The organism is Pseudocitrobacter sp. 73 (genome assembly GCF_008369545.1).
GTDB lineage: Bacteria > Pseudomonadota > Gammaproteobacteria > Enterobacterales > Enterobacteriaceae > Pseudocitrobacter > Pseudocitrobacter vendiensis.
On the sequence record NZ_VTZO01000010.1, the window covers coordinates 288,204 to 332,174 of the forward strand.

At 56.0% G+C, this 43,971-nt stretch carries 40 protein-coding genes (1 of these 40 cut by a window edge); 21 read left to right on the forward strand and 19 right to left on the reverse strand.

What is annotated here, in order from left to right; all coding sequences use genetic code 11:
* Together F0Q32_RS13090 and F0Q32_RS13095 are read left to right on the forward strand one after the other, a co-directional pair.
* On the forward strand, positions 1-957 hold the 3' portion of the coding sequence (locus F0Q32_RS13090) for a non-oxidative hydroxyarylic acid decarboxylases subunit C (protein WP_149463414.1). It extends 471 nt beyond the left edge of the window; 957 of the gene's 1,428 nt are visible here — the last part of the coding sequence; the start codon falls outside the window, past its left edge; its stop codon occupies positions 955-957.
* Between the two features lie 10 nt (positions 958-967).
* The gene (locus F0Q32_RS13095) at positions 968-1,204 is read left to right on the forward strand and encodes a non-oxidative hydroxyarylic acid decarboxylases subunit D (protein ID WP_149463415.1); all 237 of its coding nucleotides are present in this window, start codon (positions 968-970) and stop codon (positions 1,202-1,204) included.
* A gap of 42 nt (positions 1,205-1,246) precedes the next feature.
* Here the strand turns inward: F0Q32_RS13095 and pphB are convergent, their stop codons facing one another.
* The 6 genes from pphB to F0Q32_RS13125 form a co-directional block, all read right to left on the reverse strand.
* Positions 1,247-1,903 carry a protein-serine/threonine phosphatase gene (gene pphB, locus F0Q32_RS13100; protein WP_149463416.1) on the reverse strand — a complete coding sequence of 219 codons (657 nt, stop codon included), beginning with the start codon at positions 1,901-1,903 and terminating at the stop codon, positions 1,247-1,249.
* 104 nt (positions 1,904-2,007) lie between these two features.
* Positions 2,008-4,569 carry a DNA mismatch repair protein MutS gene (mutS, locus tag F0Q32_RS13105; RefSeq protein WP_149463417.1) on the reverse strand — a complete coding sequence of 854 codons (2,562 nt, stop codon included), beginning with the start codon at positions 4,567-4,569 and terminating at the stop codon, positions 2,008-2,010.
* 260 nt (positions 4,570-4,829) lie between these two features.
* On the reverse strand, positions 4,830-5,690 hold the full coding sequence (sitD, locus tag F0Q32_RS13110) for an iron/manganese ABC transporter permease subunit SitD (RefSeq protein ID WP_149463418.1): 861 nt from the start codon (positions 5,688-5,690) through the stop codon (positions 4,830-4,832).
* A complete protein-coding gene (gene sitC, locus F0Q32_RS13115; protein WP_149463419.1) occupies positions 5,681-6,541 on the reverse strand; it encodes an iron/manganese ABC transporter permease subunit SitC in 861 nt (286 codons plus the stop codon). Before sitC ends, sitD begins: the two co-directional genes overlap by 10 nt.
* Positions 6,542-6,543: 2 nt before the next feature.
* Positions 6,544-7,353 carry an iron/manganese ABC transporter ATP-binding protein SitB gene (gene sitB / locus F0Q32_RS13120; protein WP_149463420.1) on the reverse strand — a complete coding sequence of 270 codons (810 nt, stop codon included), beginning with the start codon at positions 7,351-7,353 and terminating at the stop codon, positions 6,544-6,546.
* Positions 7,350-8,267, reverse strand: coding sequence for a metal ABC transporter substrate-binding protein (locus tag F0Q32_RS13125; protein ID WP_149463421.1), 918 nt, complete (start codon positions 8,265-8,267; stop codon positions 7,350-7,352). The genes sitB and F0Q32_RS13125 overlap by 4 nt, the downstream gene beginning before the upstream one ends.
* Before the next feature lie 189 nt (positions 8,268-8,456).
* Here F0Q32_RS13125 and F0Q32_RS13130 point away from each other — a divergent pair, with 189 nt between their 5' ends.
* Positions 8,457-8,810 (forward strand): nitrous oxide-stimulated promoter family protein, encoded by a 354-nt coding sequence (locus tag F0Q32_RS13130; protein ID WP_149463422.1) that lies wholly within the window; start codon positions 8,457-8,459, stop codon positions 8,808-8,810.
* Here the strand turns inward: F0Q32_RS13130 and F0Q32_RS13135 are convergent, their stop codons facing one another.
* From F0Q32_RS13135 to hypA, 8 genes are all read right to left on the reverse strand, one after another.
* A complete protein-coding gene (locus F0Q32_RS13135) occupies positions 8,811-9,686 on the reverse strand; it encodes a [formate-C-acetyltransferase]-activating enzyme (protein ID WP_149463423.1) in 876 nt (291 codons plus the stop codon).
* Positions 9,652-11,949, reverse strand: coding sequence for a formate C-acetyltransferase (locus F0Q32_RS13140; RefSeq protein WP_149463424.1), 2,298 nt, complete (start codon positions 11,947-11,949; stop codon positions 9,652-9,654). The genes F0Q32_RS13135 and F0Q32_RS13140 overlap by 35 nt, the downstream gene beginning before the upstream one ends.
* A 173-nt stretch (positions 11,950-12,122) precedes the next feature.
* Positions 12,123-14,204 carry a formate hydrogenlyase transcriptional activator FlhA gene (flhA, locus tag F0Q32_RS13145; protein ID WP_149463425.1) on the reverse strand — a complete coding sequence of 694 codons (2,082 nt, stop codon included), beginning with the start codon at positions 14,202-14,204 and terminating at the stop codon, positions 12,123-12,125.
* 201 nt (positions 14,205-14,405) lie between these two features.
* Positions 14,406-15,416, reverse strand: a complete 1,011-nt coding sequence (gene hypE / locus F0Q32_RS13150) for a hydrogenase expression/formation protein HypE (RefSeq protein ID WP_149463426.1) — start codon at positions 15,414-15,416, stop codon at positions 14,406-14,408.
* Positions 15,413-16,534 (reverse strand): hydrogenase formation protein HypD, encoded by a 1,122-nt coding sequence (hypD, locus tag F0Q32_RS13155; protein WP_149463427.1) that lies wholly within the window; start codon positions 16,532-16,534, stop codon positions 15,413-15,415. The genes hypE and hypD overlap by 4 nt, the downstream gene beginning before the upstream one ends.
* Entirely contained in the window at positions 16,534-16,806 is a 273-nt protein-coding gene (locus F0Q32_RS13160; RefSeq protein ID WP_149463428.1) for a HypC/HybG/HupF family hydrogenase formation chaperone, read from the reverse strand. The genes hypD and F0Q32_RS13160 overlap by 1 nt, the downstream gene beginning before the upstream one ends.
* Entirely contained in the window at positions 16,797-17,669 is an 873-nt protein-coding gene (gene hypB / locus F0Q32_RS13165) for a hydrogenase nickel incorporation protein HypB (protein WP_149463429.1), read from the reverse strand. The genes F0Q32_RS13160 and hypB overlap by 10 nt, the downstream gene beginning before the upstream one ends.
* Before the next feature lie 3 nt (positions 17,670-17,672).
* Positions 17,673-18,023: a hydrogenase maturation nickel metallochaperone HypA gene (hypA, locus tag F0Q32_RS13170; RefSeq protein WP_149463430.1), complete on the reverse strand. Its 351-nt coding sequence runs from the start codon at positions 18,021-18,023 to the stop codon at positions 17,673-17,675.
* Positions 18,024-18,236: 213 nt separating this feature from the next.
* On the opposite strand from hypA, the gene hycA reads away from it, so the two are divergent.
* The 11 genes from hycA to F0Q32_RS13225 all read left to right on the forward strand — a co-directional run bounded on the left by hycA (position 18,237) and on the right by F0Q32_RS13225 (position 26,924).
* Complete coding sequence (gene hycA / locus F0Q32_RS13175) at positions 18,237-18,704, forward strand: formate hydrogenlyase regulator HycA (protein WP_149463431.1); 468 nt, start codon at positions 18,237-18,239, stop codon at positions 18,702-18,704.
* A gap of 83 nt (positions 18,705-18,787) precedes the next feature.
* Entirely contained in the window at positions 18,788-19,399 is a 612-nt protein-coding gene (locus F0Q32_RS13180) for a 4Fe-4S dicluster domain-containing protein (protein ID WP_015963276.1), read from the forward strand.
* Entirely contained in the window at positions 19,396-21,222 is a 1,827-nt protein-coding gene (gene hycC / locus F0Q32_RS13185; RefSeq protein WP_149463432.1) for a formate hydrogenlyase subunit 3, read from the forward strand. The genes F0Q32_RS13180 and hycC overlap by 4 nt, the downstream gene beginning before the upstream one ends.
* Before the next feature lie 2 nt (positions 21,223-21,224).
* Entirely contained in the window at positions 21,225-22,148 is a 924-nt protein-coding gene (locus tag F0Q32_RS13190) for a respiratory chain complex I subunit 1 family protein (protein WP_149463433.1), read from the forward strand.
* A 16-nt stretch (positions 22,149-22,164) separates the two neighbouring features.
* Positions 22,165-23,874 (forward strand): formate hydrogenlyase subunit HycE, encoded by a 1,710-nt coding sequence (gene hycE / locus F0Q32_RS13195; RefSeq protein ID WP_149463434.1) that lies wholly within the window; start codon positions 22,165-22,167, stop codon positions 23,872-23,874.
* Positions 23,875-23,883: 9 nt separating this feature from the next.
* Complete coding sequence (locus F0Q32_RS13200; protein WP_149463435.1) at positions 23,884-24,426, forward strand: formate hydrogenlyase complex iron-sulfur subunit; 543 nt, start codon at positions 23,884-23,886, stop codon at positions 24,424-24,426.
* Positions 24,426-25,193 carry an NADH-quinone oxidoreductase subunit B family protein gene (locus F0Q32_RS13205; protein WP_149463436.1) on the forward strand — a complete coding sequence of 256 codons (768 nt, stop codon included), beginning with the start codon at positions 24,426-24,428 and terminating at the stop codon, positions 25,191-25,193. Before F0Q32_RS13200 ends, F0Q32_RS13205 begins: the two co-directional genes overlap by 1 nt.
* Positions 25,190-25,600, forward strand: a complete 411-nt coding sequence (locus F0Q32_RS13210; protein WP_108476402.1) for a formate hydrogenlyase maturation HycH family protein — start codon at positions 25,190-25,192, stop codon at positions 25,598-25,600. The genes F0Q32_RS13205 and F0Q32_RS13210 overlap by 4 nt, the downstream gene beginning before the upstream one ends.
* Complete coding sequence (gene hycI / locus F0Q32_RS13215) at positions 25,593-26,060, forward strand: hydrogenase maturation peptidase HycI (protein WP_149463437.1); 468 nt, start codon at positions 25,593-25,595, stop codon at positions 26,058-26,060. Before F0Q32_RS13210 ends, hycI begins: the two co-directional genes overlap by 8 nt.
* Before the next feature lie 223 nt (positions 26,061-26,283).
* Positions 26,284-26,556: an antitoxin gene (locus F0Q32_RS13220; protein WP_113857670.1), complete on the forward strand. Its 273-nt coding sequence runs from the start codon at positions 26,284-26,286 to the stop codon at positions 26,554-26,556.
* Entirely contained in the window at positions 26,556-26,924 is a 369-nt protein-coding gene (locus F0Q32_RS13225) for a type II toxin-antitoxin system PemK/MazF family toxin (protein WP_149463438.1), read from the forward strand. The genes F0Q32_RS13220 and F0Q32_RS13225 overlap by 1 nt, the downstream gene beginning before the upstream one ends.
* A 77-nt stretch (positions 26,925-27,001) precedes the next feature.
* Here F0Q32_RS13225 and F0Q32_RS13230 read toward each other — a convergent pair whose 3' ends face one another.
* Positions 27,002-28,426 (reverse strand): 6-phospho-beta-glucosidase, encoded by a 1,425-nt coding sequence (locus F0Q32_RS13230; RefSeq protein WP_149463439.1) that lies wholly within the window; start codon positions 28,424-28,426, stop codon positions 27,002-27,004.
* Between the two features lie 27 nt (positions 28,427-28,453).
* Positions 28,454-29,893, reverse strand: coding sequence for a PTS cellobiose/arbutin/salicin transporter subunit IIBC (ascF, locus tag F0Q32_RS13235; RefSeq protein WP_149463440.1), 1,440 nt, complete (start codon positions 29,891-29,893; stop codon positions 28,454-28,456).
* A gap of 224 nt (positions 29,894-30,117) precedes the next feature.
* Here ascF and F0Q32_RS13240 point away from each other — a divergent pair, with 224 nt between their 5' ends.
* The 4 genes from F0Q32_RS13240 (at position 30,118) to hypF (ending at position 36,228) form a co-directional block, all read left to right on the forward strand.
* Complete coding sequence (locus F0Q32_RS13240) at positions 30,118-31,131, forward strand: LacI family DNA-binding transcriptional regulator (RefSeq protein ID WP_149463441.1); 1,014 nt, start codon at positions 30,118-30,120, stop codon at positions 31,129-31,131.
* Between the two features lie 144 nt (positions 31,132-31,275).
* Positions 31,276-31,821, forward strand: a complete 546-nt coding sequence (hydN, locus tag F0Q32_RS13245; RefSeq protein ID WP_015963289.1) for an electron transport protein HydN — start codon at positions 31,276-31,278, stop codon at positions 31,819-31,821.
* Between the two features lie 36 nt (positions 31,822-31,857).
* Positions 31,858-34,008: a formate dehydrogenase subunit alpha gene (gene fdhF, locus F0Q32_RS13250; protein ID WP_149463442.1), complete on the forward strand. Its 2,151-nt coding sequence runs from the start codon at positions 31,858-31,860 to the stop codon at positions 34,006-34,008.
* Between the two features lie 3 nt (positions 34,009-34,011).
* Positions 34,012-36,228, forward strand: a complete 2,217-nt coding sequence (hypF, locus tag F0Q32_RS13255) for a carbamoyltransferase HypF (protein WP_149463443.1) — start codon at positions 34,012-34,014, stop codon at positions 36,226-36,228.
* 206 nt (positions 36,229-36,434) lie between these two features.
* On the opposite strand, the gene norW is transcribed toward hypF, so the two are convergent.
* Together norW and norV are read right to left on the reverse strand one after the other, a co-directional pair.
* Complete coding sequence (norW, locus tag F0Q32_RS13260) at positions 36,435-37,568, reverse strand: NADH:flavorubredoxin reductase NorW (protein ID WP_149463444.1); 1,134 nt, start codon at positions 37,566-37,568, stop codon at positions 36,435-36,437.
* Complete coding sequence (gene norV / locus F0Q32_RS13265) at positions 37,565-39,013, reverse strand: anaerobic nitric oxide reductase flavorubredoxin (protein ID WP_149463445.1); 1,449 nt, start codon at positions 39,011-39,013, stop codon at positions 37,565-37,567. The genes norW and norV overlap by 4 nt, the downstream gene beginning before the upstream one ends.
* A gap of 186 nt (positions 39,014-39,199) precedes the next feature.
* Here norV and norR point away from each other — a divergent pair, with 186 nt between their 5' ends.
* Positions 39,200-40,720: a nitric oxide reductase transcriptional regulator NorR gene (norR, locus tag F0Q32_RS13270; protein ID WP_149463446.1), complete on the forward strand. Its 1,521-nt coding sequence runs from the start codon at positions 39,200-39,202 to the stop codon at positions 40,718-40,720.
* Here norR and gutQ read toward each other — a convergent pair.
* A complete protein-coding gene (gutQ, locus tag F0Q32_RS13275; RefSeq protein WP_149463447.1) occupies positions 40,717-41,691 on the reverse strand; it encodes an arabinose-5-phosphate isomerase GutQ in 975 nt (324 codons plus the stop codon). The two genes, norR and gutQ, sit on opposite strands and share 4 nt — an antisense overlap.
* Positions 41,692-41,920: 229 nt before the next feature.
* Here gutQ and mltB point away from each other — a divergent pair, with 229 nt between their 5' ends.
* Positions 41,921-43,003, forward strand: coding sequence for a lytic murein transglycosylase B (mltB, locus tag F0Q32_RS13280; RefSeq protein WP_149463448.1), 1,083 nt, complete (start codon positions 41,921-41,923; stop codon positions 43,001-43,003).
* A 197-nt stretch (positions 43,004-43,200) separates the two neighbouring features.
* Positions 43,201-43,908 carry a metal ABC transporter ATP-binding protein gene (locus F0Q32_RS13285; protein WP_255475317.1) on the forward strand — a complete coding sequence of 236 codons (708 nt, stop codon included), beginning with the start codon at positions 43,201-43,203 and terminating at the stop codon, positions 43,906-43,908.
* Positions 43,909-43,971: the final 63 nt, after the last annotated feature.

A 43,971-nucleotide genomic window follows, 5' to 3' on the forward strand; every position in this document is an offset into this window, starting at 1 on the left:
GGCAAGCAGAACGTCGGCATCTATCGCATGGAAGTGAAGGGTAAGCGTAAGCTCGGCCTGCAACCGGTGCCGATGCACGATATCGCTTTGCATCTGCATAAAGCGGAAGAGCGCGGCGAAGATCTGCAGATTGCCATTACGTTGGGTAACGACCCAATTATCACCCTGATGGGTGCCACGCCGCTGAAATACGATCAGTCGGAATATGAAATGGCGGGCGCGTTGCGCGAAAGCCCGTACCCGATCGCCACCGCGCCGCTGACAGGTTTTGATGTGCCGTGGGGCTCGGAAGTGATCCTCGAAGGGGTGATCGAAAGCCGTAAACGCGAAATCGAAGGGCCATTTGGTGAGTTTACCGGCCACTACTCCGGCGGACGTAACATGACCGTGGTGCGCATCGATAAAGTCTCTTACCGTACCAAACCGATTTTTGAATCGCTCTATCTCGGCATGCCGTGGACCGAAATCGACTACCTGATGGGGCCAGCCACCTGCGTACCGCTGTATCAGCAACTGAAAGCCGAGTTCCCGGAAGTGCAGGCGGTAAACGCCATGTATACCCACGGCCTGCTGGCGATTATCTCCACCAAAAAACGCTACGGCGGCTTTGCCCGCGCAGTGGGCCTGCGTGCGATGACCACGCCGCACGGTCTGGGCTACGTGAAGATGGTGATTATGGTCGATGAAGACGTTGACCCGTTCAACCTGCCGCAGGTGATGTGGGCGCTCTCGTCGAAAGTGAACCCGGCAGGTGATTTGGTGCAACTGCCAAATATGTCCGTGCTGGAACTCGACCCAGGCTCAAGCCCGGCGGGGATCACCGACAAGCTGATTATCGACGCCACCACGCCTGTCGCCCCGGACAACCGTGGTCACTACAGCCAGCCGGTGGTGGACTTACCGGAAACCAAAGCCTGGGCTGAAAAACTGACCGCTATGCTGGCCACACGTCAATAAGGAGAAGAAGATGATTTGTCCACGTTGTGCCGATGAACAGATTGAAGTGATGGCGAAATCGCCGGTGAAAGATGTCTGGACGGTCTACCAGTGCCAGCACTGCCTTTATACCTGGCGCGATACCGAACCGCTACGCCGTACCAACCGCGAGCATTACCCGGAAGCATTTCGCATGACGCAGAAAGATATTGATGACGCGCCAATGGTGCCGAGCATTCCGCCGCTGCTGGCGGAAGACAAGCGTTAAGCACACAATGCCGGGTGGCGGCTACGCGTTACCCGGCCTACGTTATTTGATTTTATAAAACGACAGCCGTCCGCTTTTAGGCGATCCGGTATCAATATAAACCTGGTTGGCGAATCTCTGGATGTTATCAAACATCATATGTCCGAAGATAAAGCAGTCGGCGCCGTTTATTTCCTGTAACTCGCCTTTGAGCGATTTCAGTACGCGATCAACAGGCCAGAGTAATTCTCTCTCCGCTATTTCTTTGCCAAACTGATACTCATCACCAGGATAATCTGCATGTACGATGACATATTTTATAATGTCGTTGGTGATTTCAATAATATGTGGAAGGTGATGGAATTTCAGCAACAGGTCTATTGCTTCTTTTTGCTCTGAATCATTTAAATCGAAAAACCAGTCACCACCACTGGCTAACCACATATTGCCATCGCTAGTCGCGAATGCATCAAGTGCCATCGCTTCGTGGTTGCCTTTAACGGAAGTAAACCAGGGCTGGTTTAACAGGCGTAGCACGTTAAGACTCTCCGGCCCACGATCGATATTATCGCCGACAGAAATAAGTAAGTCTGTTTCAGGACAAAAAGTGAGTTGATGTAGGCGAGATTGTAATGATTGATAATTGCCATGTATGTCACCAATAACCCATATATGGCGATAGTTATTGGTATCAATTTTTTGATAGCGTGTAGATGGCATGGTTTTACCCTGTAAAATAAGCGCTCCTATTATACAGGGTATTTTTATTTGATTCGTCAGTTGTCGTTAATATTCCCGATAGTAAAAGACTATCGGGAATATGTTTACACCAGACTCTTCAAGCGATAAATCCACTCCAGCGCCTGACGCGGGGTGAGTGAATCCGGGTCGAGATTTTCCAGCGCTTCCACCGCGGGCGAGGTTTCTTCCGGCACTGAAAGCAACGACATCTGCGTGCCATCGACTTGCGTGGCGGCGGCATTCGGCGAAATGCTCTCCAGCTCACGTAGTTTCTGCCGTGCGCGTTTGATCACCTCTTTTGGCACACCCGCCAGCGCAGCAACCGCCAGGCCGTAGCTTTTACTCGCCGCGCCGTCCTGTACGCTGTGCATAAAGGCGATGGTGTCGCCATGCTCCAGTGCATCGAGGTGCACGTTGGCGACGCCTTCCATTTTCTCCGGCAGTTGAGTCAGCTCGAAGTAGTGGGTGGCAAACAGCGTTAACGCTTTGATTTTATTCGCCAGATTTTCCGCGCACGCCCACGCCAGCGACAGGCCGTCGTAGGTTGACGTACCGCGACCAATCTCATCCATCAGCACCAGACTATTTTCGGTAGCGTTATGCAAAATGTTGGCGGTTTCGGTCATCTCCACCATAAAGGTTGAGCGCCCGGACGCCAGATCATCGGCCGCGCCGACGCGGGTAAATATGCGGTCAATCGGGCCAATCTCCACGCTTTGCGCAGGCACGTAGCTGCCGATGTAAGCCAGCAGGGCAATTAACGCGGTCTGACGCATGTAGGTACTCTTACCGCCCATGTTCGGACCGGTGATGATTAACATACGACGCTGCGGTGACAGGTTCAGCGGGTTGGCGATAAACGGCTCGTTCAGCACCTGTTCGACCACCGGGTGGCGACCCTCGGTGATGCGAATGCCCGGTTTATCGATAAAGGTTGGGCAGGTGTAGTTCAGCGTATACGCGCGCTCGGCAAGGTTTACCAGCACGTCAAGCTCTGCCAGGGCGCTGGCGCTCTGTTGAAGATCGGCCAGATGCGGCAGCAGCAGGTCAAACAGCTCGTCGTAAAGCTGTTTTTCCAGCGCCAGGGCTTTGCCTTTGGAGGTGAGGACTTTATCTTCGTATTCTTTCAGCTCAGGAATGATATAGCGTTCAGCATTCTTTAGCGTCTGGCGGCGAACATAGTTGATTGGCGCCAGATGACTTTGTCCACGGCTGATCTGAATGTAATAACCGTGGACGGCATTAAAGCCCACTTTCAGGGTATCCAGGCCGGTACGCTCGCGTTCACGAATTTCCAGACGATCGAGGTAGTCGGTCGCGCCATCGGCCAGCGCGCGCCACTCATCCAGCTCTTCGTTGTAGCCTGGCGCGATGACACCGCCGTCGCGAACCAGCACCGGCGGCGCATCGATAATCGCGCGTTCGAGCAGTTCACGCAGTTCGGTGAACTCACCCATTTTTTCGCGCAGCATTTGAACCGGAGCACTATCGACACTTTCAAGCTGTGTACGCAGTTCCGGCAATTGCTGGAAGGCATGACGCATCCGCGCCAGGTCGCGCGGGCGAGCGGTGCGCAGCGCAAGACGCGCCAGAATACGTTCGAGATCGCCCACCTGACGCAGTACCGGTTGCAGTTCGCCGGTCGCATCCTGCAAAGCGCCGATAGTTTGCTGGCGCTCTGTCAGCGTTTTTGTGTCGCGCACCGGCATATGCAGCCAGCGCTTGAGCATGCGGCTGCCCATCGGCGTCACGGTACAATCGAGCACAGATGCCAGCGTGTTTTCAACGCCCCCGCCCAGATTCTGGGTGATCTCCAGATTACGTCGGGTGGCCGCATCCATAATGATACTGTCCTGCTGGCGCTCCATGGTGATGGAGCGGATATGCGGGAGTGACGTGCGCTGGGTATCTTTAACATACTGCAACAGGCAGCCCGCAGCGCACAGGCCGCGCGGCGCGTTTTCTACACCAAAACCGATGAGATCGCGGGTACCGAATTGCAGGTTAAGCTGCTGACGCGCGGTGTCGATCTCAAACTCCCACAGCGGGCGACGGCGCAGGCCGCGACGGCCTTCAATCAGCGCCATCTCGGCGAAATCTTCCGCATACAGCAGCTCGGCTGGATTGGTGCGTTGCAGCTCTGCCGCCATCGTTTCCCGGTCTGCCGGTTCGCTGAGACGAAAACGCCCGGAGCTGATATCCAGCGTCGCGTAGCCGTAGCCTTTGCTGTCCTGCCAGATAGCCGCCAGCAGGTTGTCCTGGCGCTCCTGCAACAGTGCTTCATCGCTGATCGTGCCCGGCGTAACGATACGCACAACCTTGCGTTCTACCGGGCCTTTACTGGTCGCCGGGTCGCCAATTTGTTCGCAAATGGCGACCGATTCGCCCTGATTCACCAGCTTAGCGAGATAGTTTTCCACAGCGTGATGCGGAATGCCCGCCATCGGAATAGGCTCGCCTGCGGAAGCGCCGCGCTTGGTCAGCGAAATATCGAGCAGTTGCGACGCGCGTTTGGCGTCATCGTAGAACAGCTCGTAAAAGTCGCCCATACGGTAAAACAGCAGGATCTCCGGATGCTGGGCTTTCAGCTTGAGATACTGCTGCATCATTGGAGTGTGGGCGTCTAAATTGTCAATCGTACTCATCGAATTCGTTTTTCCATTCTCTTTACTTTTAATGCGTTAGTGAGAATTTCGGTTCTCATGCGTGACCAGGATAGCGCATTGGGTCGCGTCAACGCCGCCGATGAAATTCAGCTCATAGGGTTGAGATTGTATCATCAATACGACGCTGGATTAAAAATCAGCGTGGTTCTGCGTGTGCGGTTCCATTCATTACGTTAGTGGCGCAGATGTGACTATCGTGAGCGTCGACAATTGTGGATACCTCACCCCGACATGCAGTGTTATCTGCTCTCAAGCTGTTCTGGAGTGAGTAGTGTTTCACGGCGTCTTTCTCTTATCTGCGCATAAATAAAGGCCATCACAAATATCACACTGAACAAAACGACAATGGTCGGTGCGGGGGCGCTGTCGAGGAAAAAAGCGAGATACACGCCGGTAAACGAGGTGGTAACTGATAATAGTGTGGCCACCAGTAGCGCCCGGGCAAAGCGGCGCGTCAGTAAAACGGCAATCGCACCGGGAGCGATAAGCAGTGAAATAGATAAAATAATACCGACAGATTTTAGTGTGGCCACAATAGTCAGAGCAATCATGCAAAGCAGGCCGTAATGCAATAACGGCGTATTAAGACCGCTGGCTTTTGCCTGATGCGGGTCAAAGGCATGAAGCAGTAAATCTTTCCATTTCAGTGTAATCATTACGGCAACTGCCAGTGCTATTAGCGCGGTTTGCAGAATATCACGCCATGAAACGCCCAGCATATCACCAAAAAGTATGTGGTCGAGATGGACTTCAGACTGAATGGAGACGTAAAGCACCAGCCCCGCGCCGAACATGCCAGAAAAAACAATCCCCATGATGGTGTCCCGCTTAATGCGGCTGTTGTCGTCGAGATAACCTGTTGCGAGCGCGCAAAATAACCCTGCGACAAACGCGCCGATCGCCAGGGGAATGCCTACGATATAGGCCAGCACAATGCCCGGAAAAACCGCATGGCTCATGGCATCACCCATCAGCGCCCAGCCTTTCAGCACCAAAAAGACGGAGAGCAGAGCGCAGGGAACCGCAACAATGGTCGAGACGACCAGGGCATTGATCATAAAATCGAACTGGAAGGGTTCCAGCAACGTGCTTACGAACATGGCGACTCCTTACTCATCCGCGCGCGGCGGCGATTTGCCAGCAGGCCGTGTTTCGGGGCGAAGACAAACGCCAGCAAGAATAACAGGGTCTGCAGAACCACAATTATTCCGCCCGTTGCGCCATCCAGCCAGTAACTGAGCCAGGCACCAAAAAAACTGGTCAGGCTGCCAATCAACACGGCAATAATCAACAAACGTGGAAAACGGTCGGTGAGTAGCCAGGCGGTAGCGCCGGGAGTCACGACCAGGCAAATAACCAGAAACGCGCCCACGGTCTGGAGCGCCGCGACCGTCGAAACTGAAAGCAGGGTGAAAAAAAGCAGTTTCAGGCGCCCGGGGTTTAGCCCAATTGAACGCGCATGATTTTCATCGAAGAATGTGACCATCAGATCTTTCCACTTCAACAACAGAATCAACAGTGAAAACGTACCGATTATCGCCAGTTGCAGAATATCTTCCGGGGCAATAGCCAGAACATTGCCAAGGATGATCGTCTGGATGTTCACTGACATAGGGTTGAGCGAAACCATAAAAAGCCCAATCCCAAAGAAAGAGGAAAAAATAAGGCCAATGATGGCATCTTCTTTTAGCCGCGAACGTTGATTGAGAAAGAGCATACTGCCCGCCGCCAGCCCACCAGAGAGAAACGCGCCAAGCGAGAAGGGTAGGCCGAGCATGTACGCGCCCGCAACGCCTGGGACGATAGAGTGCGATAGCGCATCGCCAATCAGCGACCAGCCTTTGAGCATCAGATAGCAGGAAAGAAACGCGCATAGCCCGCCAACCATTGCCGAGACCCACATGGCGTTAAGCATGTACTGATAGCCAAACGGCTCAAACAGCCAGTTCATGATTAGTCTCCTGCCACGCGCCGTGAGATAAAGGGGCGTTCATCATCGGTAATAATGTGCTCTTCACCGCCGCTCAGTGCGACATGACGCAGTACACCGCTGAAGGCGCGTTCAAGGTTTTCCGCGGTAAAGGTGGTATCGGTCGGGCCACTTGCCAGAACGGTGCCTTTTATCATGACGGTGTAATCGCAGAATTCGGTCACTGAACCGAGGTTATGAGTAGAAACCAGCATCGTTCGGCCTTCGTCGCGCAATTCCCGCAACAGCGAAATAATGCGGGCCTCCGTTTTGACGTCTACGCCAGTGAAGGGTTCATCGAGCAGAATAACCTGGCCATCCTGGGCAATCGCTCGGGCGAGAAATACACGTTTTTTCTGCCCGCCGGAAAGTTCGCCAATCTGGCGATGACGGTATTCCAGCATATCCACGCGCGCCAGTGCGGCTTCAACGCGCTGATGATCCTCTGCTTTTGGGCGACGCAGCCATCCCATATGGCCGTAACGTCCCATCATCACGACATCTTCGACCAGTACCGGGAAGGACCAGTCCACTTCTTCGGACTGAGGCACGTAGGCGATTAAATTTTGCTTCAGGGCCCTGCTGACAGGCTGCTGCAGAATGGAAATGGTGCCACTCCCCAGGCGGACAAACCCCATCAGTGCTTTAAACAGTGTCGATTTACCGGAACCGTTGATGCCGACGAGGGCGGTAATCGACCCACCGGGCACCTGAAACGTGGCGTCCCACAGTGCCGTATGGCCGTTGCGATACGTCACCGTCACCTGATTAACGGTTATCGCATTCTGGCTCATTTTTCGCCCCTTAAACCGTCATGAATACCGTTAACAATGGTTTCTGTCGTGACGCGCAACAAGTCCAGATAGGTTGGAACCGGGCCATCAGCGGCACTGAGAGAATCGACGTACAATATGCCTCCGTAATGCGCGCCAGATTCACGAGTAACCTGGCGTGCTGGTTTGTCAGAGACGGTGCTTTCGCTGAATACGGTAGGGATCTTATTCGCCCGGATGGTGTCGATCACCTTGCGTACCTGTTTGGGTGTTCCCTGCTGATCGGCGTTGATCGGCCAGAGGTACAACTCTTTAAGAGAGTTATCACGCGCCAGATAAGAAAACGCGCCTTCGCTGGTGACCAGCCAGCGTTTGTCGGCGGGTATTTTTTGCAGCGCGGCATGAAGGGGATCGAGAGTCTCGCGGATTTGCGCTTTATAGCGTTCGGCATTTTTTTGGTAAGTGGCGGCGTTTTCTGGATCGTATTTTACCAGTGCGTCACGGATGTTATTAACGTAGATAAGCGCATTTTCCGCCGACATCCAGGCATGAGGGTTTGGTTTACCGTTATAGGGGCCCTCGGTAATGCCCATAGGCTTCACGCCATCAGAAACTGCCACTTCCGGCACACCAGAAAGATGCTGATAGAAGCGTGCAAACCACAGTTCAAGGTTTAATCCATTCGACAGTATCAACTGCGCGCCCTGAGCCCGTTTAATATCACCCGGTGTGGGCTGATATTCATGGATCTCTGCCCCGGGTTTGGTAATTGAGCTGACCTCTGCTGCCTCGCCTGCCACGTTTTGCGCCATATCGGCAATGACGGTAAAGGTGGTAATGACTTTGAATTTCTCTTTGGCCCATGCGGGTGAAATCGCAAGCGTAGAGAAAAGTGTCGCGATGAGACAGGACTTCAGACGTGACAAATGCGGCATAGTATCCCTCATAGCAAAATGGTTAATAACTCATCAAATATAGCTCATGCTATGTTGTATAGCACAATGCATATTCAAATGAAAATAATTCTTATTTACGTAGGGTGCTAAGGGTTTGCCACTCTGGTGTAATGGTGTCGGGAAGGATTAAGTTGTAGAATGAATGCATCTTTATTATCGGGAGGCGTTATGTCTGGGACACGTATCGATCGCGAGAAATTGACGATTAAAAAAATGATCGCGCTGTACGAGAAGAAATGCCCCCAGGCTTGTGGCGAAGAAGGGCATTACGACGCGCTTTTTGCCTACGCGCAAAAACGCCTGGATAAGTGTGTATTCGGGGAAGAAAAGCCGGCCTGTAAGCAGTGTCCGGTGCACTGCTATCAGCCGGCGAAGCGTGAAGAAATGAAGCAAGTCATGCGCTGGGCGGGGCCGAGAATGCTCTGGCGTCATCCGATTCTTACCGTCCGACATCTGATTGATGACAAACGTCCGGTACCGGAACTGCCTGAGAAATACTGCAAAAAAACCAATACGAAATAGTTACCCGCCCATCACCACCCGATAGCCTGCGTGTTCCACTTTCTCCCGCAGTGGGGCAATCTCCTGCTCCGTGGGGGCCGGGATACCCGCCATCTGCCAGACTTTATCGAGCTGGTGATATTTGGGCTCACCATACTGATGGAACGGCAACAGATGAACTTCCGTGACGGGAAGCGGGGCCAGAAACGTAAGGATCTGCGCCACATTTTCGTCGGTTAACGTAAAACCCGGTATCAGCGGTAAACGCGGCGTCACCCGAATACCTTCCTTCAGCAGTCGCTCAAAATTATTCAGAACGCGCGGTTGATTGATATTCAGCACTTCGCGGGCGCGTTCGTCATCCATGATTTTGAGATCAAACAACACTTCATCACAGGCTTGCGCCAGGGGCAGCAGACGGCTGAATGCGGTATCGCCAGCGGTTTCAATCGCGGTGCGAATGCCTAATTGACGCAAACGCTGCAAAAAGCGCGTGGCAAATTCAGCCTGCATCAATACTTCGCCACCGGACAGCGTGACGCCGCCGCCCGATGCGCGAAAGAAGATCTCATCTTTCAGGACATCACGTTCCAGCTGTTCCAGTGTGATGTCGCGGCCTATATGTTCCCATGCGCCTGAAGGACACTCATTCGCATCCTGGCGGCAGCGCACGCAGCGCAGGCATTTACTTTCGCGGCGCACCGTTTCGATTTTGGGCGAGAGCGATTCCGGATTGGCACACCACGGGCAGCGATGCGGGCAGCCTTTAAAAAAGACCACCGTACGGATGCCCTGACCGTCGTTCAGCGAATAGCGCTGGATGTTAAAGATGCGCGCCTTATCGGCGCGCATTTCCGTTACCTCACAGCTGATGCGCGGTGCGGCGGATGATGTCATCCTGAATCTCCTTCGACAGCTCAACAAAGAAGGCGCTGTATCCGGCAACACGGACCACCAGCCCGGCGAAATCCTGCGGACGCTGCTGGGCTTCGCGCAGCATATCGGCGTTGACCACGTTGAACTGCACGTGCTGCAATTTCAGTTTGGTGAAGGCGAGAAGGAAATCTGATAGCTTGCTCAGGCCGCCTTCACCTTCAAGCGTTGCCGGAGTAAATTTCACGTTGAGCAGCGTTCCGTTCGACAGCAAGTAGTTATCCAGCTTGCTCACCGATTTCAGCACCGCCGTTGGCCCCTGGCAATCCTGGCCTAACATGGGTGACAACCCGCCATCCGCCAGTTGCTCCCCGGCAAAACGGCCATCCGGCGTCGCGCCAACCACCGATCCCAGCGGCACGTGCGCCGAAACGGTATAGGAACCGGGTGTGAATTGCCCCCCACGCGGGTTGCGGTATTTTTCGACCTCTTTGCAGTAAAAACGCAGCAGATCGGCGCTGATATTATCTACTTCATCGATATCATTGCCGTACTTCTCAAAGCGGTTAATCAGCCGCGCGCGAACTTCTTTACCTTCTGGCGTTTCGAAGTTGGCTTTCAGTACCGCCAACAGTTCGTCAAAACTCATCCGTTGCTGGTCAAATACCATGCCTTTTAACGCGTGCAGCGAGTCGCTCAGATTGGCGATACCAATACCCTGAACCCCGGAGAAGTTGTAACGTGCGCCACCTTCGGTAATGTCTTGGCCGTTTTTCAGGCAGTCGCTGATAAACGATGAGAGCAGCGGCACTGGCGCCCAGTCGCGGTGACCGATATCGCAGATGTTGCTGCCTTCGACCATCAGTTTGATGTAATGGCGGATCTTGTCGCGGATTTGCGTTTGCAATCCTTCCCAGGTGATATCCGGGTTGCCCTCATTCTCATGCAACACGATCTCCATTACCTTCAGCAGGTTAAACATGGCGATATCGTGTAGCCCATAGGTGCGACCCGGAATCGACAGCTCAACGCAGCCGACAACGGCGTAATCGCGCGCATCTTCCAGCGACACGCCACGGTTTAAAAACGCCGGAACGACCACTTCATCGTTAAAAATTTGCGGAATGCCGGTACCGAGGCGAATGGTCTCGGCGGTTTTGCGCAGGAACGGGCGATCAATGAGCTCGTTGACGCGCACGCCAAGGTTAGGCTGTGGCAGACGTACGCTCTGATAGGCATCCAGACACATAAACGAAAGGGCATTTACGGCGCTGCGGCCATTCTCGGTTAAGCCTCCGAGGAGTGCGGTATAGCCCGTCGGGAAACCGGCAAAATAACGGGCGCTACTGGTGGAACGCAGCAGCACGATGTCATTGCATTTCACCCACAGGGATTCCAGCAGTTCACGCAGCGTTTGCGCGTCAACGCCTCGATTGAGCGAAGCCTGCCAGAAGGGCAGCATGTACTGGTCGAAGCGGCCCAGGGAAATCGAACTGGCGTTAGATTCATACTGCAAAATGATGTTCATATACCAGAACAGCTGACACGCCTGATGGAAATCCTCCGGGCGCTGTTCGGCGTTATGGCGGGATGTCGCGGCGATAGACAGCAACTCCTGGCGACGCGTGGCATCCGGGCACGCTGCGGCCAGGGTTTCCGCCAGTACGGCATAGCGCAAAATATGACGCTGCGCGGCTTCCAGCACAATTAACACTGCGGCATAAAAGTGATTTTCCGGTTGTTGAGCGCAGTGTGCCTTCATCTCCAAAACCAGTGCAGCGAGGCCGTTATTCAGCAGGCGCGGGTAGTCGATAATGATATGACCCTGGCCTTTGTCGGTCTGGTTAACGCTGAAAATCTGCGTCCCAACGGCGGTTTTTACCTCATCGGTCATCTGCCCGTTAATGAAATCCTTCATTGAGCGCTTTTCCCAGTACGGGAATAATTCTTCGCGATAGCAGCGCTTGTCGTCATCGCTGATGGCAAACCGATCCTGCGGGCGAGTCGGGAATTGATCCAGTTCTTTAAGCAGCCAGTAAGGGTCCATCTCCGGTGACATAATCCCGGCGCGCGGTTTAATCGTTCGATTTCCTGCAATCAGTTCGTCATCGCGAATGCTGATGGCGACGTTATCCAGAATGTGCGCGGTGGCTTTAGCCCGGCGAATCATTACCGGCTCGCCTTCTGTCTGGCGATGGCTCTCGGTATAGAGCAGGGCGCGCTCCAGAGAAATTTCACGTGGGTGAGCGAAAAGGGCGTCTTTCAGGCGTTGAATGCGATGGGTCATACAGGTTGCTCCTCAGAACAGGTGATGTGTCTAAGGTAGGCAAATCAGGGGCGTGAAGACAGGAGACAATCTGGCGAAATACTGGATTATTGTACGCAGATTTTGAAAGTGAGATCTCTGTTTTGTCCTGTAAAAAGCCAGCGCCGCAACGCTGGCTTTTATCGGAATCTAACTTAAGAGAGCAGCGCGTCTTTATCAATCCCCAGACGTTTCATGCGCGATAGCAGCGTAGTGCGTTTCAGCCCCAGGCGTTGTGCCGCACCTTTTGGCCCGGCGACGACACCGTTGGTCTCTTTCAGCACGCGCGTGATCAGCTGGAATTCATCTTCCCCTTCCATCGCGCAGGTCGCCGCAGGCATGGAGGGTTCATCCGGTGTAATGGTTACTTCTGGCAAAGAGAGTTGTAGCACGCTGCCGCGCGTTAGCAACACGGCGCGCTCAATCACGTTCTCCAGTTCACGGACGTTGCCTGGCCACTCCATGCGTTCAAGGGTGCGCAGGGTTTCTGCCGGAATACTGTCGATATTGCGGCCCAGGCGACGGGCGATTTTAAAGGTGAAAGCTTTCACCAGCAGCGGAATATCTTCCGGGCGCTCGCGCAGCGGCGGCAGGTGGATCGGGAAGACGTTCAGACGATAGTAGAGATCGCTACGAAATTCACGATCGGTCACCATCTGTTTCAGATCGCGGTTGGTCGCGGCGATCAGACGTACATCGGTGCGGATCAGCTTATTACTGCCGAGGCGCTCAAATTCCTGCTCCTGCAAAACACGCAGCAGTTTTGGCTGAAGCTCCAGCGGCATATCGCCAACTTCATCGAGGAACAACGAGCTTTTATCGGCCAGTTCAAAACGGCCAATGCGCTGAGAATTCGCCCCGGTAAACGCGCCGCGCTCATGACCAAAAAGATCGCTTTCCAGCAGACCCGCAGGCATGGCGGCACAGTTCATTTTCACCATCCGGCGACCGTTGCGGTTACTAAGATTGTGAATGGCGCGGGCAATCAGCTCTTTTCCGGTGCCGGTTTCGCCGAGGATAAGCACCGTGCTGTCGCTTTGCGCAACCATCTCAACCTGCTTAAGCACGCTGTACATGGCTTCGCTGCGACCAATAATTTCGCCGAACTCGCTTTCAACGTTGTTGAGTTGCTCGGTCAATGCCAGGTTTTCATCCACCAGCCGCTCTTTCAGGCGATGAATTTCCTGATAGGCGAGGGCGTTATCTACCGCGATGGCGACGCGTTCGGCAATCTGGCGCAATAGCTTAAGATTGGTGGCGGTAAAAACTTTTTCATCACACTGGGCAAGCTTCAGCACGCCCAGCATGGTGTTACCCGACATGAGTGGCAGCAGGCACAACGTCTGGATTTGGTTATCCCACATGTCGAACAGCATGCGTTCGTAAGGGGCAAGCTTGTCCTGCTCGCGCAGGTTAAGCATCAGCATCTCTTTACTTTTAAACACGCGCTCGGTCAGTGTACCGGCTTCGTTCACTTCGCTCTGATCGTGAACCGGGTCGTTCACATCCAGATAATGCGTCGAGTAGATATTGAGTTTGCCTTTGCGATTGCTGCGCAGCACGATGCTAATGGCGTCGATGCGGAAGTAATAGTGGATCTCTTTGGCCACCGCGCTCACCAGGTCATCCATATCCAGACGCGAGAGCACAGCATTGGTAATGGCAACCAGAATGCGGAAGTTATCGCGCTCATGGCACAGCAAGTCGTAATCGACGTTGTTGGTGACCCGAGTCTGAATTTGCTCGGTTACCACTGCGATAATCTGGGTGAAGGTTTGCAGCCGTTGGTACTCTTTTTCCGTCCATGGCTGATCGTTGTCACGAATAAATTCGCAGCCGCCAAAAATGCGGCCTTCTGCGGCGAGCGGTAGCAGACTGTAGTGACCGAAAGGTGTATAGAGCTGGCTGGCGGCGAGCTGCGGCCAGGTTTCACTGAATTCGTGATAGTCGCAGTGCAGCGCGTCCGGGCGCGAGAGCAGTCGACGCACCGGGCCGTTCGCCAGCAGACTGTCGTCGTCGTAGGCAATGGGTTTCCCTGCTTCATGCGTCGCATGATAGCTGGCGCGGTGATTGCCTGCCTGCAGCAGTACGATGGCTGCCCGATCGGCCAGGGCAGATTGCTTCACCAGTTGCGTTAGCGTTTCGCTAAGCGCCGCCAGATCGGGTTGTTGCAGAAGTGTTCGGGTGATATCGAACAGCCCTTGCTGACCGAGATCGCCCATCGGTGTATACGACATTGATTAACCCACAAACGTACCGTGAGGGTACGGAAAAAGAAAAAAAGAGTAATGGCAGGGCGGAACCTGCTTTTTTGTCGGGTGGCGCTGCGCTTACCCGACCTACAACGGTCAAACCAACATGTCCGGGACACGATACTGAGGGCACCACGCTTACCCGTAGGCCGGGCAAGCGCAGCGCCCCCGGCACAATATCGGCACTCAGCAAATCCGCGGCAGCGGCTCTGCGTGCGGAAGATCGAGCGTGCGTTTCACGCCGTACAACCCGGCAACGCGCACGCCTTTACGTTCGGTCACTTCACCAATCATCGCCGCATCGCGCCCCAGCGGATGTGCGCGAAGTGCTTCCAGCACGGCGTCAGCGGCTTCGCACGCCACGCCGATCACCAGCTTGCCCTCGTTGGCAAAGTTAAGCGCATCCAGCCCCAGCAGTTCACACACGCCACGGACCGCCTCTTTCAGCGGCAGTTTTTGTTCGTGCAGTTCAATACCAAAACCGCTGGTGGCGGCATATTCATGCGCCACGGCGTTCACCCCACCACGGGTGGCGTCGCGCAGGGCTTTCACGCCAGGAATATGACGCAGCGCCTGAATCAGCGGCGTCAGTACCGCGCAGTCGCTCGCCAGTTCGCCATCCAGCCCCATTTGCTCGCGAAGGTTAAGGATAGTCGCTCCGTGGTCGCCGAGGGTGCCGCTCACCAATAATTGATCGCCCGGCTGCAACTGCGCCGCACCCCAGTGAATATCCGCCGGAATCGCGCCCATACCGGCGGTATTGATAAACAGTTTATCCGCCGCACCGCGCGGTACCACTTTGGTATCACCGGTCACGATGGCGATATCCGCCGCTTTCGCCGTCGCTGCCATGCTGTTCACCACCGCTTCCAGCGTCTCCATCGGCAGGCCTTCTTCGAGGATAAAACCGCAGGAGAGAAAACGTGGGATCGCACCGCTGACCGCGACATCATTCGCCGTACCGCACACCGCCAGTTTGCCGATGTTGCCGCCGGGGAAGAAAAGCGGGTCGATAACGTAGCTGTCGGTGGAGAAGGCTAAACGGTCGCCCTGCGCGGTCAGTGATGCCAGAGAAAGGCGCGCCTGGTCTTCCTGCTCCGCCAGCCACGGGTTGGCGAATGCCTGCATAAACAGGTCGCCAATCAACTGCTGCATCGCCTGGCCGCCACTGCCGTGGGCTAACTGGATACTTTTCATGCTTCTGATTCCTGACTGCGATATTGATACCAGGCGGCGCACGCTCCCTCGGAGGAAACCATCAATGCACCGAATGCACTTTGTGGATTGCAGGTGTTACCGAACAGCGGGCATTGATGCGGTTTGCAGCGCCCGGTTAATACGTCGCCGCAGCGCGCACGCGGGTCATCACTCACATTTTGCGGCGCAGGTTTGAAGTGCGCTTCAGCATCAAAGGATTGATATTTTTCGGTTAACTGTACGCCAGAGTCATTGATAAGCCCCAGACCGCGCCATTCGCTGTCGCCTTTCACGGTAAACACGTCGGCGATAGCCACCTGCGCCAGTCGGTTGCCTTCATCAGGCACGACCCGGCGGTATTGATTCTCTACCTGAATGTTATCCGCTATTTTCTGCTCAACCAGCATGTTCACGCCTTGCAGTAGATCAATCGGTTCGAATCCAGCGACCACTAATGGACGATGAAAATCGCTGGCGATAAATCCATAAGCGTCGGTGCCGATGACCATACTGACGTGGCCCGGCGCAAGGAACGCGTCAATGCCGTTGTCCGGTTGCTCCAGCAGGCTGCGCAACGTCGGGATGAGCGTAATGTGCTGGCAGAAAAAGAAGAAGTTATCGACCTGCTGGATGCGCGCCTGTTGCAGCGTAATGGCGGTGGCTGGCATGGTGGTTTCGAACCCCAGACCAAAGAACACCACTTTGCGATCAGGGTTCTGTTTTGCCAGTTTCAGGGCATCCATCGGCGAATAGATAATCCGCACGTCCGCGCCGCGCGATTTCGCCTGCATCAGCGAGCCATTTTTCCCCGGCACGCGCATCGCATCGCCAAAGGTGCAGAAAATCACTTCCGGATGGCTGGCGATTTCGATACAGCTATCGATGCGCCCCATCGGCAGCACGCACACCGGGCAGCCCGGCCCATGGATGAACTCGATGTTATCCGGCAGAAGCTGGTCGAGGCCAAACTTAAAAATCGCGTGGGTATGACCGCCGCAGACTTCCATGATGCGCAACGGGCGCGCGGCGGTGTAGTTCAGAAGCGCCGCGCGGGATTTTAGATGTGCGATAAGCTGCATCACCTGCTCGGGCGCGCGATATTCATCAACGAAACGCATTAGTGCTCCTCGCCATACAGCAGCGCGCCGACGTCCGGCTCGACTTCAAACATATTGTGCAGCGCCGCGAGGGTGTCGCGGGCTTCTTCTTCGTTAATGATGCTCATGGCGAAGCCGACGTGCACCAGCACCCATTGGCCGATGCGCGGCTGGCCGTGTTTATCCATCGCGCCAACCAGCGTCAGGTCAACGTCGCGCTTTACGCCGCTGACTTCCACTTTTGCCTGCACGCCATCAATGGCGCAGATTTGCCCCGGAATGCCTATGCACATCGCTGTGCCTCCAGCCAGTTTAGCCAGGTGTCCATGCCTTCGCCGCTGGTAGCGGAAATTAGCAGCACCTCAATGTTCGGGTTCACTTCACGGGCGTAAGCGATGCACTTCTCAACGTCGAAGTTGAGGTACGGTAACAGGTCAACTTTATTGAGCAGCATGATAGACGCGGCGGCAAACATATGCGGATATTTGAGTGGCTTGTCTTCGCCTTCGGTGACGGAGAGCACGGCGACTTTGTGTTTTTCACCGAGATCAAAACTTGCCGGGCACACCAGGTTACCGACGTTTTCGATAAACAGAATGCCGTGATTATCCAGCGGCAGACGCGGTGCGGCATCGGCAATCATCTGCGCGTCGAGGTGGCAACCTTTCCCGGTGTTGACCTGAATGGCAGGGGTGCCGGTGGCGCGAATACGCGCGGCATCGTTCACCGTTTGCTGATCACCTTCAATGACCGCGCAAGGCACCTTGTCTTTCAGACGCATTAACGTTTCGGTGAGCAGGGTGGTTTTACCGGAGCCCGGGCTGGACACCAGATTCAGCACTAACAATTCTCGGGCGGCAAAGCGTGCGCGGTTGCGCGCGGCGAGCTGGTTGTTTTTGTCCAGCACGTCAATTTCGACTTCCAGCATGCGTCGCTGGCTCATGCCCGGCGCGTGGGTTCCCGCTTCACCGTGACCGTAATGCAGGTCGCCGTTGTCAGTGCGCGTCGGTTCAAATTCCTGGGTTTTCACGCCCGTAATGGTCATTGCTGGCCGTGCAGCAGAGGCGAAAGGCGCACTGCGAAACGGCGAGTGCGGGTTATGTTCGTCGCCCTCTATATAGAGGTTACCTTCTCCACAACCACAGGTGGTACACATAGCTTACTCCTGGTCTATTTCAATTCGCTGAATTTGTAAACCGTCATCCGCCACAATGCGCAGATCGTTACTTTGGCATTGCGGGCAGCGGCGCACGTGAACGGAGAGCAACTGAACATACTGCTGGCATTTTTCGCACCAGCACTCCGCCTCTTGTTCTTCGACGTGTAATTTACATCCTTCAGCTAACGTGCCGCGGCATACCAGATCAAAACAAAAGGTCATTGCGCTGGTTTCAACGCAGGAAAATGCGCCAACTTTGAGCCAGACCCCGGTTACGCGTTTCGCGCCGTGCTGGGTGGCTTGCTGTTCGACGATTTCCAGCGCCCGCTGGCAGAGCGTAATTTCGTGCATAACGCCTCCAACATTTCATTGCCCCGGTTAATGCAATAACGATGCCAGAGATGAAATTTGATGCATTTGTACTGTCGATGACAGTGTCAAACTGACGAAATGACATGTCATTCCTTGCTGTCAGAATGCATAAAGTTCTTGTTTTTCATTGAGATAAAAATTGGCATGGAACGTGCTTATCAGGGTGAGTCTCTATCAACCGGGTAACCTGACATGACCATTTGGGAAATTAGCGAAAAAGCTGACTTCATCGCCGATCGACACCATCGCCAACAGGAACAGTGGCGTATTTACTGCAACTCGCTGGTACAGGGGATCACGCTTTCGAAAGCACGCCTGCATCACGCGGTGAATTGCGCGCCGGATAAGGACCTCAGCTTCGTGCTGTTCGAACACTTTGTGCTTTCCGTGAGCCTGGTCGGCGGCTTCAACAGCCACACCATCGAATACACCGTCGAAACCCGTGACGGACAAGACAAAAAATGTATTGCCCGCGCGGAGTTAAACGCCGACGGCACCGTGGATAACGGCGTCAAATGCCGTGATCGCGAGCAGGTGCTGGAACACTATCTGGAAAAAATCGCCCCGGTTTATGACGCCCTGTATGCCGCGCTGGAAAGCGACAGCCCGGTGACGTTCAACCCGCTAGCGCAAAGCGCAAATACGGCCAAAGTAGCCTGAAGTACCGGTGTGTCGACAGGTGTCGAAATGACACCCGCTCTGCATGATTTCGTCAAAAATGACTGTCACCTGAGGAAGACCTGGTGAACCGTTTTGTAATTGCTGACTCAAGCGTCTGTATTGGCTGCCGCACCTGCGAAGCCGCCTGTTCCGAGACGCATCGCCATCATGGATTGCAGTCCATGCCGCGTCTGCGCGTAATGCGCAATGAAAAAGAATCTGCCCCGCAGATGTGCCACCACTGTGAAGACGCGCCGTGCGCCACCGTTTGCCCGGTGAACGCCATCAACCGCGTTGACGGTGCGGTGCAGCTCAATGAAAGCCTGTGCGTAAGCTGCAAACTGTGCGGTATCGCCTGCCCGTTTGGGGCTATCGAATTTTCCGGCAGCCGTCCGCTGGATATCCCGGCCAACGCCAATACGCCGAAAGCATTGCCTGCGCCGCCTGCGCCTGCACGCGTGAGCACGCTGCTCGACTGGGTGCCGGGCGTTCGCGCTATCGCCGTGAAATGTGATTTGTGCAACTTCGACGAAGAAGGCCCGGCCTGCGTACGCACCTGCCCGACCAAAGCGCTGCATCTGGTCAATAACATGGATATTGCTCGCGTCAGCAAGCGCAAACGCGAACTGACCTTTAATACCGACTTAGGCGATCTGTCGCTGTTGCAGAGCATGCAGGAAGGAGAGGCGAAATGAGCGTGATGGGGTTAATTGACAGTGCTGTTGCCTGGTTTGCCGCAGCGGCGGTGCTTGCCTTTCTGCTGTCGTTCAATAAACCGCTGAGCGGCTGGGTTGCTGGTATTGGCGGTGCGGTTGGCAGTGCCTGCACAGCGCTGGCGGGGTTTGGCGTGTTAACGCACGCGCAGCCGATTGCCGGAGTGCTCCCGCTGGTGGGACATCGCGTGCTGGCCACGCCGTTGAATTCCATCTGGCTGATTGCCTTTGGTCTGTGCGGCCTGTTTATTAGCGTGTTCAATATTACCTGGCACCGTCATCCGCAGGCGAAAGCCAATGGCTGGCTGATGAACATTCTTATGGCAGCGGCAGTGTGCGCCACGGTGGCGGATAACCTCGGTTCGCTGGTCGTCATGGCGGAAATCATGGCGCTGTGCGGGGCATTCCTGACCGGTTGCGCCGCCTCCGGCAAACTGTGGTTTGCGCTGGGCCGCCTGGGCACAATTCTGCTGGCGGTTGCCTGCTGGTTGCTGTGGCAACGCTACGGCTCGCTGGAACTTTCCGTACTGAATCAACGGACGCTGGTTATGCCGCTGGGCTCTGACATATGGGTACTGAGCGTGCTGGGCTTCGGCCTGCTGGCAGGGATTATTCCCCTGCACGGTTGGGTGCCGCAGGCACATGCTAACGCCAGCGCGCCGGCTGCGGCGCTGTTCTCCGCCGTCGTAATGAAAGTCGGTTTGCTCGGCATTTTGACCGTCTCGCTGATTGGCGTGAATCAACCGCTGTGGTGGGGCATTGCCCTGCTGGTGCTGGGGATGATCACCGCGTTCGTCGGCGGTCTTTATGCGCTGATGGAACACAATATTCAGCGTCTGCTGGCGTACCACACGCTGGAAAATATTGGCATCATTCTGCTCGGCCTTGGCGCGGGCGTGACCGGTATTGCGCTGCAACTGCCGGTTCTGGTGGCGCTGGGGTTGACCGGCGGCCTCTATCACCTGGTAAACCACAGCCTGTTTAAAACCACGCTGTTTCTCGGCGCAGGCGCGGTGTGGTATCGCACCGGGCATCGCGATATCGAAAAACTGGGCGGTATCGGCAAAAAAATGCCTGTTATCTCCATTGCCATGCTGGTTGGCCTGATGGCGATGGCCGCGTTGCCCCCGCTGAACGGCTTCGCGGGCGAATGGGTTATCTATCAATCCTTCTTCAAACTGAGCACCAGCGACCTGTTTATTGGCCGTCTGCTGGGGCCGCTGCTGGCGGTAGGGCTTGCCATTACCGGTGCGCTGGCAGTGATGTGTATGGCGAAAGTCTATGGCGTTACCTTCCTCGGCGCACCGCGTACCAAAGAGGCGGAAAACGCCTGCTGCGCACCGCTGCTGATGGGCGTGAGCACCGTTGCGATGGCGCTGCTGTGTGTCGTGGGCGGTGTCGCGGCACCGTGGCTGCTGCCGCTGCTGACCTCCGCCGTGCCGCTGCCATTGCAGACTGCGAGCACCGTGGTGTCTCAACCGATGATCACCTTGCTGCTGATTGCCTGTCCACTGCTGCCATTCATCATCATGCTTATTTTCAAAGGCGACCGCCTGCCAAACCGTTCACGAGGCGCGGCGTGGGTGTGTGGCTATGACCATGAGCAATCGATGGTGGTCACTGCGCACGGTTTTGCTATGCCGGTGAAAGAGGCGTTTGCCGTGGTGCTGAAACTGCGCGACTGGCTAAACCCGGTGCGTCTGGTGCCAGGCTGGCAGAACGCCAGTGCGCCAGCGTTGCTGCGCGGTGTGGCGCTCGTTGAGCTTGCCGTGCTGGTGGTGATTGTGATTTCGCGAGGAGCCTGAGAATGACCGTTTTCTTTGCATTACTGCAGGCGCTGGTGCTGTTTGCCGCCGCGCCGCTGCTGTCCGGCATTACCCGCGTGGCCCGCGCGCGTATGCATAACCGCCGTGGGCCGGGGGTGTTGCAGGAGTATCGCGACATTATCAAACTGCTGGGCCGCCAGAGCGTCGGGCCGGATGCATCCGGTTGGGTCTTCCGCCTGACGCCGTTTGTGATGGTCGGCGTGATGCTCACCATTGCGACCGCGCTGCCGGTGGTAACAGTAGGGTCTTTGATGCCGTCTCTGGGCGATCTCATCACCCTGATTTATCTGTTCGCCATTGCCCGTTTCTTCTTTGCCATCGCCGGGCTGGATACCGGTAGCCCGTTCACCGCCATCGGCGCAAGCCGTGAAGCGATGCTGGGCGTGCTGGTGGAGCCGATTCTGCTGCTTGGCCTGTGGGTTGCCGCGCTGGTGGCTGGGTCAACGCACATCAGCAATATCGCGAACACCGTTTATCACTGGCCTGTTTCTCACTCCCTGCCGCTGCTGCTGGCCCTTTGCGCCTGCGCGTTTGCCACCTTTATCGAAATGGGCAAACTGCCGTTCGACCTGGCGGAAGCAGAGCAAGAGTTGCAGGAAGGCCCGCTGTCTGAGTACAGCGGCAGCGGCTTTGGCGTTCTGAAGTGGGGCATCAGCCTGAAACAACTGGTGGTGCTGCAAATGTTCGTAGGCGTCTTCATTCCCTGGGGCCAGATGACCAGCTTCAGCGTTGGCGGCCTTGTGCTGGCCGTGGTGGCAGCGGTCGTCAAACTGGTTGTCGGCGTGCTGGTTATCGCCCTGTTCGAAAACAGCATGGCGCGTCTGCGTTTTTGTGCCACCTCTCGCGTCACCTGGGCGGGTTTTGGTTTTGCGTTTTTAGCTTTCGTCTCCTTGCTGGCGGCGTGATTAAGAGAGTTTGAGCATGTCTGAAGAAAAAATCGGTCAACATTACCTCGCCGCACTACATCAGGCCTTTCCGGGCGTGGTGCTGGATGAAGCCTGGCAGACGAAAGATCAGCTTACTATTACGGTGAAGGTGAACTACCTGCCGGAAGTGGTGGAGTTTCTTTACTACAAACAGGGCGGCTGGCTGTCGGTGCTGTTCGGTAACGACGAACGCAAGCTGAACGGCCACTACGCGGTCTATTACGTGCTCTCCATGGAGCAGGGCACGAAATGCTGGATAACGGTGCGCGTCGAAGTGGACGCCAACACGCTGGAATATCCGTCCGTGACGCCGCGAGTGCCTGCCGCGGTGTGGGGCGAGCGCGAAGTGCGCGACATGTACGGTTTGATTCCGGTTGGTTTACCGGATGAGCGTCGTCTGGTTCTGCCGGATGACTGGCCGGACGAACTTTATCCGCTGCGTAAAGACAGCATGGATTACCGTCAGCGCCCGGCACCGACCACCGATGCCGAAACCTACGAGTTCATCAACGAACTGGGCAGCAAAAAGAACAACGTGGTGCCGATTGGCCCATTGCACGTTACCTCCGATGAACCGGGTCACTTCCGTCTGTTCGTGGACGGCGAAAATATTATCGACGCCGACTACCGTCTGTTCTACGTCCACCGTGGCATGGAAAAGCTGGCGGAAACCCGCATGGGCTACAACGAAGTCACTTTCTTGTCGGATCGCGTATGCGGTATCTGCGGCTTCGCCCACAGTACGGCGTACACCACCTCCGTTGAGAATGCGATGGGCATCGTGGTGCCGGAACGCGCGCAGATGATCCGCGCCATTCTGCTGGAAGTGGAACGCCTGCACTCGCACCTGTTGAACCTCGGCCTGGCCTGCCACTTCACCGGGTTTGACTCCGGCTTTATGCAGTTCTTCCGCGTGCGTGAGACCTCCATGAAAATGGCGGAAATCCTCACCGGGGCGCGTAAAACCTACGGCCTGAACCTGATTGGCGGTATTCGTCGCGACCTGTTGAAAGATGACATGATCCAGACCCGCCAGTTGGCGCAGCAGATGCGCCGCGACGTGCAGGACCTGGTTGACGTGCTGCTCAGTACGCCGAACATGGAACAGCGCACCGTCGGCATTGGTCGTCTCGACCCGGAAATCGCCCGCGACTTCAGTAACGTCGGCCCGATGGTTCGCGCCAGCGGCCACGCGCGCGACACCCGCGCCGATCACCCGTTTGTCGGTTACGGCCTGCTGCCGATGGAAGTCCACAGCGAGCAAGGTTGTGACGTGATTTCACGCCTGAAAGTGCGTATCAACGAAGTGTTTACCGCGCTGAATATGATTGATTTCGGCCTCGATAACCTGCCTGGCGGCCCACTGGCGGTGGAAGGCTTTACCTACATTCCGCATCGCTTCGCCCTTGGCTTTGCCGAAGCGCCGCGCGGCGATGATATCCACTGGAGCATGACCGGTGATAACCAGAAACTCTACCGCTGGCGCTGCCGTGCGGCGACCTATGCCAACTGGCCGACCCTGCGCTATATGCTGCGCGGCAACACCGTTTCTGATGCGCCGCTGATTATCGGTAGCCTCGACCCTTGCTACTCCTGTACCGACCGCATGACCGTGGTTGATGTGCGTAAGAAGAAAAGCAAAGTGGTGCCGTACAAAGAACTTGAGCGCTACAGCATCGAGCGTAAAAACTCGCCGCTGAAATAAGGAATCGCCATGTTTACCTTTATCAAAAAAGTGATCAAAACCGGGACGACCACGTCGTCGTATCCGCTGGAGCCGCTGCCGGTTGATAAAAACTTCCGTGGCAAACCGGAACATAACCCGCAGCAGTGCGTAGGCTGTGCGGCCTGCGTGAACGCGTGCCCGTCTAACGCCCTGACCGTGGAAACGGATTTAGCCACCAACCAACTGGCGTGGCAATTCAACCTGGGTCGCTGCATTTTCTGCGGCCGCTGTGAAGAAGTGTGCCCAACGGCGGCGATTAAACTGTCGCAGGAGTACGAGCTGGCGGTGTGGAAAAAAGAGGACTTCTTACAGCAGTCTCGCTTTGACATCTGCAACTGCCGTGTTTGTCAGCGTCCATTCGCGGTGCAAAAAGAGATCGACTACGCCATTGCGATCCTCAGGCACAACGGCGACAGCCGTGCGGAAAAACATCGCGAAAGCTTCGAAACCTGCCCGGAATGCAAACGCCAGAAATGCCTGGTGCCGTCCGACCGTATTGAACTGACTCGACATATGAAAGAGGCCAGCTGATGAGTGCTTTATTAGGCCCACGTGATGATAACGGCATGCCGGTGCCGATGACGGTGGAAGAGTCCATCGCCAGCATGAAAACGGCGTTACTGAAAAACATCAAACGTTCCGCGTATGTTTACCGCGTCGACTGCGGTGGCTGTAACGGCTGTGAAATCGAGATTTTCGCTACGCTTTCGCCGCTGTTTGATGCGGAACGCTTCGGCATTAAAGTTGTGCCGTCGCCGCGTCATGCGGACATCCTGCTGTTCACTGGTGCAGTCACCCGCGCCATGCGTTCCCCGGCGCTGCGTGCCTGGCAATCGGCGCCGGACCCGAAAATCTGTATCTCTTACGGCGCCTGTGGCAACAGCGGCGGAATCTTCCACGACCTGTACTGCGTCTGGGGCGGCACCGACAAAATCGTGCCGGTGGATGTCTACATCCCTGGCTGCCCGCCGACGCCTGCTGCCACGCTGTATGGCTTTGCGATGGCGCTCGGCCTGCTGGAACAGAAAATCCACGCCCGCGCGCCGGGTGAACTGGACGCACAACCGGCAGAACTACTGCACCCGGATATGAACCAGCCGCTGCGCGTTCGCGTTGACCGCGCCGCGCGCCGCCTGGCGGGCTATCGCTATGGCCGCCAGATTGCTGACGACTATATGCGTCTGCTGGGGCAGGGCGATCACCAGGTTCAGCGCTGGCTGGAAGCCGAAAGCGATCCCCGTCTGACCGAAATTGTCGGCCAGCTTAATCACGTTGTTGAAGAGGCGCGTATCCGATGAGCGAAACGGTGGTGTTCAGTCAACTGAGCCGTAAATTTATTGATGAGAACGATGCGACGCCGTCTGAGGCGCAGCAGGTTGTCTATTACAGCCTGGCGATTGGCCACCACCTCGGGGTGATCGACTGCCTCGAAGCCGCGCTGACCTGCCCGTGGGATCAATACCTGGCATGGATTGCTACGCTTGAAGAGGGCAGCGTCGCGCGGCGCAAAATGGAAGGCGTGCCGAAATATGGTGAAATCGTTATCGACAGTAATCACGTCTCTATGCTCGCGAACGCGTTTGATAAAGCGCGCGCCGTACAGACCGCGCAGCAAAAAGAGTGGAGTGAAGCGATGCTCGGCATGCTGCACGCGATTTATCAGGAAAGTGCGATTTATTTGATGGTCCGGAGGCTTCGTGACTGACGTATTACTCTGTGTGGGCAACAGCATGATGGGCGATGATGGCGCAGGCCCGTTGCTCGCTGAAATGTGTGCCGCCGCGCCGAAAGGCAATTGGGTGGTAATTGACGGCGGCAGCGCGCCGGAAAACGACGTCTTCGCTATTCGCGAACTGCACCCGGAACGTCTGCTGATTGTCGATGCCACCGACATGGGGCTTAACCCTGGCGAGATCCGCATTATCGACCCGGACGACATCGCCGAGATGTTTATGATGACCACCCACAATATGCCGCTAAACTACCTGGTCGATCAGCTCAAAGAAGATGTCGGCGAGGTGATTTTCCTCGGCATTCAGCCGGATATTGTCGGCTTCTATTACCCGATGACCCAGGCGATTAAAGACGCGGTAGACGTGGTTTATCAGCGGCTTGAAGGTTGGGAAGGCAATGGCGGGTTTGCGCAGTTAGAGGCCGAGGAGTAACAATGCCGGATGGCGGCTACGCCTTATCCGGCCCACCAATTTATGCAATACCGTAGGCCGGATAAGGCGTAGCCGCCATCCGGCACTGCTGTAACCTTACATTCTCCCCGTTTCTTGTAATTCCCCCCTTGTGTCAGCAATAAAAATCGCACGATTTCAGTGTGACTTTGTGTTACTCGGGATATATGCTGAGTGAGACTTTGTTGCACTCATCGGAGGATATATGCCGTTAACAAAACTCAGGCAGCAGGGCGGGGCGGTCGTGGTAACCATCCCCGGCGAAATTGCATCGTTAATGGGCTGGGTCGTTGGCACGATGCTCAATGTAAAAGCGCACGGCGATACCGTCAGCATCACGCCTGCAAAGCGTCGGGCCAGAGGGCGTCGCTCAGTTGCTGAAATCCTGGATGGCATCGATGAAAACGAAATTGCCAGCCTCAACCAGTCATTAGCTGATGATTTAGCTGATACTCCGAAGGGTAAGGAGAAAATTTAATGGCGCAGGGGAAGCGGATTCCGGCAAAGGGAGAAATCTGGCACGTTAACGGCGACCCGGTAGAGGGGCATGAATTCAAAGGTGCACACTACTATCTGGTGCTTTCAGAAAAAAAACTGGTCGCCGCTTTAGGTACGGCGGTATGCCTGCCGATTACCAGCGGTGGCGGTCTGGCACGCTCGAAAGCGGTAACGGTCTGGCTGGATGGTGATAGCACGGATAGCGGAAAAATCACCGGAGTGGTTTTGTGTTATCAGCTTCGTGCTCTTGATTTGCTGGAGCGTAAAGCACGCTACGCCGCAACCGTTTCGCCCTGGGTGATGGATGAAATTCTCGGCATGGTGGTGGATTTGATTGACCCGCAGTAGCCGGATGGTGTCTTCACCTTATCCGGATTACAAACGAGGTTTCTCCCTCTCCCTGTGGGAGAGGGCGGGGTGAGGGGTCACCCCAAATCTTCCCCGTTACTCGCAATCACCTTCTTATACCACCAGAACGACTTTTTGCGCCTGCGGGCCAGCGTGCCGTTGCCTGCGTCGTCGCGGTCGACATAGACAAAACCATACCGTTTGCTCATTTCGCCCGTCGAGGCCGCCACCAGGTCGATACAACCCCAACTGGTGTAGCCGATAACCGGAATACCGTCGCCAATTGCCTCGCCCATCGCGCGGATATGCTCGCGCAGATAGCTGATGCGATACTCGTCATTAATCTCACCCTGCGCGTTCACTTCATCTTTCGCGCCCAGCCCGTTTTCCACTAAAAACAGCGGCTTCTGGTAACGGTCATACATCATGTTCATGGTGATGCGCAGCCCCAGCGGGTCGATGCCCCAGCCCCATTCGCTGGCCTGGATGTGCGGGTTTTTCAGCGATTTCACAATGTTTGCCGCGTTGGTGTTATTGGCGTTCATGTCGGCAGACGCGCAGCGAGACGCGTAATAGCTGAACGACACGAAATCGACGGTATTTTTCAGGATCTCGTCATCGCCCTCAGCTTTCTCAATCACCACGCCTTTTTCGCGGAATACGCGGGCGGAGTAAGAGGGATACGCGCCACGCGCCTGTACATCGATAAAGAACAGGTTTTCGCGGTCTTTCTCCAGCGCCATCCACACATCTTCTGGCTTGCAGGAGTATGGGTAGAAATTGCCGCCCGCCAGCATGCAGCCAACCTGGTTTTGCGGGTTAACCTCGTGGGCGATTTTGGTGGCCAGCGCGCTGGCAATAAGCTCATGGTGCGCCGCCTGATACTTGACCTGATCCTGATTTTCACCGTCTTCAAACACCAGACCGGCACCGGAGAAGGGGCTGTGCAGCATGATGTTGATTTCATTGAAGGTGAGCCAGTATTTTACCAGCCCGTCAAACGCTTCAAAGCAGGTGCGCGCGTAGCGAGTGAAGAACTCGACCATTTTGCGGTTGCGCCAGGAACCGTATTCCACCACCAGATGCATCGGCACATCGAAGTGGCACAACGTGACCAGCGGTTCGATGCCGTACTTTTTGCACTCTTCAAATACCGCGCGGTAAAACGCAATGCCTTCTTCGTTCGGCGTCAGCTCATCGCCGTTCGGGTAAAGACGCGCCCAGGCAATGGAGGTGCGAAACACGGTAAAGCCCATTTCCGCCATCAGGGCGATATCTTCTTTGTAGCGATGATAAAAATCGGTCGCCTGATGGCTGGGGTAAAACTCATCGTCACGCAGGGTAAAGCGTTTTTCCAGGCCCAGTTTGACCGGCAGGCGATTTGCGCCATGCGGGATCATATCGACCGTCGTCAGGCCTTTCCCGCCTTCAAGATAAGCGCCTTCACACTGGTTAGCGGCCAGTGCGCCGCCCCATAAAAATCCTTCCGGAAATGTCGACATGCGTTTCCTCGTTAAATGTTATGTCATTCAGACAGTTGCTGGTGCTGCGGCCTGACGTGCGCGGGCATCGGCGGCAGCTTCTTCGACCGGGATATCTTCAAAGCCCAGGATCAGCGTCAAAATAAAGGAGAGCACCACCGCCAGCGCCATCACGCCAAAGACCCACACAATGGTCATCGGATTCGCCGGGTCAAAGAACTGCACGCTGGTGAACAGGCCAGGCGCCGCCATCGAGTGGCTGGCAAGCCCGGCAATGCCTGCAACGGCACCGCAGATAAAGCCGCTGATCAGGCTGGCGATTAACGGGCGTTTCAGCCTGACCGCCACGCCGTACAGCGCCGGTTCAGAGATGCCCGCCAGAATTGCCGAGGCCGCCGCAGCCAGCGCCGTCTGGCGCAGTTCCGGGTTTTTGGTTTTCCACGCCACCGCCAGCGATGAGCCGCCCAGCGACAGGTTCGCGCCGATTTCCGACGGCATTACCATGCCCTCTTTACCCGTTTCAGCGATGGTTTGAATAATGGTGGGCGTAAAGACGCGGTGCATCCCGGTCATTACCAGCAGCGGCCATAGCGCGCCCATAATGGCGACCGACAGCCAGCCCAGATAGCCGTGAATAGTGTAAACAAGGGCAGAAATGCCGCTGCCGATCCAGATACCAATCGGGCCGATGAGCAGGATCGCCAGCGGGGCGGCAATCAGCACAATCAGCATCGGTTTGAGGAAGTTTTTCGTTACCGCAGGCGTAATGCGATCCACCCAGCGTTCGATGTACGACAGGCACCAGGTCATCACCAGCGCCGGAATAACCGTATAGGTATATTTCACCGCCGTGACCGGCACGAAGGCGAATTCCACATGCTCGCCCTGTGCGGCTTTCGCCATCAGTTCGATAAAGCTTGGGTGCACCAGCACGCCCGCAATGGCGATAGCCAGCGACATGTTAGTTTTGAATTTTACGGCAGCAGAGGCGGCGACCATCAGCGGCAGGAAGAAGAACGCGCCGTCGCCAATCACCGTCAGAATGGTGAGAGTGGGTGTGCCTTTGGTGAGCACGCCGGACATCTCAAGGATCATCGCCAGAAGTTTCACCATTGATCCGCCGATAATCGCCGGGATCAACGGTGACATGGTGCCGATCAACGCGTCGAGGATCCCCGCGCCGATGCGTTTCAGCGTTATCTTCGGTTTTCCCTCTGGTACGGCAGGTTGCATATTTTCCGGCAGTAAACTCACCACTTCCCGATACGCCTGGGAAACGGTATTACCGATGATCACCTGGCACTGGTTATCGCTGCGCACTACGCCGAGCACGCCGCTCAGGCTTTTCAGCGCGGGGCTATCCACCCGTGAGTCGTCTTTCAACACGAAGCGCAGACGCGTCATGCAGTGGGTCACTGCGCTGATGTTGCTGACGCCGCCGAGTAAATCGACGATGGACTTCGCCAGCGCCGCATAGTTTTTGGACATCGGAATCTATCCTGTTCTTATCTGTAGGGTCCTCATCGCCAGGCGATGAAACGTTGCATAGGAAACCGGTTCCACAAAATCATGATGAGTTTCTTGGAAACTGACAAGATGGTGAAAATTCATTTTTTTAAATTTGTGATGACGATCGCCATGTATGGCAAAAGCTGAAAAAGGGCCGTGGCTGAAGTACACTTCTGCCCATCATTTTTGACGAGGGAAGCGAAATGGCGACGATGCTGGAGGTGGCAAAGCTGGCTGGCGTGTCGAAAGCGACGGTCTCACGCGTGCTGACCGGCAACGGCTATGTGGGTCAGGAAACCAAAGACCGGGTCTGGCAGGCGATTGAACAGAGCGGCTATCGGCCTAATCTGCTGGCGCGCAATCTGGCGACCAAATGCACGCAAACGCTGGGGCTGGTGGTCACCAACACTCTGTATCATGGCGTCTATTTTAGCGAGTTACTGTTTCACGCCGCGCGGATGACCGAAAATCAGGGCCGTCAGTTGATCCTCGCCGATGGTAAACACAGTGCGGAAGAGGAGCGGGCGGCGATTCAGTATCTGCTCGATATGCGTTGTGACGGCATCATTATCTACCCGCGATTTCTCAGCGTTGACGAAATCGACGAACTTATTCAGCAGCATGAACAGCCGGTGCTGGTGCTTAACCGTCGCCTGCGCCGTAACGCCAGTCATTGTGTTTACTGCGACCAGGCGCGTACCAGCCAGAATGCGGTGGAAAAGTTGATTGAACAGGGGCATCGCGATATCGCATTTATCACCGGTTCGCTTGATTCGCCAACCGGCATTGAACGCTTGTCAGGCTACAAAGCCGCTTTAGCTGAACACCATATTCCACTGCGTGATGCGCTGATTGTGGAAGGGAAATGGACGCCAGCGACGGGGTCGGCAGGTGTTGATATGCTGCTTGAGCGCGGCGTTAACTTTAGCGCGGTGGTCGCCAGCAACGATGACATGGCCATCGGGGCGATGAAACAGCTTCAGTCGCGCGGCCTGCGCGTGCCGGAGCAGGTCTCCGTCGTCGGTTTTGATGATATCGCGCTTGCGCCGTACATGCTGCCATCGCTCTCCAGCGTTAGAATTCCGGTGACAGAGATGATTCAGGAGATCATCCATCGCCTGATTTTCATGCTCGACGGCGGCGAATTCAAACCACAACCTTCCTTCCTCGGCGAGCTTATCGCGCGCGACTCTCTGGGCGCAGGCCCGCAGGGTTAATCTCGTCACCTGTCATCGTCACTCGTGACGATGACAGGATTAGACACCGCGTTTCAAATAAAAAATCCTTAATAAACAGTTAACTAAAAGTTGGCGCGAATAATGCATTCTCCGGCTCATTCATTGTCATTGCTGGAGAATTTGATGAACCGTTTCATCATTGCAGATGCGAGTAAATGTATAGGCTGCCGGACATGCGAAGTGGCGTGCGTGGTCAGCCACCAGGCCGAACAGGATTGCGCCGCGCTGACGCCGGAATCTTTCCTGCCGCGAATTCATGTGATCAAAGGCGTAAATGTTTCTACCGCGACTGCGTGCCGTCAGTGCGAAGACGCACCGTGCGCGAACGTCTGCCCGAACGGCGCAATTCGCCGTGAAAAAGGCTTTGTCCATGTGATGCAGGAACGCTGCATCGGCTGCAAAACCTGCGTCGTGGCCTGCCCGTATGGCGCGATGGAAGTGGTCGTTCGCCCGGTTGTACGCAACAGCGGCGCGGGCCTCAACGTGCGTGCCGAAAAAGCCGAAGCTAACAAATGTGACCTGTGCTTCCACCGCGAGCAAGGCCCGGCCTGTATGGAAGCCTGCCCGACGCACGCCATTTTCTGCGTCGACCGCGACAAGCTTGAGCAAATCAGCGCCGAAAAACGTCGTCGCGCTGCGCTCGATACCTCTATTTCTCTGTCGTTTTAATGATCCTCCGTTTCACTTTTAACAGGTCTGTTACTGATGAAAAAAATTACAAGTGTTTGTCCGTATTGTGGTGCTGGCTGCAAACTGAAGCTGGTTGTCGACAACAATAAAATCATCCGCGCGGAAGCGGCCGACGGGAAAACTAACCAGCATGAGCTGTGCCTGAAAGGCTATTACGGCTGGGATTTCCTGAACGATACCAAACTGCTGACGCCGCGCCTGACGCAGCCGATGATCCGCTATGAAAAAGGCGGCAAGTTGACGCCAGTGAGCTGGGATGAAGCCATCCGCTATACGGCAAAACGCTTAGGTGAGATCAAAGCGAAATTCGGCCCGCGCGCCATTATGACCACCGGGTCATCGCGCGGTACCGGAAATGAAACCAACTATGTGATGCAAAAATTTGCGCGCGGCGTGCTGAACACCAATAACGTCGACTGCTGCGCGCGCGTCTGCCACGGGCCTTCTGTCGCGGGCTTGCAGGAAGCACTGGGCAACGGTGCGATGAGTAACTCCATCGAAGACATTGAACACTCAAGCTGTCTGCTGGTCTTTGGCTACAACTGCGCCGATTCTCACCCTATCGTGGCGCGTCGCGTGATCAAAGCCAAAGAGAAAGGCGCGAAAATTATCGTCTGCGACCCGCGTCGTATTGAAACCGCGCGTATCGCCGATCAACATCTGCAAATTAAAAACGGCTGCAACATGGCGCTGGTCAATGCGTTTTCCCATGTACTGCTGGAAGAAAATCTCTACGACAAAGAATATGTTGCGCGCTACACCACCGGTATCGATGAGTTGCGTGAAACCGTGAAAGATTATGCGCCGGAAGCGGTGGAAGCACTGACCGGCGTGACGGCACAACAGATTCGTCAGGCGATGCGTACCTACGCGGCGGCTCCCAGCGCCACCATTATGTGGGGCATGGGCGTCACTCAGTTTGGTCAGGCCGTGGATGTGGTCAAAGGGCTGGCAACGCTTGCGCTGCTCACCGGTAATCTGGGACGTGAACATGTCGGCGTCGGCCCGGTGCGTGGTCAGAATAATGTGCAGGGCGCGTGCGATATGGGCGTGATCCCTAACCAGTTCCCCGGTTATCAGGACGTGGTCGATGCCGACGTGCGGGCGAAATTCGCCAAAGCATGGGGTATTGATGCCAGCCTGATGGATGACAAAGTGGGCGTGCGCATTACCGAAGTGCCGCATCTGGCGCTGGAAGGGAAGGTGAAAGCCTACTACATCATGGGCGAAGATCCGCTGCAAACCGAAGCCGACTTAGGCCTGGTGCGCAAAGGGTTCGAAGCACTCGATTTCGTGGTGGTGCAGGACATCTTTATGACCAAAACCGCCGAGCAGGCCGATGTGCTGCTGCCCGCTACCTCCTGGGGCGAACACGGCGGCGTCTTCACCTGTGCTGACCGTGGCTTCCAGCGTTTCGAAAAAGCAATCGAACCGCAATATAACGTCAAACGCGACTGGGAAATTATCAGCCTGATTGCCCAGGAAATGGGCTACCCCATGCATTACGACAATAACCAGCAAATCTGGGACGAAATGCGTGAGCTTTGCCCGCTCTTCTTTGGTGTGACTTACGATAAAATGGGCGACATGGGGCACGTTCAGTGGCCGTGCCCGACGCTCGATCACCCAGGCACGCCGTATCTTTACGCAGGTAATCAGTTTGACACTCCGGATGGCAAAGGTCATTTGTTTGCCGCGCCGTGGCGTGCGCCAGCCGAATGCCCGGATGATCAATATCCGCTGGTACTGTGCACCGTGCGTGAAGTGGGGCACTACTCGTGCCGCTCGATGACCGGTAACTGTGCGGCGCTGCAATCGCTGGCCGATGAGCCAGGCTTTGTGCAAATCAACCCGCAGGATGCGCAGAAGCTGGGTGTAAAAGACAAACAACTGGTGTGGGTGGCGTCGCGTCGCGGTAAAGTGATCACGCGTGCCAACGTCAACGAGCGTATCAATCATGGCAGCGTCTATATGACCTACCAGTGGTGGATTGGCGCCTGTAACGAACTGACCCAAGACAACCTCGATCCCATCTCTAAAACGCCGGAAACCAAGTACTGTGCGGTGAATATCAGTGCGATTGAGGATCAAAACTGGGCGGAAAACTACGCGCTGGAAAGCTACCAGTCGATGAAATCCCGCCTGCGTGAGGCGGTAGCAGGGTAATGAATGACGATAACGCATAACGGCGTCGAAATCCGCATTCGCGGTAAAGTACAGGGGGTGGGCTTCCGCCCCTTTGTCTGGCAACTGGCTCAGCAGCAGGCGCGCGTGGGCGATGTCTGCAACGACGGTGCGGGGGTGCTCGTTCGTTTGCTGGGCGAGGAAGCGGATTTCCTTGCCGCGCTTCATCAACACTGCCCGCCTTTAGCGCGCATTGATGAGACGCAGGTGCAGCCTTATGTGTGGCAGAGCGTGCCAGACGACTTTGTGATCCGCGAGAGCGGCGCGGGAGCGATGAGCACGCAGATTGTCCCGGATGCGGCCACCTGCCCGGCGTGTCTTGCGGAGATGAATGACCCGCAGGAGCGCCGTTATCGTTATCCCTTTATCAACTGTACCCATTGTGGCCCACGTTTCACTATTATTAACGCCATGCCTTACGACCGTCCGCTGACGGTGATGGCGGCGTTTCCGCTGTGCTCTGCCTGCGAGGCGGAGTACCGCAATCCTTACGATCGTCGCTTTCATGCCCAGCCGGTGGCTTGCGCCGAGTGCGGCCCGTGGCTGTCGTGGTATGCCGAAAGCGAACCGCTGCACCGCGAGGCGGCGCTACAGGCGGCGATTACGCTTCTCACGTCGGGCGGCATTGTGGCGATCAAAGGGCTGGGTGGTTTTCATCTGGCCTGCGATGCGGGCAATGCCCGCGCGGTAGCGACGCTGCGCGCCCGTAAGCATCGCCCGGCGAAACCGCTGGCGGTGATGCTCCCCAATACGATGAATCTCCCCGATGACGCCAGCCGATTACTGCGCACCCCGGCAGCACCGATTGTGCTGGTGGATAAATCCTGCGTCAGCAGCTTGTGCGATGACATCGCGCCGGGGCTGGCAGAAGTGGGCATCATGCTCCCGGCTAATCCTGTTCAGCATTTGCTGATGCAGGCGTTGAATCGCCCACTGGTGATGACATCCGGGAACCTCAGCGGTAAACCGCCCGCCCTGACCAATGCGCTGGCACTGGCGGATCTCGCGGATATCGCCGACGGATTTTTGCTGCATAATCGCGATATTGTGCAGCGGATGGATGACTCGGTGGTGCGGCAAAATGGCGAAATGCTGCGCCGGTCGCGCGGCTATGTACCGGATGCCATTCCACTGCCACCGGGTTTTCACGATATTTCGCCGATGCTTTGCCTGGGGGCAGATCTCAAAAATACCTTCTGCCTGGTACGCGGCGAGCAGGCGGTGTTAAGCCAGCATTTTGGCGACCTGACTGATGAGGGTGTCGAAGCGCAATGGCAGCAGTCGTTGCGTTTGATGCAGGCTATCTACGATTTTACCCCGCAGGCGGTGGTGGCGGATGCGCATCCTGGCTACCACTCATCGCAGTGGGCTGCGGCTCGCGATTTACCCCATCAAACGGTGCTTCATCATCATGCGCATATTGCCGCGTGCCTGGCGGAACACAACTGGCCGCTGGGCGGCGGTGATGTGGTTGCGCTGGCGCTGGACGGCATTGGCATGGGGGAAGAGGGTGCATTGTGGGGCGGTGAATGTCTGCGGGTGAATTACCGCGAGTGTGAACATCTTGGCGGCCTGCCTGCGGTAGCGTTGCCGGGGGGCGACCTGGCGGCACGTCAGCCGTGGCGTAACCTGCTGGCGCACTGCCTGGCGTTTGTGCCGGAGTGGGAAAGTTATCCGGAAACCGCCATCGTGCGCGAACAAAACTGGCCTCTGCTGGCGCGGGCGATTGAGCGCGGTATTAATGCGCCGCGCGCATCATCCTGCGGGCGATTGTTTGATGCGGTGGCCTGCGCGCTGGGCTGTGCGCCGCTGACGTTGAGCTATGAAGGTGAGGCGGCTTGTCGTCTGGAAGCGCTGGCGGCGACGTGTACCGGCGTCGAACATCCGCTGCAAAGTGAACGGTTCGACCTTGCAGAATTCTGGCCGCAGTGGTTGAGCTGGCAGGCCAGCCCGGCGGAGAAAGCGTGGGTGTTTCACGATGCGCTGGCGCAGGGGCTGGGCGGTATGATGCGTCGCGAAGCACAGGCGCGGGGCATCTCAACGCTGGCATTTGGTGGCGGCGTGCTGCATAACGCGCTGCTGCGTGCGCGGTTACAGCACCATCTGGCTGATTTTACGCTGCTTTTCCCGCACAGTTTGCCCGCAGGCGATGGGGCAATTGCGTTCGGGCAGGCGGTGGTGGCAGCGGCCCGGTGCGCGTGATGCCGGATGGTTTGGGCTTGTCTGATGGTGTAAATAGGTAGGTCGGGTAAGGCGTAGCCGCCACCCGACAACAACGCGCGCACGGAGCCAAAAAAAAGCCCCGGCGACCGGGGCAAAAATCAGACGCGATACGTCCATGTATCTGAGGTTAAGAAGGGCTCTGCAAAATTCGCGAGCAAGGTTAAGTTCAGCAATGGCATAGCAAATCAATTCGGCAATAACTTCAACAGGCTAAACGCCTCCTTCATTCTCTCTTCACTCACCACAAACGCGCGAAGTTGCTGGTTGTCGTCATAGCCCTGAGCAAGCATGCCCTGTGCGCTGGTGGCGATAGTCCAGTCCAGATCCTGACGGCGCGTTTCCCCCGCCAGATGTAGCGGCAGATCCGGCGTTTTCACCTTCACCAGCATATGCGGTAACTTCAGCTCGCCATTCTGGCCGAGCAGATTCTTCGCCAGACACATCGCACTTAACAGAATCGGTTGCAGGAAGGGCAGCACGGCCCCGTTGATCTCCGCGCAATCACCCAGCGCGTAGATATCCGGGTTACTGGTCTGCATCGCGCTGTTGACCTTCACGCCACGATTGATCTCTACACCCGCATGACGCGCCAGCGCGGTTTCCGGGCGCAAGCCAGTGGCCGCAACAACGGCATCCACTTCAACCTGACGATGGCGGTCAAACTTCGCCACAATCCCGGTTGTTGTTTGCTCCAGCGACTGCAACTGGGTTTTCAGCAGCAGATGCACACCCATGTCGGTCAGACGATGTTGCAGGCGGCTGCTCACTTCCGGCGGCATCAGTGACGCCAGAATGCAGGCGGAGTTATCCACCACCGTCACCGCTTTACCTGCACGGCTGAAGTCCATCGCCAGTTCGCTGCCAATCAGGCCGCCGCCGATAATCAGTACGCGCTGCGCATCACGCAGGGTGCTTTGCGCGGCCCCGAACTCCTGCTGGCTGTTGAGGGTCAGCATCAGCTCTTTTCCGGGAACCGGCGGTACGATGGTCGATGCGCCTGTCGCCAGCACCAGTTTGTCGTAGCGCCACTCTCTGTCCTGACTTTTCACCACTTTGGCCTGTGCGTCGATGTCGCTCACCCAGGTTTGTGGGAAGAGATTCAGATTGTACTGCTCGGCAAACTCACCTGCCGTTTGCAGCGTCAGGTCGGCGGCGGTTTGCCCCCGGCTGACGACGTGGCTGAGGTCTGGCTTGTTGTACTCATCAATGCTGTCGGCGGCGATCAAAGTCAGCGGCACGGCAGCGTCCTGTTTGCGAATGTTTTTCACCAGTTGGCGGGCCGCAAAGCCCGACCCGATGATCACGATGCCATTATTCATTTTGCCTCCGTGGCCAGTACGTCGAAGACGTCTTTACCCAGTGAGCATTCCGGGCACAGGAAGTTATCCGGCACGTCGCTCCACGGCGTCCCCGGCTGAACATCCTGGTTCGGCTCGCCTTTTGCCGGATCGTAAATCCACTGGCAGACGCTGCACTGCATGCTTGGGCCGAGGTCAGCGGCTGCGGCTGCGGCACAGGCGCATTCTTCCTGCGCGGTTGTGACTTTGGCACTCACCTCTGGCAGCGGCGCAAGTGCCCACTGGCGGGCGATTTCACGACCGTGTTCGCGGCACACTTCCAGCGCGTCGAAGTCAGGACGCCATTTGGCTTTCAGGCTCAGTGACATTTCAAAGCCCGCATCCTGCAAACGAGTAGAGAGACGGTCAACCGCACCGCCGCTCCAGCCATGTGAACCGAACGCGCTGGCACGTTTGTTACGGAAACGCAGGCCTGTCATCTCTTCGACCAGGCCAGCAATTTTCGGCATCATTACGTTGTTCATGGTTGATGTCCCAACCAGCACGCCTTTAGAACGGAAAACATTGGTCAGGATTTCGTTTTTATCGCTGCGGGCGACGTTGAAGATTTTCACCGCTACGCGTGGGTCAACTTCGTTGATACCCTGAGCAATCGCATCCGCCATCATGCGGGTGTTGTTCGACATGGTGTCGTAGAAAATAGTGATGCGATCTTCCTGATAATCGGCCGCCCATTTCAGATACAGCTCAACGATTTGCGTCGGGTTGTCACGCCATACCACACCGTGTGAGGTGGCAATCATATCGACCGGCAGATTGAAGCCGAGGATTTCGGTAATTTTTGGCGTCACCAGACGGCTGAACGGCGTCAGGATATTGGCATAGTAGCGCTGACACTGTTCGAACAGTTCGGTCTGATCCACTTCGTCGTTGAACAGACGTTCGTCACAGTAGTGCTGACCAAAGGCGTCGTTACTGAACAGTACCGCGTCGCCAGTCATGTAAGTCATCATGCTGTCCGGCCAGTGCAGCATCGGGGTTTCAACGAAGATCAGTTGTTTGCCGTTACCAATATCCAGACTGTCGCCGGTTTTCACCGTATGGAAATTCCATTCCGGATGGTGGTGGTGGCCGTTGATGGAATCAATGGCGTTGGTAGTGCAGTAAATGGGCGTGTTCGGGATGTAAGACATCAGCTCGGTCAGCGCACCGGCGTGGTCTTCTTCCGCGTGGTTAATAATGATGTAGTCGATGTCGTTCAGGTCGATTTCGCTGCGCAGATTCTGCACGAATTCGCGGCTGAATTTGTGGTCAACGGTGTCGATCAGGACATTTTTACCTTCACGGATCAGATAGCTGTTGTAGCTGCTGCCACGCAGCGTTTTATATTCGGTACCGTGAAAATCACGCACTTCCCAGTCACGTTGGCCAACCCAATGAATGTTATTTTTAACCAGAATAGACATAGCAACCTCAATCAAATGCAGTGTTTTTAAAAAAGATGTTTTGCTTATTGCAGGTCGCGTGCCAACTTTTTAACTTGTTGTTTTATATGTATTTAATGTTATTGCGTGCATTTCTATTGTCAAAATGACTGTTATTGTTATGGTCGATATGACAATATGCATTGTCAAAAAGACAATGAGGTCATCATGAGTTTCTCGGTCGATGTACTGGCGAATATCGCCATCGAGCTACAAAGTGGGGTTGGGCATCAGGATCGCTTTCAGCGTTTAATCACCACGCTGCGTCAGGTGCTGGAGTGCGACGCGTCGGCATTACTGCGCTATGACGCACGACAGTTTGTTCCGCTGGCCATCGATGGGCTGGCGCAGGATGTGCTGGGTCGTCGCTTTACGCTGGAAGGGCACCCGCGTCTTGAGGCCATTGCCCGCGCCGGGGATGTCGTCCGCTTCCCGGCAGACAGTGATTTGCCCGATCCTTACGATGGTTTAATTCCCGGCCAGGAGAGCCTGAAAGTGCACGCCTGCGTCGGCTTGCCGCTGTTTGCCGGCCAGAATCTGATTGGCGCGTTGACGCTGGATGCGATGGAGCCGGAGCAGTTTGATGTCTTCAGCGATGAGGAACTGCGCCTGATATCCGCGCTGGCTGCCGGGGCGCTGAGTAATGCGCTTCTGATTGAACAACTGGAAAGCCAGAATATGTTGCCGGGGGCGCCTGCAGCGTTTGAACCTGTCGCCAGCACCGACATGATTGGCCTGTCTCCGAACATGATGCAGCTTAAAAAAGAGATAGAGATTGTTGCGGCGTCCGATCTTAATGTACTGATTAGCGGTGAAACAGGTACCGGGAAAGAACTGGTGGCGAAATCCATTCATGAAGGTTCTCCGCGTGCGGCTAACCCGCTAGTCTATCTCAACTGCGCGGCACTCCCGGAAAGCGTGGCGGAAAGTGAACTCTTTGGTCATGTAAAGGGCGCGTTTACCGGGGCTATCAGCAACCGTAGCGGTAAGTTTGAAATGGCCGATAACGGCACGCTGTTCCTTGATGAAATTGGCGAACTGTCTCTGGCGTTGCAGGCCAAATTGCTGCGCGTATTGCAGTATGGCGATATTCAGCGCGTCGGCGATGATCGTAGTCTGCGCGTCGATGTGCGCGTGCTGGCGGCCACCAACCGCGACTTGCGCGAAGAGGTGCTGGCCGGGCGTTTTCGTGCCGATCTGTTCCATCGTCTGAGCGTCTTCCCGCTCTCCGTTCCACCGCTGCGTGAACGTGGTGATGATGTGGTGCTGCTGGCGGGCTATTTCTGCGAACAGTGTCGGTTGCGTCTCGGGTTGTCCCGCGTGATTTTAAGCTCCGGGGCGCGGGCGCATTTGCTGAGTTATGGCTGGCCGGGCAACGTGCGAGAGCTGGAACATGCCGTGCATCGCGCGGTGGTGCTGGCGCGCGCAACGCGCAGCGGTGGCGAAGTGATTCTGGAAGCGCAGCATTTCACGTTTGAAGAAAGCACGGTTGCGCCAGTCCTTGAAAGTGAAGCGCCAGCGTTACCCGTGTGTCACAACCTGCGTGACGCGACCGAGCACTTCCAGCGTGAGATGATTCGTCAGGCGCTGTCGCAAAACAACAATAACTGGGCGGCCAGCGCGCGGGCGCTGGAGACAGACGTCGCCAACCTGCATCGGCTGGCGAAACGTCTGGGAATGAAGGATTAAAGAATTCCGGCCTGATAGAAGTTTTGCAGGTTGATCGCGCCGACCAGTTGGCCGTTGTCATCCACCACCGGCGCGGCGCTGATTTTTTTCTTCATCAATTGCTCTTTGGCATCAATGGCGCGGCTCTGCGCATTCAGCGTCGTGCCATTTACCGTCATCGCCAGGCTGACGTTATCTGCCAGTGCGCCACCGCCCACCAGCCAGCGGCGCAGGTCGCCGTCGGTAAATACGCCTTTCACTTGCAACTGCTCATCACATACGGCAACCAGGCCCAGCCCGGTGCGGCTCAGTTCGAGCATCGCGTCCATAATACTGGCGTGAATACTCACCTGTGGCACGTCGGCGTCGCGGCGCATCAGATGATGCACTTTATTCAGTAAGCGCGCGCCCAGCGCGCCAGCCGGATGCGAACGGGCAAAATCTTCCTCATTGAAACCCCGCGCCTGCATCACGGCCATCGCCAGCGCATCGCCCATCATCAGCGTATTCACGGTGCTGGAAGTGGGGGCCAGACGCATCGGGCAGGCTTCACGCTCCACGGAAATATCAAGAACGGCTTTTGCCGCTAAACCCAACGGCGAGTGGGATTTTCCGGTCATCGCCAGCAGAACAACGGATTTTTCTTCCAGGCGCGGGATGATGAGATCCAGCTCTTTCGCGCCGCCGGAGTAGGAGATAAACAGCATCACGTCCTGGCTTTCCACCATGCCTAAATCGCCGTGCAGCGCCTCAGCCGGGTGAACAAAGAACGCGGGTGTACCGGTGCTGGCAAAGGTTGCGGCGATTTTTTTACCGATATGGCCCGATTTTCCGATGCCGGAAACAATCAGTTTGCCTTTGCAATTAATGATGGCTTCGGCGGCTTGGATAAAGTCATCACCCAGGCGGTCCGGAAGCTGACTGGCTTCCTGAAGTTCCAGCATTAGCGTTTGACGGCCCGCTTCCAGTAAAAAAGTGTTGTCCGCAATCATGGCGTTGCATCCTGTCATTTTTGTATGTCAAAGGTGTAGGGATCGGCGTTTACCGATGTGCGCGTAAGGGTACTGAATTCGTATCTTCAATACCAATAGCGCGATCAAGGTCTGGGCGTTTTGCTTAGGGTGAAGTTTTTTTCTTTGCAACGCGTGATGGCGCTTCCTTGAGGCGTTGCGATTGCTTTACCATAATTACCTCTTGCCGATATTGTTAAATGGATGTCCCATGTTGAAGCGTCGTTATATCGCCTTACTGCCCCTGTGTGTCCTGCTCGCTGCCTGTAGCAGCAAACCAAAAACCACCGCCGCCGCACCGGCAACGGCTGGCACGCCATCCGGCGGCTTCCTGCTGGAGCCGCAGCACAATGCGCTGATCCCGACCGGTGATTTCGCTAACAACCCGGCGGCAGAGCAGTTCATCGATAAGATGGTGAGCAAGCACGGCTTTGACCGACAACAACTGCACGAAATTCTCTCCCAGGCGAAGCGTCTCGATTATGTGTTGCGTCTGATGGATCGCCAGGCACCGACCGGCCTACCGCCGAGTGGACCAAACGGCGCGTGGCTGCGCTATCGCAAACAGTTTATTACCCCGGACAACGTACAAAACGGCGTCGCGTTCTGGAATCAACATGAAGCGGCGCTGAAACGCGCATGGCAGGTGTACGGCGTGCCACCGGAAATTATCGTCGGCATTGTCGGCGTTGAAACCCGCTGGGGCCGCGTGATGGGCAAAACCCGTATCCTCGATGCGCTGGCGACACTCTCCTTTAACTACCCGCGCCGCGCGGAGTACTTCTCTGGCGAACTGGAAACCTTCCTGCTGATGGCGCGTGATGAAAGCGATGACCCGCTTGATTTGAAAGGTTCCTTCGCAGGCGCAATGGGCTACGGCCAGTTCATGCCGTCCTCATACAAACAGTATGCCGTTGATTTTAATGGCGATGGGCACATCAACCTGTGGGACCCTGAAGATGCCATTGGCAGCGTGGCAAACTACTTCAAACAGCACGGCTGGGTGAAGGGCGACCAGGTGGCGGTGCAGGCGATGGGCCAGGCGCCGGGGCTGGAAAACGGCTTTAAAACCAAATACAGCGTGTCGCAGCTTGCTGCCGCAGGACTGACGCCGATGAATTCGCTGGGCAATCATCAGCAGGCCAGCCTGCTGCGTCTGGATGTCGGCACCGGTTATCAGTACTGGTACGGCTTGCCGAACTTCTACACCATCACCCGCTATAACCACAGCACGCACTATGCGATGGCTGTCTGGCAGCTTGGTCAGGCTGTCGCACTGGCTCGCGTTCAGTAATCCTTCTTCCCCTCCCGTCCGGGAGGGGAGTTACATTTCGATACACCCTCAGGCGCTGACAAGGATTTACATTCATCTGCTCACTGCTTATTGTTATGTTATAACATAATAACTGGAGCGCTATTGATGTCATCTTCGCTTTTCTCCCTCTCCAGCCTGAAACGCCTGGCAGGCGTATGCCTGCTGCTGGCGTTTATCTGGCTGGTCACCTGGTGGGCGGTATCACTGCCATGATTGTGCTGGATAACCTTCTTGTCGGCTATGACGGCGAGGCGATTGCGCCGCCTATTGATGGATGCATTACGCGTGGCAGCCTGATGGCGATCGTGGGTGAGAATGGCTGCGGTAAATCGACGCTGCTAAAAACCGTCGCCGGATTTATTCCGCCTGTGAGCGGGCGTGTGCACTGGCAGACGCGTCGCCCGGTTATCGGCTGGCTGGCGCAGCGGCAGGCACTCGATCAGCAGTTTCCGGTAACGGTGCAGGACGTCGTGTGCCAGGGGGTATGGCCGCGCATCTCATTGTGTTTCGGCATTGATCGGATGGTGCGCCGACGCGTAGCTGACGCGCTGGATCGGGTAGGGTTGCTGCCGCTGGCGAAAACAGCGATAGGCAGCTTATCCGGCGGCCAGTTTCAGCGCATGCTTTTTGCCCGAATCTTAGTGCAGCAGGCCCCGTTGGTAATGCTGGATGAACCCTTTACCGGCGTCGATGAAACGACGACTGAGATGCTGATGTCGCTGATTCTGGATATGCAGCGGCATGGGCAAACGGTGCTGGCGGTGCTGCATGACAGCGAAAAAGTAGCGCGCTTTTTTCCGCAGCTGCTTGAGCTGGGCGATGCGCGCGCAATCTCCCCGATGTTGATCCACCGCGCGATAAATAAGCCGCAATCCGTGAGATAAATCGACACGGTGCGGCTTTTCAGATACTGCAAAGGAATTACAGATTATCAGTCGTAAGCAACC

Excerpts from the sequence above, each read along its gene's own strand:
- F0Q32_RS13095 (WP_149463415.1), top strand. The coding sequence starts at position 968 with ATGATTTGTCCACGTTGTGCCGATGAACAGATTGAAGTGATGGCGAAA.
- pphB (WP_149463416.1), bottom strand. The coding sequence starts at position 1,903 with ATGCCATCTACACGCTATCAAAAAATTGATACCAATAACTATCGCCAT.
- mutS (WP_149463417.1), bottom strand. The coding sequence starts at position 4,569 with ATGAGTACGATTGACAATTTAGACGCCCACACTCCAATGATGCAGCAG.
- sitD (WP_149463418.1), bottom strand. The coding sequence starts at position 5,690 with ATGTTCGTAAGCACGTTGCTGGAACCCTTCCAGTTCGATTTTATGATC.
- sitC (WP_149463419.1), bottom strand. The coding sequence starts at position 6,541 with ATGAACTGGCTGTTTGAGCCGTTTGGCTATCAGTACATGCTTAACGCC.
- sitB (WP_149463420.1), bottom strand. The coding sequence starts at position 7,353 with ATGAGCCAGAATGCGATAACCGTTAATCAGGTGACGGTGACGTATCGC.
- F0Q32_RS13125 (WP_149463421.1), bottom strand. The coding sequence starts at position 8,267 with ATGCCGCATTTGTCACGTCTGAAGTCCTGTCTCATCGCGACACTTTTC.
- F0Q32_RS13130 (WP_149463422.1), top strand. The coding sequence starts at position 8,457 with ATGTCTGGGACACGTATCGATCGCGAGAAATTGACGATTAAAAAAATG.
- F0Q32_RS13135 (WP_149463423.1), bottom strand. The coding sequence starts at position 9,686 with ATGACATCATCCGCCGCACCGCGCATCAGCTGTGAGGTAACGGAAATG.
- F0Q32_RS13140 (WP_149463424.1), bottom strand. The coding sequence starts at position 11,949 with ATGACCCATCGCATTCAACGCCTGAAAGACGCCCTTTTCGCTCACCCA.
- flhA (WP_149463425.1), bottom strand. The coding sequence starts at position 14,204 with ATGTCGTATACACCGATGGGCGATCTCGGTCAGCAAGGGCTGTTCGAT.
- hypE (WP_149463426.1), bottom strand. The coding sequence starts at position 15,416 with ATGAAAAGTATCCAGTTAGCCCACGGCAGTGGCGGCCAGGCGATGCAG.
- hypD (WP_149463427.1), bottom strand. The coding sequence starts at position 16,534 with ATGCGTTTCGTTGATGAATATCGCGCGCCCGAGCAGGTGATGCAGCTT.
- F0Q32_RS13160 (WP_149463428.1), bottom strand. The coding sequence starts at position 16,806 with ATGTGCATAGGCATTCCGGGGCAAATCTGCGCCATTGATGGCGTGCAG.
- hypB (WP_149463429.1), bottom strand. The coding sequence starts at position 17,669 with ATGTGTACCACCTGTGGTTGTGGAGAAGGTAACCTCTATATAGAGGGC.
- hypA (WP_149463430.1), bottom strand. The coding sequence starts at position 18,023 with ATGCACGAAATTACGCTCTGCCAGCGGGCGCTGGAAATCGTCGAACAG.
- hycA (WP_149463431.1), top strand. The coding sequence starts at position 18,237 with ATGACCATTTGGGAAATTAGCGAAAAAGCTGACTTCATCGCCGATCGA.
- hycC (WP_149463432.1), top strand. The coding sequence starts at position 19,396 with ATGAGCGTGATGGGGTTAATTGACAGTGCTGTTGCCTGGTTTGCCGCA.
- F0Q32_RS13190 (WP_149463433.1), top strand. The coding sequence starts at position 21,225 with ATGACCGTTTTCTTTGCATTACTGCAGGCGCTGGTGCTGTTTGCCGCC.
- hycE (WP_149463434.1), top strand. The coding sequence starts at position 22,165 with ATGTCTGAAGAAAAAATCGGTCAACATTACCTCGCCGCACTACATCAG.
- F0Q32_RS13200 (WP_149463435.1), top strand. The coding sequence starts at position 23,884 with ATGTTTACCTTTATCAAAAAAGTGATCAAAACCGGGACGACCACGTCG.
- F0Q32_RS13205 (WP_149463436.1), top strand. The coding sequence starts at position 24,426 with ATGAGTGCTTTATTAGGCCCACGTGATGATAACGGCATGCCGGTGCCG.
- F0Q32_RS13210 (WP_108476402.1), top strand. The coding sequence starts at position 25,190 with ATGAGCGAAACGGTGGTGTTCAGTCAACTGAGCCGTAAATTTATTGAT.
- F0Q32_RS13220 (WP_113857670.1), top strand. The coding sequence starts at position 26,284 with ATGCCGTTAACAAAACTCAGGCAGCAGGGCGGGGCGGTCGTGGTAACC.
- F0Q32_RS13225 (WP_149463438.1), top strand. The coding sequence starts at position 26,556 with ATGGCGCAGGGGAAGCGGATTCCGGCAAAGGGAGAAATCTGGCACGTT.
- F0Q32_RS13230 (WP_149463439.1), bottom strand. The coding sequence starts at position 28,426 with ATGTCGACATTTCCGGAAGGATTTTTATGGGGCGGCGCACTGGCCGCT.
- ascF (WP_149463440.1), bottom strand. The coding sequence starts at position 29,893 with ATGTCCAAAAACTATGCGGCGCTGGCGAAGTCCATCGTCGATTTACTC.
- F0Q32_RS13240 (WP_149463441.1), top strand. The coding sequence starts at position 30,118 with ATGGCGACGATGCTGGAGGTGGCAAAGCTGGCTGGCGTGTCGAAAGCG.
- hydN (WP_015963289.1), top strand. The coding sequence starts at position 31,276 with ATGAACCGTTTCATCATTGCAGATGCGAGTAAATGTATAGGCTGCCGG.
- fdhF (WP_149463442.1), top strand. The coding sequence starts at position 31,858 with ATGAAAAAAATTACAAGTGTTTGTCCGTATTGTGGTGCTGGCTGCAAA.
- hypF (WP_149463443.1), top strand. The coding sequence starts at position 34,012 with ATGACGATAACGCATAACGGCGTCGAAATCCGCATTCGCGGTAAAGTA.
- norW (WP_149463444.1), bottom strand. The coding sequence starts at position 37,568 with ATGAATAATGGCATCGTGATCATCGGGTCGGGCTTTGCGGCCCGCCAA.
- norV (WP_149463445.1), bottom strand. The coding sequence starts at position 39,013 with ATGTCTATTCTGGTTAAAAATAACATTCATTGGGTTGGCCAACGTGAC.
- norR (WP_149463446.1), top strand. The coding sequence starts at position 39,200 with ATGAGTTTCTCGGTCGATGTACTGGCGAATATCGCCATCGAGCTACAA.
- gutQ (WP_149463447.1), bottom strand. The coding sequence starts at position 41,691 with ATGATTGCGGACAACACTTTTTTACTGGAAGCGGGCCGTCAAACGCTA.
- mltB (WP_149463448.1), top strand. The coding sequence starts at position 41,921 with ATGTTGAAGCGTCGTTATATCGCCTTACTGCCCCTGTGTGTCCTGCTC.